Source organism: Bacillus sp. CHD6a, from assembly GCF_001293645.1.
GTDB lineage: Bacteria > Bacillota > Bacilli > Bacillales > Bacillaceae_I > Sutcliffiella_A.
Map to the genome: position 1 here is coordinate 1 of NZ_LBMD01000030.1, position 46,331 is coordinate 46,331.

At 39.6% G+C, this 46,331-nt stretch carries 39 protein-coding genes; 28 read left to right on the forward strand and 11 right to left on the reverse strand.

The genetic code is table 11. From position 1 onward, the window contains the following. From AAV98_RS17345 to AAV98_RS20080, 4 genes are all read right to left on the reverse strand, one after another. Positions 1-780, reverse strand: a 780-nt coding sequence (locus AAV98_RS17345) for an alpha/beta fold hydrolase (protein ID WP_060666794.1), incomplete at its 3' end; no start/stop codon positions are given. Between the two features lie 4 nt (positions 781-784). Then, positions 785-1,258 carry a hypothetical protein gene (locus AAV98_RS17350; RefSeq protein ID WP_060666795.1) on the reverse strand — a complete coding sequence of 158 codons (474 nt, stop codon included), beginning with the start codon at positions 1,256-1,258 and terminating at the stop codon, positions 785-787. Next, a complete protein-coding gene (locus AAV98_RS20615; protein ID WP_197284324.1) occupies positions 1,242-1,382 on the reverse strand; it encodes a hypothetical protein in 141 nt (46 codons plus the stop codon). The genes AAV98_RS17350 and AAV98_RS20615 overlap by 17 nt, the downstream gene beginning before the upstream one ends. Positions 1,383-1,436: 54 nt before the next feature. Beyond that, positions 1,437-1,529: a YjcZ family sporulation protein gene (locus tag AAV98_RS20080; protein ID WP_082380944.1), complete on the reverse strand. Its 93-nt coding sequence runs from the start codon at positions 1,527-1,529 to the stop codon at positions 1,437-1,439. Between the two features lie 172 nt (positions 1,530-1,701). Between AAV98_RS20080 and AAV98_RS17355 the strand changes: the two genes are divergently transcribed. From AAV98_RS17355 to hutG, 12 genes are all read left to right on the forward strand, one after another. Next, on the forward strand, positions 1,702-2,598 hold the full coding sequence (locus AAV98_RS17355) for a manganese catalase family protein (protein ID WP_060666796.1): 897 nt from the start codon (positions 1,702-1,704) through the stop codon (positions 2,596-2,598). Positions 2,599-3,157: 559 nt separating this feature from the next. After that, positions 3,158-4,186, forward strand: a complete 1,029-nt coding sequence (locus AAV98_RS17360) for a C40 family peptidase (protein ID WP_060666797.1) — start codon at positions 3,158-3,160, stop codon at positions 4,184-4,186. A gap of 1,456 nt (positions 4,187-5,642) precedes the next feature. Further along, positions 5,643-7,787: a sigma factor gene (locus AAV98_RS17365; RefSeq protein WP_060666798.1), complete on the forward strand. Its 2,145-nt coding sequence runs from the start codon at positions 5,643-5,645 to the stop codon at positions 7,785-7,787. Then, positions 7,787-9,841: a hypothetical protein gene (locus AAV98_RS17370; protein WP_060666799.1), complete on the forward strand. Its 2,055-nt coding sequence runs from the start codon at positions 7,787-7,789 to the stop codon at positions 9,839-9,841. The genes AAV98_RS17365 and AAV98_RS17370 overlap by 1 nt, the downstream gene beginning before the upstream one ends. A gap of 97 nt (positions 9,842-9,938) precedes the next feature. Further along, positions 9,939-10,241, forward strand: coding sequence for an ArsR/SmtB family transcription factor (locus tag AAV98_RS17375; protein ID WP_060666800.1), 303 nt, complete (start codon positions 9,939-9,941; stop codon positions 10,239-10,241). A gap of 112 nt (positions 10,242-10,353) precedes the next feature. Beyond that, positions 10,354-11,139: an SDR family oxidoreductase gene (locus AAV98_RS17380; RefSeq protein WP_060666801.1), complete on the forward strand. Its 786-nt coding sequence runs from the start codon at positions 10,354-10,356 to the stop codon at positions 11,137-11,139. Positions 11,140-11,179: 40 nt separating this feature from the next. Next, positions 11,180-11,794: a hypothetical protein gene (locus tag AAV98_RS17385; protein WP_060666802.1), complete on the forward strand. Its 615-nt coding sequence runs from the start codon at positions 11,180-11,182 to the stop codon at positions 11,792-11,794. 92 nt (positions 11,795-11,886) lie between these two features. Beyond that, positions 11,887-12,327, forward strand: coding sequence for a hut operon transcriptional regulator HutP (gene hutP / locus AAV98_RS17390; protein WP_060666803.1), 441 nt, complete (start codon positions 11,887-11,889; stop codon positions 12,325-12,327). A gap of 136 nt (positions 12,328-12,463) precedes the next feature. Further along, positions 12,464-13,963: a histidine ammonia-lyase gene (gene hutH, locus AAV98_RS17395; RefSeq protein WP_060666825.1), complete on the forward strand. Its 1,500-nt coding sequence runs from the start codon at positions 12,464-12,466 to the stop codon at positions 13,961-13,963. A gap of 121 nt (positions 13,964-14,084) precedes the next feature. Next, entirely contained in the window at positions 14,085-15,743 is a 1,659-nt protein-coding gene (gene hutU / locus AAV98_RS17400; RefSeq protein ID WP_442853691.1) for a urocanate hydratase, read from the forward strand. Positions 15,744-15,749: 6 nt separating this feature from the next. Then, complete coding sequence (gene hutI, locus AAV98_RS17405; protein ID WP_082380946.1) at positions 15,750-17,006, forward strand: imidazolonepropionase; 1,257 nt, start codon at positions 15,750-15,752, stop codon at positions 17,004-17,006. A gap of 4 nt (positions 17,007-17,010) precedes the next feature. Further along, a complete protein-coding gene (gene hutG, locus AAV98_RS17410; RefSeq protein WP_060666826.1) occupies positions 17,011-17,967 on the forward strand; it encodes a formimidoylglutamase in 957 nt (318 codons plus the stop codon). Positions 17,968-18,009: 42 nt separating this feature from the next. On the opposite strand, the gene AAV98_RS17415 is transcribed toward hutG, so the two are convergent. Continuing rightward, entirely contained in the window at positions 18,010-18,891 is an 882-nt protein-coding gene (locus AAV98_RS17415; RefSeq protein ID WP_060666828.1) for an NAD(P)-dependent oxidoreductase, read from the reverse strand. Between the two features lie 266 nt (positions 18,892-19,157). Here AAV98_RS17415 and AAV98_RS17420 point away from each other — a divergent pair, with 266 nt between their 5' ends. The 11 genes from AAV98_RS17420 (at position 19,158) to AAV98_RS17470 (ending at position 36,022) form a co-directional block, all read left to right on the forward strand. Then, positions 19,158-21,032 carry a PAS domain S-box protein gene (locus tag AAV98_RS17420; protein WP_060666805.1) on the forward strand — a complete coding sequence of 625 codons (1,875 nt, stop codon included), beginning with the start codon at positions 19,158-19,160 and terminating at the stop codon, positions 21,030-21,032. Between the two features lie 205 nt (positions 21,033-21,237). Continuing rightward, positions 21,238-23,079, forward strand: a complete 1,842-nt coding sequence (locus tag AAV98_RS17425; protein ID WP_231687762.1) for a GAF domain-containing sensor histidine kinase — start codon at positions 21,238-21,240, stop codon at positions 23,077-23,079. After that, the gene (locus AAV98_RS17430; RefSeq protein WP_060666806.1) at positions 23,072-23,713 is read left to right on the forward strand and encodes a response regulator; all 642 of its coding nucleotides are present in this window, start codon (positions 23,072-23,074) and stop codon (positions 23,711-23,713) included. The genes AAV98_RS17425 and AAV98_RS17430 overlap by 8 nt, the downstream gene beginning before the upstream one ends. A gap of 115 nt (positions 23,714-23,828) precedes the next feature. Further along, complete coding sequence (locus tag AAV98_RS17435) at positions 23,829-25,175, forward strand: sodium-dependent transporter (RefSeq protein WP_060666807.1); 1,347 nt, start codon at positions 23,829-23,831, stop codon at positions 25,173-25,175. Positions 25,176-25,367: 192 nt separating this feature from the next. Continuing rightward, positions 25,368-26,795, forward strand: coding sequence for a S8 family serine peptidase (locus tag AAV98_RS17440; protein ID WP_060666808.1), 1,428 nt, complete (start codon positions 25,368-25,370; stop codon positions 26,793-26,795). 24 nt (positions 26,796-26,819) lie between these two features. After that, positions 26,820-29,276: a S8 family peptidase gene (locus AAV98_RS17445; protein ID WP_231687763.1), complete on the forward strand. Its 2,457-nt coding sequence runs from the start codon at positions 26,820-26,822 to the stop codon at positions 29,274-29,276. A gap of 540 nt (positions 29,277-29,816) precedes the next feature. Beyond that, entirely contained in the window at positions 29,817-30,950 is a 1,134-nt protein-coding gene (locus AAV98_RS17450) for a S8 family peptidase (protein ID WP_060666830.1), read from the forward strand. A 301-nt stretch (positions 30,951-31,251) separates the two neighbouring features. Next, positions 31,252-32,391, forward strand: a complete 1,140-nt coding sequence (locus AAV98_RS17455) for a S8 family peptidase (RefSeq protein ID WP_060666810.1) — start codon at positions 31,252-31,254, stop codon at positions 32,389-32,391. 572 nt (positions 32,392-32,963) lie between these two features. After that, the gene (locus AAV98_RS17460) at positions 32,964-33,524 is read left to right on the forward strand and encodes an RNA polymerase sigma factor (RefSeq protein WP_331456877.1); all 561 of its coding nucleotides are present in this window, start codon (positions 32,964-32,966) and stop codon (positions 33,522-33,524) included. Further along, complete coding sequence (locus AAV98_RS17465; protein WP_156317847.1) at positions 33,496-33,834, forward strand: hypothetical protein; 339 nt, start codon at positions 33,496-33,498, stop codon at positions 33,832-33,834. Before AAV98_RS17460 ends, AAV98_RS17465 begins: the two co-directional genes overlap by 29 nt. Next, positions 33,812-36,022, forward strand: a complete 2,211-nt coding sequence (locus AAV98_RS17470) for a hypothetical protein (protein WP_060666813.1) — start codon at positions 33,812-33,814, stop codon at positions 36,020-36,022. The genes AAV98_RS17465 and AAV98_RS17470 overlap by 23 nt, the downstream gene beginning before the upstream one ends. Before the next feature lie 54 nt (positions 36,023-36,076). On the opposite strand, the gene AAV98_RS17475 is transcribed toward AAV98_RS17470, so the two are convergent. Beyond that, a complete protein-coding gene (locus AAV98_RS17475; RefSeq protein ID WP_060666814.1) occupies positions 36,077-37,231 on the reverse strand; it encodes an aminotransferase A in 1,155 nt (384 codons plus the stop codon). A gap of 348 nt (positions 37,232-37,579) precedes the next feature. Between AAV98_RS17475 and AAV98_RS17480 the strand changes: the two genes are divergently transcribed. Then, complete coding sequence (locus tag AAV98_RS17480; protein ID WP_060666815.1) at positions 37,580-37,801, forward strand: hypothetical protein; 222 nt, start codon at positions 37,580-37,582, stop codon at positions 37,799-37,801. Positions 37,802-37,828: 27 nt separating this feature from the next. On the opposite strand, the gene AAV98_RS17485 is transcribed toward AAV98_RS17480, so the two are convergent. Next, entirely contained in the window at positions 37,829-38,065 is a 237-nt protein-coding gene (locus AAV98_RS17485; protein ID WP_060666816.1) for an IDEAL domain-containing protein, read from the reverse strand. A gap of 427 nt (positions 38,066-38,492) precedes the next feature. Between AAV98_RS17485 and AAV98_RS17490 the strand changes: the two genes are divergently transcribed. Beyond that, the gene (locus AAV98_RS17490) at positions 38,493-39,788 is read left to right on the forward strand and encodes an NCS2 family permease (protein ID WP_060666817.1); all 1,296 of its coding nucleotides are present in this window, start codon (positions 38,493-38,495) and stop codon (positions 39,786-39,788) included. Between the two features lie 49 nt (positions 39,789-39,837). On the opposite strand, the gene AAV98_RS17495 is transcribed toward AAV98_RS17490, so the two are convergent. Beyond that, on the reverse strand, positions 39,838-40,383 hold the full coding sequence (locus tag AAV98_RS17495; protein WP_060666818.1) for a PadR family transcriptional regulator: 546 nt from the start codon (positions 40,381-40,383) through the stop codon (positions 39,838-39,840). Positions 40,384-40,635: 252 nt separating this feature from the next. Here AAV98_RS17495 and AAV98_RS17500 point away from each other — a divergent pair, with 252 nt between their 5' ends. Beyond that, positions 40,636-41,895, forward strand: coding sequence for an ATP-binding protein (locus AAV98_RS17500; RefSeq protein ID WP_060666819.1), 1,260 nt, complete (start codon positions 40,636-40,638; stop codon positions 41,893-41,895). A gap of 51 nt (positions 41,896-41,946) precedes the next feature. Here the strand turns inward: AAV98_RS17500 and AAV98_RS17505 are convergent, their stop codons facing one another. Next, positions 41,947-42,369, reverse strand: coding sequence for a hypothetical protein (locus AAV98_RS17505; protein WP_060666820.1), 423 nt, complete (start codon positions 42,367-42,369; stop codon positions 41,947-41,949). 218 nt (positions 42,370-42,587) lie between these two features. On the opposite strand from AAV98_RS17505, the gene AAV98_RS17510 reads away from it, so the two are divergent. Beyond that, positions 42,588-43,916, forward strand: coding sequence for an MFS transporter (locus tag AAV98_RS17510; RefSeq protein ID WP_060666821.1), 1,329 nt, complete (start codon positions 42,588-42,590; stop codon positions 43,914-43,916). A 503-nt stretch (positions 43,917-44,419) separates the two neighbouring features. Here AAV98_RS17510 and AAV98_RS17515 read toward each other — a convergent pair. Beyond that, positions 44,420-45,193: an SDR family NAD(P)-dependent oxidoreductase gene (locus AAV98_RS17515; RefSeq protein WP_060666822.1), complete on the reverse strand. Its 774-nt coding sequence runs from the start codon at positions 45,191-45,193 to the stop codon at positions 44,420-44,422. Positions 45,194-45,225: 32 nt separating this feature from the next. After that, entirely contained in the window at positions 45,226-45,537 is a 312-nt protein-coding gene (locus AAV98_RS17520; RefSeq protein ID WP_060666823.1) for an ArsR/SmtB family transcription factor, read from the reverse strand. A gap of 182 nt (positions 45,538-45,719) precedes the next feature. On the opposite strand from AAV98_RS17520, the gene AAV98_RS17525 reads away from it, so the two are divergent. Then, positions 45,720-45,911: a DUF6366 family protein gene (locus AAV98_RS17525; RefSeq protein WP_060666824.1), complete on the forward strand. Its 192-nt coding sequence runs from the start codon at positions 45,720-45,722 to the stop codon at positions 45,909-45,911. Positions 45,912-46,331 lie beyond the last annotated feature (420 nt).

A 46,331-nucleotide genomic window follows, 5' to 3' on the forward strand; every position in this document is an offset into this window, starting at 1 on the left:
GCTATTCAACTTGTGTGTTTGAATAAACTTCTTAGTTATGGCATTAAGAATAGTGGAGTGTTTAGTTGGAATTTGGTGTCTAGCACCACTAACATAGATAACCTTGGTATTGTGATGCCGTTTCATAAACTCATACTGATAATGATGAACATAATAGTCCCTTTGCCCATATACGAGAAGAATAGGGCATAAAATAGACGGCAGTTTTTTAGTGCAGTTATAAAATAGTCCTTCTAAATACATTTGATAAAGTATGTCTGCATCTGTTCGCAAAAAATAGTCAGCCATTTCCTTACCGAAGGTTTTGGAGTAGGTGTGTGCATTTGAAATAACATTTGCTAAGAGTTTCATCATCTTCCTCTTTGATGCTGTAATACCTAAAAGAAATTCCCCTCCTAATAATAACGAGTTGACTTCTGAAAATGCTCCTATTAACAATAGTCCCTCTACTAAATTCGGGTATTTTATTGCCGTTTCCATAGCAATAGAAGCACCGTTTGAATATCCACATATGAACACTTTATTAATATCTAGCTGCTGACAAACATCATAAAGATCCCTTGCAAGAAGGGAGAAATTGATGGATGCACCTCCACTATCGCTGTTCCCGTTGCCACGTAAATCTACATATAAAAGACGAAAATCTTTTGATAAAGGAAGCTGCTGTTTGAACGTAATATGACCCATTCCAGGTGGATGAACAAATAAAACGGTTGTAAGTCCAGTACCAATTAATCGGTAATAAATCCTTACATTATCTCTTGTATAAGCAAACCCCATCTCATTACCCTCCATGAACCTGCCTTGAAGTGAAAAACATTATTATTGCACGCACAAAGAATCCAACAACTACTCCTGGAATGACAAAAATCATTGGCAGCCAGACAGGGCCTACGATTACGCTAAACAACTTTATTTTGCCCGATAGCATAAGGCCGACTGTTACAAAATAAGCACAGCTGACAAAAGGTAGGAAGATATAAGGTGATTTTCCTCCTCCTGCATCCTTAAAAGCGTCCCACATCGCAAAAAAATATAAACATGGATAGAACATTAGCCACAAGTAATTCGCTTCTGTTATTGCTCTGTCAATCTCTCCAATAAAGCTATACATGATAATGGAATTGAAGTTAGCTTGGACATTAATTAAGAATTCTAAAAATATAAAAGTTAATCCTTTAATATATTTTTTATTGAGTAATTGGCCAAATCCAGGAAGCGCAATGCTCCATAGTAATCGTTCAAGTGGCTTGTTCATATGGTTTCCCTGTATACGTATGTATGTTCAAATGTTGAAAGCTTTTTCCTTGCATATAAATTCCTCCAGCCATTACTCTCTGTTTAGCTTGGCCTATCACTTCTGAATTATGTTTATTTAACATATATTCCTCATGTAAAAAACGCAGGGAGATTGCAACCTGCGTTTTGGTGTAGGTTTAATATAAGTAAGCCGCTCCGATAATGATAAGAAGAATAAATAAGATGATGAAAAGTGTGAAGCCTGCTCCACCGCCTGCGTCCTTGCCCATTTATACATCTCTCCTTTTGACGTTGATACCATACCTTATGTTACAAACACCCAATGTGTATAGGCGAATGTCCCATATCTATAATAAAAGCCTCTTGATGGTTATAGGACAATTCCCAATGTACATAAAAATAAATAGAGCCTTTTTGATGGTTTAGAGGAGGGTGAAAGGAATGTTCTCTCGTACAAATCGCTTATTGATCCCGTTGCCGAAACCAAAAAATCCGGATCCAAATGGAGCTGCGGCTGTTCAGGAACTGCTCGGCGGAAAGTTTGGTGAAATGTCCACACTCAATAACTACATGTTTCAGTCCATTAATTTTCGCAATAAGAAAAAGTTGAAACCATTTTTTGATCTGGTAGCAAGTATCACAGCAGAGGAATTAGGTCATGTAGAACTGGTAACCACTACTATTAACCTGATGTTAGAAGGTGTTACATATCCTGCACCACCGGATGCAACGCCGTTAAGAGACACAAAAGATTTTCGCAATACTTATCAATATATAGCAACTGCTCAGACTGCTCTCCCAGGAGATTCGATGGGAAGGGCGTGGACCGGAGATAATGTATTCAACAGCGGTAATTTAGTGTTGGATTTACTGCATAACTTTTTTCTGGAATGTGGGGCGAGAACCCATAAAATGAGGGTATATCAGATGACAGATAACCCAGTAGCGCGAGAAATGATCGGATACCTCCTTGTTAGGGGCGGAGTGCATGTTGTGGCATATGCAAAAGCCCTGGAGATTGCGACAGGAGTAGACATTACAAAGCTTGTTCCTATTCCAAGCTTGGAAAATAAAGCGTTTGAAACGACGAGGAAATTCGAAGCCGAAGGAGCCCACCGAAAGTTATATACATTCAGTCCAAGTGATTATAAAGATGTAGCCATGATCTGGAAAGGAAGTCACCCAGTAGATGGAGGGAAGCTTGAAGTTATCCATGGATCACCACCTGGAGGACCAATGCCTGACCTGCAAAGCGTTCCTGAAGAATTCGCACCAGGAATCTCCCAAGAAGACTTCATGGAAATCGCCAAAAGACTCCAAAGATCCGCGGGTATTTAACTATATCTGTATTTATGGGATGGATAAAACATGAGGATTTCTAGCTGTTAATTGGAGCAAATGGCGTAGACTCCAGCGGGAAGTAACGGTAGGTTGAGACTCCGCAGCGCAGGAGGTCACTGAAAAACTGATAAAGTAAAGTTTTTATGATTCCTAGCTGTTGATTGGAGCAAAACGCGAAGACTCCTGAGGGAGATAGCGCTAGGTGGAGACCCCGCAGGCTTTGCCGAGGAGGCTCCAGCAGCGCCCCTAGGAAAGCGAAGCCATTTGCGGAAATCAACAGCGGTGTTTATAAAAATACTAAAATCAAGACTTTTTCAGTGGCCTCGGTGTAGCCGAGGAGGCTCACGTCAGCCCCCAGGAAAGCGAAGCCATTTGCAGAAATTTACAGCGGTCTTTATAAGAACCCTTAAAACAGGCTTGTAGAATCTTTAGTTCTACAAGCTTTTTGTCGTTTCTAACATAAATTTGAAGAAAATTCTATATTCTTGTTGAATAATTCATGCTACTATACAACTATACATAGAAAAAAGTGACCAAAGAGGAGAATGGAACAATCATGAAAAAGAAAGTAATGGCAGGTGCTCTCGTAACTTCCATCATGTTTTCTGGACAAGCTTATGCTTCAGACTACGTAGTAAAATCTGGTGATTCCTTATGGAAGATAGCTAATAATAATCAAGTTTCCGTAAGTAATATTAAGTCATGGAACAACCTTACTAATGATCTAATATATCCAGGGCAAAAACTATTTCTAAAAGCAGGCGGGTCCGCATCACAAACAGCCCCAGCCCCTACTCCAAGCCAGCCTACTTCTAAGACGTACACGATTAAAGCAGGAGATTCTTTATCCATAATAGCTAAGGACCACCAAACAACCTTAGCAAACCTTTTAAAGCTAAATCCATCAATTAAAGACGTTAATAAAATTTATGTAGGGCAAATAATAAATGTAGCAGCACCAAACAGCCAAACACCGGCCCAGCCTGTCACACCTACACCTAGTCCAAGCCAACCAGAGCAGCCTAAAACCAATACATATATCATAAAAAGCGGGGACAACCTTTCCTCTGTTGCCAGTAGACACGGTGTGACCCTAAATGCCTTGTTGTCTGCCAACCCATCAATTAAAGATGCAAACCGTATTTCTATTGGCCAAGTAATTAATATCCCAGGGAATGCTACTACCAATTCTGGTACTGATTCCGCATGGGAAGCGAAAGCAGATGCAATCATTGAAACAGGCAAAAAATATTTGGGTGCTAAGTATTTATATGGTGCGTCAACCAACAGAACTGATGCATTCGATTGTTCTTCCTTTACGGTAAGAGTGTACGCTGAAAACGGAATCAACCTTCCAAGAACATCGGCGCAACAAGCGAATGTAGGAAAAGAAATACCATTAAGTGAGATCCGCAAAGGGGATTTGGTATTTTTTGATACAGAAGGTGATGGGGTCATCAATCATGTTTCTATCGTAACCGATTCCAACACGCTTCTTCATTCAGCCACAAGTACAGGGGTCTCTTTCTCTTCGTATAATACGTACTGGAAACCAAGAGCGGTAAAAGCGGTACGTGTTCTATAAGGGGCAGATGTTTTACAAAATGTTAATATTGCTATCAAACCAATTTAATAATTGGGAAATAAAATGATCTTTGAAAGGTTGTTTCACACTTCTAGCCGTAACACAGCCGTTGTCTTGTCTAACATGTTATGAATTACTCCCCTTTTTCATAATGATTAGATACAATGGAACAACCTTTATCATGATAATTAGACTACGTTCCTGAACTTAATGCCTGGCAAAAAAGAGATGAATCGGATGCATCTCTTTTTTTCATGGCTTTTTTTCTAGAGATAAGAGAGTTTATAATGCGGTTGATTTCCGTTCCAGGCGCTTCGCTTGCCTGCGGGCGGTCCGTGAGCCTCCTCGGCTTACACCTGTGGTGTCTCACCTGTCCCTTCCTCCCGTGGGAGCCTGCGCGCCTTCCCCTACAATCAAAAAGGTTACTTCATTCACCTTAGTCAAAAAAAGCTATCAAACTGGGTTGCTGAAGTATAAATAACTATTTTTCACTCTGATTTCCAGCTGTTGATTGGAGCAAAAGGCGAAGACTCCTAGAAATCACTACGCATTTTCTTCGTGCGATGAATCGCTGCCGAAGCCTTCCTTGTCCTGAGGGAGATAGAGCTAAGTAGAGACCCCACAGGAGTTGCGAGGCCACTGAAAAAATGATAACGTAAAGTTTTTATATATTCCTAGCTGTTGATTGGAGCAAAAGGCGAAGACTCCTGAGGGAGATAGCGCTAGGTGGAGACCCCGCAGGCGTAGCCGAGGAGGCTCCAGCAGCGCCCCTAGGAAAGCGAAGCCATTTGCGGAAATCAACAGCGGTGTTTATAAAAATACTAAAATCAAGACTTTTTCAGTGGCCTCGGCGTTGCTGAGGAGGCTCACGTCAGCCCCTAGAAAAGCGAAGCCATTTGCGGAAATCAACAGCGGTGTTTATAAGAATACTAAAATCAAGACTTTTTCAGTGGCCGGCGTTGCTGAGGAGGCCCACGTCAGCCCCTAGGAAAGCGAAGCCATTTGCAGAAATTAACAGCGAAGCATAACGAAGCAACTCATCTCCTCCTCAAGACTTAGTATCTTTCCGTATAAAGCTGGAAAAGACTGTAGGTAAAAGAATGAAAGAAAACCATTCTACAGTATGTTATCGAAAACAGCGCAAAATTCTATACTAAGAGTGAGAAGAAAACAAAGGAATGATGGAGGATGAAAACAATGTTGACACTATTATTTGGTAGAAAAAATGAGGATATGGCCAAAAAACAGGAAGCCTCAATGGATGAAAAAAGAATAGAAATATACCTGAAAAGTGATATTGTACGGAGATTTTAATGGGAGCTGCTGAAAATTGGTGGCTTCTTTTTTTTCGGGAAGATTTAATTAGAGAATACATTCATTTTTCTGAAAATAAACCTTATAAATGGTATAATAGTGGGAAAAAGACAAAAGATTCATAAAAAGGGTGAATTAGGATTTGGATGAGAGTCTTGAAATCAGAGAGATAGTAGCGGGTAACAAAGATTTATATCATCAGATAATAGATCGCTATAAGGACAAACTGTTTGCAATTGCCTATCATATGTCTGAAAGTGAAGCAGAAGCAGAAAAATTGATAGAAGAAGGCTTTATCAAAGTGTATCAAGACCTGGAAGTATACGATGATTCCATATTTTTTTCTGATTGGCTTTACGAACGGTTTATTCCAATAATAGGTCTGAAGAAAAACACTATGCAACAGGCTAAACTTCCATTTCATAATCCTCATTATATTGAGATGGAAGAAGCGCTTCATTCCTTAACTCCAGAAACAAAGTTTCCGTTTCTTCTAGTTAAGCTATTGGGTTTTACATCAGATAAACTCATCGGGTTCATTGATGCAAGCAAGGAGGAAGTAGAAAAAAATTATGTAAACGCCATAAATCAAATTCGACGTTCCACTTTATCAGTTGATATGGAACAAGCAGGTGAAGATTGCTATAAGGTGGATGAGCTTTCTCAACATTTTGATGGAAAGTTAAACCAGGAAAAGGAACAGGTGATGAAGGATCACTTAGAATTCTGTCCGGATTGTAGAGAAGTATTACATTTGCTAAAACAAGAAGAATCTACGTTAGAGAGAGTTCTGGAATACCCAAAACTTAATGATTCATTTAACGATAAAGTGATGAGTTGCCTTATCCCCTACGTTCCTCCAAAACCAAAGCACCGCACATGGAAATATCAATTTAGTGTAGTAGGAATCGTGGGTGCCGTCTTCCTATTCAGTGTAATAATATTACCAACCCTGAAGCCGTTTGCCTCGATGGTATCGACATATATGGAACACGGAACCATCTATAATGTCTGGACGGAAGGTACATACGCAGTAACCGACAAAGAAATTACTCTTGAAGTCACGAAAGTGGAAATCGACTCTCTTTACATGGCGATTTATTATGAAATCAGTAGAGAAGGAGAAGAAGAAGCGCCTAAAACTTATCCTTTTGAAGATGTAGATTTCTATAGTTACAATCCCTTGAAGATTGTTGATGAATTTGGTAAGCAATATCCCTTTGAAGCGACCATCCCTGATCATCTTCGGTATCCTAAGAGTCCTGATGAAGAGGAAGGGGAGGAAAAAGAAAGACCATACTTTCTTGTGAAAATGCCAGAGGATCTGCCTGATGAGTTTAATTTGGAAATAAACTTTGCTCAACTGCAGGGACAGTATGGAAAATGGAATCTGGAAATTCCAATAAGGTATGACAAGGTAGAAGACACGGCTGTAACGGTCAAGCTGGACAAGAAAATGACCATAGCAGATAAAATAGTCGTCGAACTGATGGATGCTACCTATAGTAAAAACGGAACTAGAATAATGTATTCCATTAACCACACAGAAGAAGAGGAAGCCAGAATAATAGAGCTTTTGAAAGAACATGATCAAGAATATAGAATGCAAGAAATAATTCAGGGACGTCATGTCGGTCTAAACGTAACAACGGAAGATGAACACTTTGTATTGCCTAACTACTATCATTTTGGGGAACCTCCCAATCCTAATGAACCGATAGAGGTACATTACTCGCATTATTATATGGGGAATGAAGAACAGCAACGTATGGGGGAACACCATCTACAGGGAAAACTAGAAAATCCAATGGAAGAACTTTTCATACAAATGATGGGGGCTTCCGTCCAGGAGCCGGCATTTTTCTCTATGGAAATCCCTCTTAAAGAAACAGAAGCTACGCCTATAGAAGGTACTATCAATAGTTATAAGGTCTTGGATTACAGTCTTACCGCAGTTAAGAATCATTCTGGGGATATCAGCAAGTATACCTTAATAATTAATGGAGAAAGTCAACAAAGCGGAGTGAATGGAGATATTGGTTGGGATATAACCGATAAATCTGGGAATTACATCCCTACAGAGGGCTGGTATCATCATGAAGACATGCATAAAGAAGGTCCAAAAAGATTACTCCATGTTGATATTGTTCCAGATTACAATCAAGGTGAGTTCCCTGAAAATCTCGTGATAAAAGCAGACTACATTTTTACTTATTACAATGAAATAGAAGGTGAAAAATTCCGTTTGTTTAACAAAGGGGAAATAATAGATAGTGAGACAGACTGATGGATGAATTAGCCAATGTTAAGAAAGTACTAGAAGGTGAATTGCAAGCTTTTGAATCAATCATGGAGAAATATAAAAACAGCGTTTATAGGCTGGCATGCTGGTGGACAGGTAGTCCAGAACTTGCAGCAAGAGTAACAACCGACTGTTTTGTAAAAGTATATAATCAACTATCAACCTTTCAGGAAAAGGAATTGTTCTCGTTTTGGCTGTATCAAGAGGTGATATCACTCCTGAAAGAATTCCCTGTATTAGAGAATGGAGAGGGCTTTGGCAATTGGCTATCTTATAACCCGCATCATATACAAGTGCAGGATGAGGTATTATCTCTACGTAAGGAGTGTAGAGTTCCCTTACTATTATCCTATTTACTTATAGAATTAAATGATGAACAGAAAGCGACCCTTTCTGAAAATAGTCTTATAGATTACAATGGGTTTTTGTTAGAAGCGAAAAAAGAAATTCGTCACAACTTTGTTACTCTAAGTGAGAAGTCTACAGAAGCATGCTTGGAGATGGAAGAACTTATACATTATCAGGTGGAAATTCTAGCGAATTCGGAAAAGAACCGAATGGACGACCATCTGGAATTCTGCCCAGAATGCAGGGATTTGCTTCTGTTTCTAAAGCGAGAAGAGAGTATGTTGCAGCATGTCCTACAAGCGCCGTCACTGGATAGGGAGATTAATGTAAGGGTCTTAGAACAGTTGACACCATACACAGTCAAGACACCCAAACAAAGGACATGGGCATATCAGTTCGGTGTTATTGGTGTGATGGTTGCTCTATTTGTAGGTGGGTTTGTAGTTCTGCCGACTGTTATCCCTTGGGCTAAGATGGTAAGCAATTATTTAAACTTTGGCAGTTTTTATAATGTGTGGGCAGAAGGAACTTACACGGCCACAGACAATGATATTACGGTTGAAATTTCCGGTATAGAAGTAGACCCTTTACATATGGTGGTTAACTATGAGGTGTCAAGTGAAGACAAGAAAGGTGGTGCTGGTGGAGTTGACAGGTTTTCCGTTTATGCAGTAGATGAAGAGGGGAAAATCTATCCCATGGAGGCGGCCTCACCCAGTGATATTCTTTTGGAGATGAGTGGATCATTCCAGGAACGTTTAGCTGACTCTAAGTTTTATGTAAGAGCCCTAAATGAAAATGCATTGCCTGATAAATTCACACTTAGTATTGAATATCACATGTTGAACGGATGGGGTGGAGATTGGCAGATTGAAGTTCCAATAGAATATGACAAGGCCATGGGAGAAGTAGAAGTGCTGGAATTGAATGAAACACTAATTATTGATGAGAAAATAGAGGTAGAGGTGCTTTCTTTAGAAAAAGGGAAGCATGGCAGCAGGTTAAAATATGATGTAAGGCTGAAAGAGGAAGAAATAAAGAGGATTGAAACCAATCTTAAAAAGACGAACCAGAAATATGATCAGCACTTTTTCATGAGTTACCACGATGTGTTTGCCTCTGTATTACTTGTCAATAATGAAGATGACTATCTTGTTCCAATCGGCTATCCTTCTTTTAACAATGAGAGCGCTCCTTTTCAGCTTGAATTTTCAAATCTATACGCCGATCGGAACTTTTTGAATCTTAAAGGGAAAGCAGATAAAGGGGAGAAGCTGAATGCAGAGATTAGAGCCATTTACTATCATGAACCTGGCTTTTATTCTCTTACCGTTCCTTTAGAAGAAACAACAAAGCAACCATTGAATATAGATTTAGATGGATATACAATGAACGAGCTTTCTGTGAAAAGGCAGGGAGGGGAACCAACCAATGTTCTTATTTCAGGTGAACGAACACAAAATGATAAAATTCGTTCTTTCCATTGGGAATTCTTTGATGAGAATGGGCAAAGTTTGAGTGTATACAATACGTCTGACTATGGCTGGCAGGACCGTGAAAACAGGATAAGCAGATTAGAATTGATAAACGTGGATGTTGATGCTGAAGAATCGCAATTAATGATACAAGCTACTCAAATATCAAACGATTATCTTTTCAAAGAAAAGGAACATAGAATCCCACTAAATTAGTTTATATAATTGTATGGTTGGTGTTTGTTTGTCCCAATCGTTCAGTTTCTTGGTATAATGAGATAAAGATGAAGTGGACGATGAAGGAGTATTCAATATGAATGAAAAAGCAATTCAAACATTTCGAGATTGTATCCCGCTATTCCAAGTACTTGCGGACGAAGCAAGACAGGACATTATTTTATTATTGGCAGAAGAAGAAGCATTGACTGTTACAGAAATTGCAGAAGCATCCAGACTTTCCAGGCCAGCAATCTCTCATCACCTGAAAATATTACGTGATAATAAGCTAGTTGAAATTGAGCAAAAAGGAACGCAACGGATTTACTCCTTGAGTTTGGAAACATCTGTTGCAATGCTTAAAGACTTGATTGAAATTGTCGAGAGTGAGTGTCTATAGTAAGTAAAAAAACAGCCATATGATGTGGCTGTTTTTCTTTAAGTAACTATTCGTTACAACGCAAATTGAAAACGTTATAATAGTAGTATTATAAGGAAGGACGTGTTGTTGGATGGAAATGAAACTTAATGGAAAAACGGCTCTTGTTATGGCTTCTAGCCAAGGGCTTGGAAAGGCAATTGCCGCATCTCTCATTGAAGAAGGAGTCAATGTGGTCCTTGCGAGTAGAAATGAAGAAAAGTTAGCTGATGTGCAAAGTGAACTATCGAAAAAAAATGGTGGTCGAGCCTCCTATATTCCAACTGATATTACAGATTCTTCTCAAATTCAACGTGCCGTTCAACATGCGGTAGATACATATGGTCAACTTGATATTTTGGTAAATAACGCGGGTGGCCCCCCTGCCGGTTCATTTGAACAGATCACAGATGAACAGTGGCAGCAGGCTTTTGAATTGAATCTATTAAGCTATATTCGAACCATACGGGAAGCACTTCCCCACTTAAAGAAAAACGGAGGGAAAATCATCAATATCGCTTCTTCTTCTATCAAGGAACCCATTCCAGGTCTATTACTATCCAATACGTTTCGCACAGGTATCGTTGGATTAACAAAGACGCTTGCAAGTGAGCTAGCGGGAGATAACATTTTGATCAATACAGTCGCACCAGGAAGAATTGCTACAGACAGAGTGGCGTTTTTAGATGAAGTGAATGCGGAAAAACAGGGTATGACGAAAGCGGAGATGGAAGAGAAAGTCAAAGAGGGAATTCCGCTTGGTCGTTACGGTGATCCGGAGGAATTTGCCAAGGTGGTAACATTTTTAGTTTCTGATGCAAACAGCTATATGACTGGCAGCTCGTTCTTGGTCGATGGCGGGATGGTAAAATCTATATAAAAGAATGGTTATGGTTAGAGAGAAAGGAAGCTAGGGAGTTATGAAGAATTTGTTATTGTTGATACTTGGAGGATTTGCAATAGGTATTATCTTGGGCGTTTTGAATGTTCAATTCAACTTCTGGATATTTGTTGTCCTTCTTGTTTTAGCATTTATTGCATTATCCTACAGGGATGTTAAATATATGTTTTTGTCCCGGGATGTGGAGAAGATAGAGACATATTTAGAAAAAAAACGTCATGAGCCGTACTATGGGTTTGTATTAGAATTGGCAGACGGGAATATGACTGGTGCCAAGAAAGAGTTGGAGGAGCTTGAACGAAAGTGGAAAGGGAAAAAGACTGCAGTCTTTTGGGCTCAGTATAACTTAAGGGCCGGCAACTATTCAATGGCGAAAGAGCAGGTTGCGAAAGTCGAACAGGCGGAGATTAAGACGTATATCACCGCAGGAATTGCCGTGGCTGAAAAAAATTACAAGAAGGCAGAAGAGCTAAAAGGGGAATTAAGAAAAGATTGGATGAAGTTTGCCATCGACACGGAACTTGCTCTAAGCCGCAAGAACTATACACTAGCTAAAGAAAAGAAGGAACAGGCATTAGCGTCCACAAAAGGGTTGCAATATTATATGATGTTCAAGGAGTTTCAAGAAATATAATCAGAGAAACTCCTTGACAGGAAGGCACGGACAAATTTACACTTGGGGTAGACATTAGTTGTTAGAAAATTTTCAGTATTGAGGTAATGCATATGGTACTAGCGATAGATCGACGAATTGGCAAGTATGCAATACTTCTTGCGATGAACGGAGACCAGGATAGTTTGCCGATAGCAACTCCGCCACAATGGAAAAGATGTATGGGGAAAGTCGGTTCTATGGATTCTCAAAAAGTGGTAGCAGCCATTGAAACTGCTGCCAAGCGTGAAGGCATTATCAAATCTGATGGATACCGGGAAACACATGCACTTTATCATGCCATCATGGATGCTCTGAGTGGAGTGACACGCGGTCAAGTCCAGCTTGGCTCTGTCATGAGGACCGTTGGCTTGCGTTTTGCCGTCGTAAGAGGGAATCCTTATGAGGATCTAGAGGAAGGCGACTGGATTGCAGTTGCGCTTTATGGGACGATTGGCGCTCCTGTCAGGGGTTCAGAACATGAAACGATTGGTCTTGGAATAAATCACATTTAAATATTTTTGCCCATAGTTGAGGATAAATAGGGGGCTGTACTTTGAACATATTATATGGTCGAAGTATGGCCTCTTTTTGTGTGGGAAAAGGGGGAAGTTGTCTATGGAGAAACAGCGGGAAAAGGGGAGAGTTGCAATGATTACATTAAATGGCGAATCGTTGACGCTTGAAAAGTTGAATAGAATTTTATTCGAAAACCATCAGGTGGAACCAAGTCAAGACGCAATGGTGAAGGTTGTCGCTAGTAGGGCAGCAGTGGAAAACATTGTGCATAAAGGGGAAGTGGTTTACGGAATCACAACTGGCTTTGGTAAATTCAGTGATGTTTTGATTCCATTTGAAGAAACGGCAGATTTACAACGGAATCTCATTCACTCTCACGCTTGCGGAGTAGGTGAAGCATTTGATGAGGTGATAGGGCGTGCGATGTTGGTATTACGAGCAAATGCCCTTTTAAAAGGGTATTCCGGAGTTCGTCCGATTGTCATTGAACGTCTATTAAAATATGTGAATGAAGGAATACATCCTGTCGTTCCCCAGCAAGGGTCGCTTGGGGCAAGTGGAGATCTTGCACCTTTGTCCCATTTGGTATTGACCTTGCTTGGTGAGGGGGAAGTATTTTATGAAGGAAAAAGAAGAGATACTGCAAGTGTTTTGGCTGAAACAGGGATTAACCCCATTGAATTGAAGGCAAAAGAAGGCCTTGCTTTAATTAACGGGACTCAGGCGATGACTGCTGTAGGGGTTGTTGCATACTTAGAAGCGGAGAAGTTAGCTTTTCAAGCGGAGTCGATTGCAGCAATGACTTTTGAGGGGCTTGAGGGAATTGTGGATGCCTTGGATCATGATGTTCATAGGGTCCGAGGTTATCAAGAACAAGTGGATGTAGCGGAGCGGTTTCGGAAGTTGTTGGATGGAAGCAAACTTGTGACAAGGCAGGGAGAAAAGCGTGTGCAGGATGCCTATTCACTTAGGTGTATTCCACAAGTGCATGGTGCATCCTGGCAGGTTCTGGGTTATGTGAAGGAGAAGCTGGAGATAGAAATCAATGCAGCAACAGATAATCCTTTAATTTTCGATGATGGAGGCAAGGTGATTTCAGGCGGAAACTTCCATGGGCAGCCTATTGCCTTTGCGATGGACTTTCTGAAGCTTGGGATGGCGGAGCTTGCTAATATTTCTGAACGAAGAATTGAACGGTTGGTTAATCCGCAGTTAAATGACTTGCCACCATTCTTAAGTCCGAAGCCAGGTCTTCAATCAGGAGCAATGATCATGCAGTATTGTGCTGCATCGCTAGTTTCAGAGAATAAGACATTAGCTCACCCGGCAAGTGTGGACTCTATTCCGTCCTCTGCCAATCAAGAAGATCATGTGAGCATGGGAACGATTGGAGCAAGGCATGCCTATCAAATCGTCGCCAATGTGAGGAGAGTACTTGCCATCGAATGGATGTGTGCCATGCAAGCCCTTGAATTCCGGGGAGTCTTCCTATCTGCACCACTCATGCAAAAATGGTACCAAGAAGGGCGCAACATCGTCCCAAGCATCACCGAAGACCGTATCTTCTCAAAAGACATCGAAGCTCTGGCTGCGTGGATGAAGGATGAGGGCAGCGTTCTATGTAGAGCGTGAAATTCCTAGGGGGGTCTGACCCCCCTCAGAAATTTAATACTCCCGCAACAATTCTGTAACATTACCAAAAACCAATATATTTAATTCTATTAAAAGGGGATGAATTGAAATGGAAAAGGAAATGGTGAAGGTTATTCGTGCGCCTAGGGGCAGTGAGTTAAATACGAAGGGGTGGGTGCAGGAGGCTGCATTGCGTATGCTCATGAACAACTTAGACCCGGAAGTGGCAGAAATACCGGAGGAGTTAGTGGTGTATGGTGGAATCGGGAAAGCGGCAAGAAACTGGGAAAGTTTTGACGCCATTGTGGAATCGCTTAAAAACTTGGAAGAAGACGAAACCTTATTAGTACAATCAGGAAAACCGGTTGCTGTGTTCCGCAGTCATGCAGATGCGCCACGCGTATTGCTCGCAAACTCCAACCTTGTGCCAAAGTGGGCTAATTGGGACCATTTTCATGAGCTAGATCAAAAAGGGCTGATGATGTACGGCCAAATGACAGCAGGCTCTTGGATATATATCGGTACGCAAGGTATCCTTCAGGGCACTTATGAAACATTTGCAGAAGCAGCTAAACAATTCTTTAACAATACACTGAAGGGCACGATTACTGTAACGGCCGGTCTTGGAGGCATGGGCGGTGCACAGCCGCTTGCCGTCACCATGAATAACGGTGTTTGTATTGCCATTGAAGTAGATGAACATCGTATGGATCGTCGCATTGAGACGAGATATTGCGACATAAAGGTCAAAACTGTGGATGAAGCCATTCAAAAAGCAGAAGAATATAAGAAACTAGGAAAGCCTTTATCTATTGGACTACTAGGAAATGCAGCAGAAATACTACCACAATTAGTGGAAAAAGGTTTCACACCAGACCTTTTAACAGACCAAACTTCTGCACATGACCCGTTAAATGGGTATATTCCAATTGGAATGACTTTAGAAGATGCAGCAAAACTAAGAAAAGAAGAACCTGCACAGTATGTGAAACTGGCAAAAGAAAGCATGGCCGTGCATGTGAAAGCAATGCTTGAACTGCAACAAAAAGGCGCGATCACTTTTGATTATGGAAACAATATCCGTCAAGTCGCTTTAGACGAAGGTGTGGAAAATGCCTTTGATTTTCCAGGATTTGTTCCAGCATTCATTCGTCCTCAATTTTGCGAAGGGAAAGGTCCTTTCCGCTGGGTGGCGATATCTGGGGACCCAGAAGATATTTATAAAACAGATGAGGTTATTTTAAGAGAGTTTTCCGATAACAAACATCTTTGCAATTGGATTAAGATGGCAAGAGAAAAAGTGGCATTCCAAGGGCTGCCTTCAAGAATCTGTTGGCTCGGTTATGGCGAGCGTGCACGTTTTGGAAAAATCATTAATGAAATGGTAGCAAGAGGCGAGCTTTCAGCACCGATTGTCATCGGTCGCGACCATTTGGACTGCGGATCTGTGGCATCTCCCAATCGTGAAACAGAGGCAATGCTTGATGGCAGTGACGCGGTAGCAGACTGGCCGATATTGAATGCTCTTATCAATGGTGTAAATGGTGCAAGTTGGGTTTCCGTTCATCACGGTGGTGGAGTGGGAATGGGGTATTCTCTTCATGCAGGAATGGTCATTGTAGCAGATGGAACGGAAGCTGCAGGAAGACGCTTAGAACGAGTGTTGACTTCAGATCCGGGAATGGGTGTTGTGAGACATGCGGATGCAGGGTATGATCTTGCGAAAAAAGTGGCCAAAGAAAAAGGCGTGCACATTCCTTTGCTAAAGGAGAGTGAGTAAGAAATGATAGTGGATACACTTCTAATCAACTGCGGACAACTGCTAACAATGGATCATGAATCGGATATGGTCAAAGGAGAACAGATGAAAGTTCTCCCGCATATCAAAGATGGAGCAATCGCCTGGAAGGATGGGGTAATATCTTTCATCGGAACCACTGATGAAGCGAAGGAGTTGCAATGTGATAACGTGATAGATTGCAAAGGAAAGCTTGTGACACCTGGTCTCGTAGACCCTCATACCCACCTTGTATTCGGTGGGTCCAGAGAGCATGAAATTGCCTTAAAGCAACAAGGTGTTCCCTACCTAGAAATTTTAAAGCAAGGTGGAGGCATTCATTCTACTGTTAAGGCAACACAAGAGGCAAGATTTGATGAGTTGTTGGAGAAAGCGGAATTTCATCTAAAACGAATGCTTAGTTATGGTGTAACTGCAGTGGAGGCAAAAAGTGGCTATGGACTAAATGCAGAAACAGAGCTTAAACAATTAAAGGTGGCCAAGAAACTTCAACAAAAGTATTCCATGATCATGGCAACGACTTTCTTAGGGGCCCATGCAATCCCAAAGGAACATAAAGAGAATCCAGAACGTTTTTTAGAAGAAATGGGCCAATTATTTTCCACGCTAAAAGAAGAAGAACTTGCAGAGTTTGTGGACATTTTTTGTGAAGAAGGTGTCTTTACCATTGAACAATCAAAGCAATATTTAACTAAAGCAAAAGAAGCAGGATTTGCTGTGAAAATCCATGCAGATGAAATTGTATCTCTAGGCGGAACGGAGCTTGCCATTGTGCTCGGAGCAGCCTCAGCGGACCATCTGATTGCAGCGTCAGATGAAGGAGTCAGCATGTTCGGTTCTTCCGACACCATCGCGGTGCTTTTGCCGGGTACGACCTTTTATTTAAATAAAGACACTTATGCAAATGCCCGTGGGATGATTGATGGAGGCGGAGCGGTTGCATTGGCTACCGATTTTAATCCGGGGAGTTCACCGACCGAAAACATCCAGTTCATTATGAATCTAGCCATGTTGAAATTGAGGATGACATGCGAAGAGATATGGAACGCAGTCACGGTCAACGCTGCAAAAGCTATCCATAAGGATGCTGTTGCAGGAAGACTTCAAAAGGGTCGTCAAGCAGATGTGGTCATCTGGAATGCTCCGAATTATCAGTACGTCCCGTATCATTATGGTGTTAACCATGTACACAGCGTATTTTTAAAAGGGGAGAAAGTGGCAAAAGGAGGAGCTTTTCTTGAGTAGGCCAATCCATTTACAAACCACAGGTGCTCCTCCATTTGTAGATAGACATTTTCCTAAGGCAAGTGAGCTGATGCAACCATGGGACGGCGAGCGTATGCTCCATGGAACGACCATTATCGGCGTCCCCCTGTCGAAACCCTCTATTAGTCATTCAGGAGCGAGTTTTACTCCTGGTGTTGTCAGAAAACTGATGCAGTCCTATTCCACCTATGCTGTGGAAGGAGAAGTGGATCTTAGGGATTTGTCAGTGCTAATGGACGCTGGGGATATTCATATGCACGCAACAGATATTCAGGAATCTTATCGCAGGATTGAAGAGACGGTAACAACTATCTTAAAGGAAAATAAAGATTGTATTCCGCTTTTTATCGGTGGCGACCATTCTATCTCTTTTTCCACCCTTAAAGGGATGTCTACGGTCAAGACGGGTAATATCGGAGTCATTCAATTTGATGCACATCACGACTTAAGGAACACTGAGGATGGTGGTCCAACAAACGGGACTCCATTCAGAAGGCTTTTGGAGGCAGGTATCTTAAAAGGTGAGCAACTTGTTCAAGTGGGCATAAGAAACTACTCTAACAGTTCCTATTATCACCAGTATGCAATAGAGAGCGGGATAAAAGTTTATACGATGGCAGATGTAAGGAAGAATGGAATCGTGACGGTTATCAGTGAAGCTGTTAACTACCTAAAAGATAAGGTTGAACACATTTACCTTTCCATCGATATGGACGTTCTTGATCAGGCATATGCACCAGGCTGTCCTGCTATTGGTCCAGGAGGGATGACAAGTGAGCAGCTTCTTGATGCTGTTTACTTTTTAGGAAAAGAGAAAATGGTAAGTGGTTTGGATATCGTGGAAATAGACCCAACGATTGATTTCCGAGATATGACTAGTAGAGTGGCAGTTCACTGTCTGTTGGAATTTTTAAGGGGCAGGACTTTGTTACACAGATAAAAGTAATGGCGACTGCGGGTTGACTGCAGTCGCCATTACACTTTAATTATTCTTTTGAAACAGCTTATAAAGTGCTTGTGTTCCGCTATTTTCTTCGCCCATTGCAGAAAGTTTCACATACATTTCACGGGCTAAAGAAAGACCTGGAACGTCAAGTCCCATTTTGTCGGCTTCATCAAGGGCGATTTCCATGTCTTTGATGAAATGTTTGACGAAAAAGCCAGGTTCATAGTTTCCAGCAATGATGCGAGGAGCAAGATTTGATAGGGACCAGCTACCGGCTGCCCCGCTAGAAATACTCTTTAGGACATTTTCAGGATCAAGTCCCGCTGTCTCTGCGTAAGCCAAAGCTTCGCAAACACCGATCATGTTTGTGGCAATGGCAATCTGGTTGCACATTTTAGTGTGCTGCCCTGCTCCAGCCTCACCCTGGTGGATAACGTTTGCTCCTAAAGCTTGGAAAATTGGTTGGCAAGATTCAAAAGCAGTCTTATCTCCACCGACCATTATAGTAAGACGAGCTTCTCTGGCCCCCACATCACCACCAGAGACAGGAGCATCAAGGCTATGTAAACCTTGTTCTTTCGCTTGCTCGTAAATCTGTTTAGCAAGTGTAGGAGTGGAGGTGGTCATATCAATAAGGAACGCACCCTGTTCAGCATTAGTTAAAATGCCATTATCTCCAAAATAGATTTCTTCCACATCTTTTGGGTAGCCAACCATTGTAATTACAACATCAGCACCGCGAGAGGCCTCCCCAGCACTACCCTTCCACACCGCACCGCGCGACACCAAATCCTCCGCCTTCTCCCGCGTCCGCGTAAACACACTAACCTCAAAACCGCGATCCAACAAATGCCGAGCAATACTACTACCCATCACACCCGTACCAACAAAAGCAACCTTATGTAATTCTCTGTTCATGTTAAAATACCTCCTGGGGTCTGACCCCTTTTTTTCTTTTTTTTCTTTTTCCCCCATTATACAGCTTCCCTGGGGGTTCTGGTAGATTGATAGGGGAGGGGATTTTCTATTTTAGGAGAAAAGAACTAGGATAATTAGTTATAATATTTAGAAAAATAAAGAAATTTGTAGTATAATAGGGGATATTGGAAATTAGGGACGATTTAGTTTTACAACGTTTTATAGTGCAAGAGATTTAATAATGATTACGAAGGGAGGAACGTGTCATGAGTACCCCTGATTCTTTATTAAGGAAGGAGAACACACCATCTGTTGAATCTATCTCTAAGATTCAACTTATTATTGTGATCTCAGAGGAAGGAGATATTCAGTATGTTTCTTCCGCATGCGAAGCATTATTAGGATATGCCAAGAAGGATTTGATAGATACCAAGCTAGAGAATTGGATCAACTCAGAAGACCTATATTTAATAGAAAGCTTGATTTATCAGCCCTCCCACCAAACTCACTGTTATTTTCGCATGAAAAAAAAGAATGGGGACCTTGTTTGGATGGAAGCCGTACTTTCTGAAGTCAAATCAAGTATGGGGGAAGAGAAAGAAATTGTTATGATGCTCTCTCGTACATCGGATTATCAGAATTCCACGGATCCAGATAATAGAACGATCATCACGATGCCTACCAGTCAAAGGAAAATAAATGGAAACGGTATGAGTGAAGACCCACAAAAAGACGAGGATTATTCTGCCTATGACCTTATCGAATACCTTCCAAACGGTGTGTTCATTTTTGTTGATGGAGTCATTAAGTATGTAAATGAAGCCGGTACATCCATGCTTGGTGCTTCCCATAAAGAACAGATCATCGAGACCTCAGTTTATGAATACATAGAAGAAAATTATCATGAAATTGTGGAAAAAAGAATTAAGTCTGTGCAACAAGGGTACCGAGTGGGGCAGATGGAACAACGCTGGAAGAGGTTTGATGGAAGAGCAATCGATGTGGAAATCACGTCAAATCATACTACATTCAAGGGTAAACCGGCTTCTTTTGTAATGCTGGTAGATATATCACATCGGAAGAGTTTTCATAAAATTTTACAAAATAGTCGCGAACGGTTTCGAAAGCTCGTTCAGAATTCAATTGATACAATCGGAGTGATTTGTGAAGAAAAATGGACGTTTATCAATGAGTCTGGACTAAAGATGTTTGAAGTGGATAACTATGGAGAAATATTTGGGAAAACTGTTTATGCAAATCTTCCGAAAGGAGATTTTGAAAAGATATGGATAAAAGTACTCGAGCATCATAAAGGAACGAAATTGCCGACATTTGAACAAGAGTGGAAGACAATGAAAGGAAACGCCATTCATACTGAGCTTGTGGGAATACCGACCACCTATTTAGGCAAAGATGCCGTGCAAGTCATTATACGGGACATCACAGAACGGAAACAAGCAGAAGCGTTAATGCTGCAATCGGAAAAACTTACGGTTGCTGGTCAATTGGCAGCCGGCATAGCGCACGAAATTCGTAATCCCCTTACAGCTATCAAAGGCTTTTTCAAACTTTTAGAAAGAGAGATGGAAGAAAAGAAGGAGTATTTTGATATTATTGAATCGGAATTAAGTAGGATCGAACTTATTCTTAGTGAATTACTATTACTTGCGAAACCTCATCAAGTATACGTTCATCCGGTTTCCGTCCATTCCCTGCTTAAGGATGTAACGACGCTTTTGGAAACGCAGGCGATCATGAGCAATGTGTGGTTTGATTTAAAATTAAAGGCGGAATTCCCTATTTTAAAATGTGATGAGAACCAGATGAAACAGGTGTTTATTAATCTACTTAAAAATGGAATTGAAGCGATGCCAAATGGCGGTACCATGTATATTGATACAAAAAATGAGGAAGAGGATATTGTCATTACCTTGCGTGATGAAGGAACTGGAATTCCGGAAGACATAATCTCAAGACTGGGAGAGCCTTTTTTTACTACTAAAACGACTGGGACAGGGTTGGGGTTAATGATTACGTTTAATATCATAAAAAATCACCACGGTACCGTCCAGTTTTTCAGTGAAAAGAATGAAGGAGCTACGATAGAAGTTCGTTTTAAAAAGGTAAATAGTAAAAAGTAATACTTTCGTACTAGTTGTATATTTCTTTTACCTAATAGCAACCACGCTGTAAATCGCTTATGATAAAAGAGTACTTTATTTGTTGATAAAGTACAGTAGAACTTCAGTTGGGAAGTGTTTATCATTATGCCAGCTGGAGTTCTATTTTGGTTTCTAAAAACTTTACAACTTTTATAACTACAAAATGATCAGGATGGTTGATAAGATGCAGATGCACTGGAAGGGATATCACGTCTCTCAACTATATATGGGGCTTATTTCACTTATAGGATTGTTATTGTTTGGTTATCATTTGGTGGTACACCAAAGTGTCACTATTTCTTTGACACTCGTATTGTTGGTGGTATTCCTTTTTATCTGTGAATATTACCCAATGCCTATGCCAAGGGGTCAAAGTACTTTAACATTTCCCATCATTTATATGATGTATGTGGTTTTTGGAATAGATTTAGTCATTCTTATATATGCGCTGACGGTCCTTGTTATTAATTTCATTCACCGGAGGCCATTGCGGATCCTTTTTTTTAATCCTGCCCAATTAATCATAAGTTTTTATCTTGCGCATATCATTCACCGTTTTATTTTAGAAAAGATTGTGGTCTCGCAATACTCCTCTCTTACAATTGAAATAGTAGGTTTTTTTCTCATCATTTCTTTCTTTTATCTCATTAATAATTTTATTGTCGACATTGTGTTATGGTTACGTCCTGAAAAATACCCTCTACGTTTTTGGATAGGGAAAAATCAAGGGGAAATAATCAGTTATGCCATTGCCTTTGTTTACGGTTGTTTGATTCATTATCTTGGAAGTCAAAACCGTGGGGAAGTGGACAGTTTTTCTTTTTTCTTCTTTTTCTCCCCACTTGTTGGATTATCATTGCTCAGCTCCATCATTGCGAGGTTAAAGGTGGAGAAGAACCGTATTAAGGCATTGTTCGACTTTTCTTCTGAGTTAAATAAATCACTTACCTCTCAAAGTTGGGAGGGCCTAATTAAGAAATTGATTGGTGATATAATGATACATGAGGACTGCGTACTGTTTCTTAGAACGCAAGAAGGAAAATGGGAACTCACCACGTTAAATGGCAGGCTGATGTCCCCATTAATCGAAAAAGAAGTATTTTTTCAAATGGAGAGCCTGGAGAGTCTGATGGTCTTTGATAGAAAAGATTCAGATATGGGCCCATTGTCTCCTTATATTCGTACACAATCCAGATCAGTGTTATACGCTCCCTTATTAGTTGAAAATGAGGTGATTGGTTGTTTTGTCGTAACTAAAACTCGTACAAAAAGCTTCACGATAGAGGACACGAGGGCTGTTGCAACAATCGCCAATCAATTGGCAAGTTTTTTTAAAACGAAGCAACTTCTCAAAGAACAGGAGCAAAGGGTAATTCTTGAAGAACGGAACAGGATTGCTCATGATATCCATGATGGTATAGCACAATCACTTGCCGGAGCGGTCATGAAACTTGACACATCCATCAGGAAATTAGACACGGATCCCCATTCTGCAAAACAATTGATATCGGACAGTAATAAACAGTTAAGGGATAGTTTGAAAGATGTCAGAGATTCCATTTATGCGTTAAAACCTTACCCAACAGAGAAGCTGGGATTTCATACTGCAATTGAAAGAAAAATTAAAGAATTAAAGAAAGATCAAACACTCACTCTGAACATTGAATTGGAGATTAGAGGAGAAAGAGGCCCTATAAGTCCCATGACAGAAAAGGTAATGTTTGATGTATTCCAAGAAAGTGTACAAAATTGTATTAAACATGCGAAAGCAACGAAATTACACATTTTAGTAAGCTACAAAAGGGATCATATATTATTAAAAATGACGGATAATGGGATTGGATTTTCGCTCTACCATGCCATGATTAAAGCAATGAATCAGCCGCATTATGGAATACTTCAAATGAACGAATCAGCCGAAAAAATTGGTGCTGCCCTTCAGATTGAGAGTAAAACAAATGAGGGGACAGAGATAATACTGACAGTACCTAAACTTGGATTGGAGGGGACGACTCAAAATGATTAACGTCATGCTTGTAGACGATCATGCTATATTACGGGACGGTTTGAAAACCATCATTTCCTTGGAAAGTGACATGAAAGTTATTGGTGAGGCAACAGGAGAGAAAGAAATGGACGAGCTCCTACAAAGACAACGTCCTCATGTAATTGTCATGGATATTAATATGCCAGATAAGGACGGCATTGAACTCACAAAAAAAGTGAAAAAAGAATATCCGGAGATAAAAGTGTTAATCCTGACAATGTATAAACATGACGAGTATTTTTTATCTGCCATCAGGGAAGGCGCAGATGGATATCTTTTGAAAGATTCTCATTCTGATCAGGTTATAGATGCAATAAGAACGGTAAATAGAGGGGAATCCATTATTCACCCTGCCATGACCAAAAAATTGATTGATTATCATCAACAAGGAATTCAACAATCAGAGGACACAACGACTCTTACGGAAAGAGAGCAGGAAGTGCTTGTGTGTTTAGTAGAGGGATTATCTAATAAAGAAATTGCGCAACGTCTATATATTAGCGATAAAACGGTTAAAATACATGTAAGTAAAATATTTAAAAAGCTAAATGTGAAGAGCCGTTCACAAGTTGTTATCTATGCGGTGCAACATAAACTGGTGTCTCTTCCATAAATGTCTTCTGTTAGTGTAATATAGCCATCTCCAGACTTTACAGAAAATTCCCTATACATTTTCAGTAAAGGATAGTATCATAATAGACTAATCTTTTAAATAGGAGTTATAAACTATGAAACAACATGAGCAATGGACATCAAAAGTTGGCTTTATCTTAGCAGCAGCTGGATCAGCAATAGGTTTAGGGGCCATATGGAAGTTTCCATATATGGCCGGTACAAATGGAGGGGGAATATTTTTTCTTTTATTTATTCTTTTCACCATTCTCATAGGTGCACCGATGCTTTTGGCAGAATTTATCGTGGGAAGATCTACCCAAAAGGACGCCATTACAGCGTATAAAACTTTAGCACCGAAAAAGAAGTGGTATTTGATCGGTGTGCTTGGAGTAAGTGCATCCTTTATTCTTTTATCTTTTTACAGTGTGGTAGGCGGATGGATTGTCACTTATTTGTGGAAAAGTGTGACAGGCGGTTTAGCTCAATTTTCTTTAGAGCAATATGGGTCATTATTTGAGCAGACGATAGCAAATCCAATCCAAGTGTTAATTGCACAATTCATTTTTTTAGGGATTACGATTTGGGTCATCCAGGCTGGGGTACAAAGTGGAATTGAAAAAGCCAGCAAGATTTTAATGCCATTATTATTTATTATTTTTATTGTATTGTTGGTAAGATCACTCACTTTGGAGGGTGCAGCAGAAGGGATCTTGTATTTTTTACAGCCTGATCCATCCTTAATTACCCCAAATACATTCCTAATGGCACTCGGACAAGCTCTGTTTTCTCTTAGTGTTGGTATTTCCATTATGGTAACGTACAGCTCTTACTTGGAGAAAGGAGAGAACCTAGTACGATCGGCTGGGTCTGTAGTTGGACTTAACATTATCATTTCCCTTCTTTCCGGTTTAGTAATTTTCCCTGCTGTTTTTGCGCTAGGACTGCAGCCGGATGAAGGTCCTGGTCTTGTCTTCGTCGTTTTACCAGCGGTGTTTGATCAACTGCCGTTTGGTGGGTTGTTCTTAACAATGTTTCTAGTCTTACTATTATTCGCTACCTTGACTTCAGCTTTTTCTATTTTAGAGATTATTGTTGCAGTCATCGTAAAAGGTAATCAAGAAAAAAGAAGAAGGATAGCAGTCATAACGGGTTTAATTATTTTTGTTATGGGTATTCCTTCTGCACTATCCTTTGGAGTACTATCTGACATAACTATATCAGGTCTTCTGTTCTTTGATGCGGCTGATTTTTTAGTGAGTAATATAGGCCTCCCATTGGGTGCCTTGTTGATCTCATACTTTGTGGGACATCGTATTCCTAGGAGCATATTAGAGGATGAATTCTTCCAAGGTTCTACCGTTAAAAAAGGATTGTTTCAAATATGGTATTTCCTCATCAGATATGTGATTCCTATATCTATCTTACTTGTTTTCCTTCAATCCTTAGGAGTTTTTGAATGAAAGAAGAGCGCTGGGCATAAAGTCCGGCGTTTTTTTGTGTCTTAAAACAGTCACTTACAACTAAAGTAGTAATCAAAATAGTACAGAAACTCTGTTTTTTTACAACGTATGCCTAATAGAAAGTCATATAAGGATGTGAAAGAATGGGGTATATAGTCTAATAATTAATAAAATTCAGAAAGGGGTTAAGTGATGAAAGGAAAAGTTTCTGTTTTTACCATTGGAATTCTTGTACTAGGCTTGATAATGAATGCGATTTGGTTGCAAGGTTCGCAGCTTGTCTATGCCGATCCTGGTGTGGTTGAGAAAATGGATGAGAAGTTGACGCATATTTTTGCAACACAGGAAGGTCCAGTGGAGGTAATCATTACGTTTGACAGCCAAGACGGAATAACCTCCCCCATTGTTGGGCTCCTTGAAGACATTGGAATTAACCAAGCTGTTACATTTAATAGCTTACCTTTTGTAGGTGCTATCGCAACGAAGGAGCAGGTTGATCAAATAGTGACATGGGATAATGTGATCTCTGTTTATTACAATCAAACGCTGCAATATGAAAACGATGCTGCCACTACATACACAGGCGTGGATAAAGTTCGTACGGACTCTAATATCCAAAAAATGAATAATGGGATGCCTGTGAGTGGAAAGGGTATTGGCATAGTTATTAACGATAGTGGTGTCGATGGAACACACAATGATTTAAAGTTTGGTAGAAACCTAGTACAAAATGTTCTAGGTAGCACAAATCTTAATGGGGTTACAGGAATTCTCCCAATATCGTATGTGGAAAATGTACCAAATACTGATTCAAGTTCTGGGCATGGCACACATGTAGCTGGTACCGTTGGTGGAACAGGAGCTATGTCGGGAGGGAAATACGAGGGAGTGGCACCTGGAGCTAATTTGATTGGATATGGTTCTGGAGCAGTTGTTGCGATGCTAGATACACTAGGTGGATTTGACTATGCGCTCACTCATCAGCAGGAATACAACATACGAATCATTACAAATTCTTGGGGTGCAACAAGTGATGCGGGTACAAACTTTGATCCCGGCAATCCAATCAATATTGCCACTAAAAAGTTATATGATCGAGGAATCATTACTGTATTCTCTGCAGGGAACTCAGGGCCAAATGAAGCAACGATTTCTGGAAATTACAAAAAAGCTCCTTGGGTTATCACAGTAGCAGCGGGTGATATGGATGGGAAGCTTGCTAATTTTTCATCACGAGGGAAGAAAGGAATGGGAGGCTCTGTTGTAATAGATGGGACGGAGTATAAATGGGAAGACCGCCCTACTGTAACTGCACCGGGTGTAGACATTGTCTCTACAAGAGTATTTACACCTCTATCTGCACTAAGCGCACAAAAAGATCTGGAATATATTTCACCAGCGCACTTACCATACTACACAACGTTCAGTGGAACATCGATGGCTGCTCCTCATGTTGCAGGAATCATTGCATTATTGTTAGAAGTGGATCCAACCTTAGATGCAATGGAGATCAAAGAAATGTTGGAAGACACAGCGACAACAATGCAAGGATATGAAAAATGGGAAACGGGTGCCGGTTATGTGGATGCCTACAAAGCTGTCTTAAAGGCAATGCAATAAACTAATCATAGGAAAAGAGGGGAAATGATGAAAAAATGGTTTGCTGTTGTATGTGCGGTATTGTTAATGCTGAGTTCACTTGCTAGTGTAAATGCCCAAGGAGAAGCTCCTTCCTCCATAGTGGATGAAAAAGTATGGTCTGTTTTAAATGATGCGACAAGTACTGCTCAAATTATTATTACCTTTAATGGAGACCAGAAACCAACAGCCACTCAGGTTGATTTGTTGAATGAGCTTGGAGTTGCTAAAGCAGTTACCATGAATGAATTACCTATCGCAGGGGCTGTGGCAACAAAGGCGCAGGTCGAAGCATTGGCAAAATCTTCGGAAGTAAGATCTATCTATCTAAATGAAAAGGTAATGTTCTATAACGCAGAATCAACAGATATTACAGGTGTGAACAAAGTAAGAACTGACAAGGAAATGACAAAGGGGAACGGCGGTATGCCTATTTCGGGTAAAGGGATAGGGGTAGTCGTGAATGATAGTGGAGTGGATGGCACGCATAAAGATCATGAGTTTGGCCGCAATCTTGTCCAGAATGTGCTTGGTTCCACTAATCTACAGGGGATAACTGGAATTCTGCCAATCTCTTATACGGAAAATGTACCAAACACAGATACAAACTCTGGTCACGGCACACATGTCGCGGGAACGGTTGGCGGTACAGGAGCGATGTCTGGAGGGAAATACGAGGGAGCCGCTCCAGGTGCTGATTTGATCGGATACGGTTCTGGAGGTGCGTTGTTCGTACTTGACGGAATAGGGGGCTTTGACTACGCCATTACGCATCAACAGGAATATGGAATTAGAGTCATTACGAATTCATGGGGATCCAGTGGTGATTTTGATCCAAACCATCCAATAAATGTAGCGAGTAAAAAAGCCTATGATAGAGGGATTGTTGTGTTGTTTGCTGCTGGCAATGAAGGACCTGCCGAAAATACACACAATCCTTATGCAAAAGCACCTTGGGTCATTTCTGTTGCAGCCGGAGTGAAGGACGGAACGCTAGCTGATTTCTCTTCCCGTGGAACGAAAGGCGTTGGAGGAACTTTCAGTATGGACGGTGAGGAATGGACATGGGAAGATAGGCCAACCATTACTGCTCCAGGTGTAGATATCGTTTCTACGAGAGTAGTGGCCCCGCTTTCAGCATTGGCGGCAGAAAAAGATGCGGAACTAATTGAACCTCAACATCTTCCATACTATACGAGTATGAGTGGTACATCGATGGCTACACCACATGTGGCAGGAATTGTGGCTTTGATGCTGGAAGCTGATACAAGCTTATCTCCAGGTGAGGTAAAAGAAATTATTCAACAAACAGCTACTAATATGCCAGGATATGAAGCTTGGGAAGTCGGAGCAGGTTATGTGAACGCTTTTGCTGCGGTTGATGCCTCTCTTTCTAAGAATAAAGCATATGGATCTACATTAAAATGGAATCAAACCTTCCACTCCAATGTGGAAACGTCAACAACGAGGGAAGACCTACAAATAGAATACTCCACGCTTACGGGAGGCGTTTATGAATTTTCCGTCGAAGAAGGATTGACCAGCCTTCTTGCACGAGTAGATGGAAAAGGTGTGATGGAGGCTACAGGAAATCCTGTTAACCTTGTCTTAACTGCTCCAGATGGAACAGAGTACAGTTCTGGTGTCAGTTTGTTATTTCCATTGTATTCTGATCGTGTAGTACTGGTTGATTCCCCGCAATCAGGTACATGGAAAGCGGAGATCAGAGGACTTCGAGGTGCCGAGCTTAACCCTATCGGAATAGCTTTACCTGAAACTGTAGAAGGGTCTTTAACTTTTACGAAAATTGAAGGATTTTCAGGCTTAAATGATATAAGCGGTCACCCTGCAGAAGAAGCTATTAAGCAGGGAGTGAATGAAAAACTATTCGATGGGAACAAAAATGGCGATTTTAAACCTGATGCAAAATTGACTAGATTAGATCTTGCGAAATACTTAGTAATGGGAGCGGAAATTAGGCAGTCATTACCGAACGTACCGAGCTTTGCAGATGTCTCAAATGCAGATTTGGCTTTTGCAGAAGCAGTAATGGCAAAAGGAGCAGCTTTTAGAGATCAAGCACAGAAGAATAACGGAGTAATGTTACCAAAGCAAGATGGAAAATTCGTGCCTAAAGGTACATTAACCAAAGCGGAATTGGCATACTCCCTAGTCCAAAGCTTAGGACTTGAAAAAGAGGCGTTAGCCCATTCTGGTGATATTAAAGTGACATATAAGAATGAACAAGTAGTGTTAAAGGATCAAGGTGATATACCAGAGAATTTAAAAGGGTATGTGCAAGTGGCTCTAAACCTTAATATTTTGAACGCCAATTTCTCTGTAACACAGGGGAGATATGACCTGGAACCAAAAATTGAGGCTACTTTTAATGGGAAGCAAGAAGTGACTAGAGGAGACTTCGCTGTAGCATTTACTAGATATTACAATGTGTTCTTTAATTAATGATTTTATCTCAGGTATGTCAACATTTTGAAAAATAGGGTAGCAGAGAGAAGCTGATAAGATTCGGCTTCTCTTTTTATTTGGCTCTGTTAATTACCGCTGTTGATTTCCGCTAATGGCTTCGCTTTCCTAGGGGCTGACGTGAGCCTCGTCGGCTACGCCTGCGGGGTCTCCACCTAGCGCTATCTCCCTCAGGACAAGGAAGGCTTCTACAGCGAAACATCGAACGAAGAAAATGCGTAGCATTTTCGAGGAGTCTTCGCCTATCGCTCCAATCAACAGCTAGGTTGCTGCAATAATCAACAATATGCTTTAACAGAGCCTTTTATTTAATTAAATTTTATTTTATCGGATAAACAAAGAGGCTATGACAAATTTCTTATTGGGAAAATGGAAGGTCCTTTAAGTAAATTATTGCGTATTAATCACTCCGCTTTCCCAATATGAATTTGACGTGTCAAGTGATACACTTTCGTTAATAGTTCTTAATAGTAAGAATTATTAAAAATTTATTAAGGAGTGAATCTATTGAAGAAATGGATGAAAGGTTTTTCGGTAATACTTATTGCTATATTGGCTTTCTCGTTAGCGTTCGGGACTGCTCAAGCCCAATCTGAAAACCCGAGTGCTAGTGCTAAGAAAGAGTACTTAGTTGGATTTACAAAAGGGAATAAAGCAAATGCACAGTCTTCCAAAAAACTAATTAGTGCTGCTGGTGGAGATATTCAGCACACCTTCCAGTTCATGGATGTCGTAGAGGTCACTTTACCTGAAAAAGCTGCGGAGGCTCTAAAGAAAAACCCTAACATTGCATTCGTGGAAGAAAACATCGAAATGATGGCTACTGCCCAAACAGTTCCTTGGGGCATTCCACATATAAAAGCTGATAAAGCGCATGGGACTGGTGTGACAGGAAGTGGTGTCAAAGTCGCAATTCTTGATACAGGGATTGATGCAAATCATGCAGACCTTAACGTAAAAGGCGGAGCAAGTTTTGTTTCTGGAGAACCGAATGCCCTTCAAGATGGAAATGGACATGGAACTCATGTAGCAGGAACGGTTGCAGCATTAAATAATACGACCGGAGTGCTTGGTGTAGCTTACAATGCTGATCTTTATGCAGTTAAAGTTTTGAGCGCTTCTGGTAGTGGGACTTTAAGTGGGATTGCACAAGGAATTGAGTGGTCCATTGCTAATGACATGGATGTTATTAATATGAGTCTTGGTGGAAGTTCAGGGTCAACAACCCTTCAGCAAGCATGTGACAATGCATACGCAAGTGGAATTGTAGTAATTGCAGCTGCTGGAAATTCCGGTTCAAAAGGTAAGAGAAATACAATTGGTTACCCTGCTAAGTACAACTCTGTTATTGCTGTTGGTGCAGTCGATAGCAGTAATAATCGTGCATCTTTCTCAAGTGTTGGAAGTGAGCTTGAAGTTATGGCTCCCGGTGTAAATATTCTTAGTACGACTCCTGGCAACAAATACTCTTCCTTTAATGGGACGTCAATGGCTTCTCCACATGTTGCAGGAGCGGCTGCCTTAATCATAGCAAAATATCCAAATATGACAAATGTTCAAATTCGTGAGCGTTTAAAAAATACTGCCACTAACCTTGGCGATCCTTTCTTCTTTGGAAAGGGAGTCATCAATGTAGAAAGTGCATTACAATAATTAGGTTATCCCCCTAAATTTTAAGCACCGAGCCTCGCTCTATCTAGGAGCAAGGCCGGTGTTTTTTTTATAGAAATTCGGAACTCAATCTTTATAATAGAATAAGAATTTATTTACAATAACAACATATTTCTGTAATGATTTCCATGATAAACCATTGGGAAAGTTCCTTATGGAATCTATGAATTATACAGGGGAAAGTAGGATTGTTTTCCCAATAACAATCACTAGATTATTATGCTAGTATCATAGTTAACTAAATAAATTATTTATTTAGATTAATTTAAGGAGTGTGAAAAAAATGAACAAATCTTTTAAAAAAATGCTTACCATGTTATTAGCAGTAGTGATGGTGCTATCCTTCTCCTTTATGCCATCAGATGCAAGTGCAAAGGGAAAACCAGTAATGAAGGAATACTTAATCGGCTTAAAATCAAGCCCATTAATCACGAAGGCTGACAAATTGGTTTCCACTCTTGGTGGAACGGTGGAGCATCAATTTAAGCACATGAATGTTTTACATATTACCCTGCCGGAAGCAGCTGCAGCCGCTCTTGAGAAGAATCCTAATGTACAGTATGTGGAAGAAAATGTAGAGATGCAAACAACCGCACAATCGGTACCTTATGGAGTTCCCCATATTAAAGCGGATGTGGCGCATGCTCAAAATGTAACAGGATCTGGTGTGAAAGTAGCTGTACTTGATACAGGAATCGATGCAAGTCACGAAGACCTTCGTGTCACGGGTGGTGCAAGCTTCGTTTCTGGAGAGCCAGACGCTCTAACAGACGGGAATGGTCATGGAACACATGTAGCCGGTACCATTGCAGCTTTAAATAACAATGTCGGAGTACTTGGTGTTTCTTATGATGTTAATCTATACGCAGTAAAAGTCCTAGGTGCTGATGGTAGTGGAACGCTGGCAGGAATTGCACAAGGTATTGAATGGGCAATTGACAACGACATGGATGTCATTAATATGAGTCTTGGAGGAAGCACAGGGTCCACAACATTAAAGCAGGCGAGTGACAATGCTTATAATAGTGGCATTGTAGTGGTAGCTGCAGCAGGAAACAGTGGTTCATTCCTAGGATTGGTTAATACAATAGGGTACCCTGCTAAATACGATTCCGTTATCGCAGTAGGTGCGGTGGATTCTAATAATAACCGTGCATCCTTCTCAAGTGTCGGTAACCAGCTGGAAGTAATGGCACCTGGAGTTTCCATCAACAGTACGTTACCAGGAAATAAATATGGAGAATTAAATGGTACTTCCATGGCGTCTCCTCACGTGGCAGGCGCAGCGGCACTATTATTAGCCCAAAATCCGAATCTGACAAATGTAGAAGTTCGGGAACGATTACGTGATACAGCAACCAACCTGGGCTCGTCCTTCAATTATGGCTACGGTGTCATAAATGTTGAAGCGGCATTGCAATAATCTAACAAACAATTAAATTGAGACCCTCCCTTTCTAGGGAAGGGTCTTTTCTTTTTTAATAATATCGAATTAACTACAAAACTAGGAAAGCGAATCAATTTGCTTGAATCAACAATGGTGTTCAATAGAAATTTATCTTTACAAATATCCCCACAAATTCCCCATCTTTATGGAGGCCACTGAAAAAGACTTTGATTTTAGCATTTTACTAAACACCGCTGTTGATTTCCGCAAAAGGCTTCGCTTTCCTAGGGGCTGACGTGAGCCTCCTTAGGCTACGCCTGCGGGGTCTCCACCTAGTGCTATCTCCCTCAGGACAAGGAAGACTTCGGCAGCGATTCATCGCACGAAGAAAATGCGTAGCATTTTCGAGGAGTCTTCGCCTTTTGCTCCAATCACCAGCTAGGGATCAAAAAACTTTACGTTATCAGTTTTTCAGTGGCCACTTTATGCTACGGTAATATATATCAACCTAAAAGACAATTATTTAAAAAAGTTGAAACTTTTTCTAATAATCTTGCATCTTACATATAGACCTAAAAAGAAAGGGGGGTGAGCATGATTTGCACCTTGTGAAACGTTTGAAAAGTAAAGAAGAATCAGCACTTAAAGAATTGATGACTCTTTATGGAGACTATCTTCTTAGAACGGCCTACTTACTGGTGAAAGATAATCACCTTGCTGAAGAAGTTGTGCAGGACACCTTTATCACAGCCTATGAAAAGATTCATCAATTAGATGAGGAAGAAAAATTGAAAAGCTGGCTCACCTCCATTACTGTCAATCGATGCAAAATGCACATGCGGAAGTGGAGCTTCAAGCGCATCCTGCTAAATTTTGAATTTGTGGAACGGATTACGGAAGATGAACAAACAGAAGGTCCGGAGGCACTGTTTTTACTAGATTTTCAAAATCAATGCTTAAGTCAGTTGATTCAAAAGTTGGATTATAAGTACAGAGAAATCATCATTCTTTATTATTTCAATGAGATGAAAATAAGTGAAATTGCAAGGATGTTAGCTATGGCAGAAAGTACAGTGAAAACAAGACTGAAACGAGGACGTTTCCGTTTGAAAGAAATGCTGGAGAAAGGGGAGGATGGAAGTGCAACACAAAGAAAAACAAGCGGTTAGAAAAAGACTAGACGATGAATTAAAGGACTTCCATTTTACTGGGTGTGAAAAAGTGTTACAGAAAACTCACCCAAATAGTTTCAAAGAAAAACTTTCATCCTTCTGGAATAAGGAAGTAGAATTACCTATTCTTCCAATCATTATGGCCACAGTATTAATGATTTCGACCATTTCGTTAAGGGAAGATAGAAAAAATGAGCTCACCACTACACAGGCAAATCGCGAAATAATCCAAATTGCAGGATACACCTATTGGAAGGATGACTATGAAAGAATGGTGAAGGAGCATGAAAGTAAAAGTAAAAATTAAACACATAGTATTGGCAATAGCTACATTTTTGTTATTTTTGCCAATTTTTCTCTATTTGGTACAACCTCAGTACAGCATATTCATGGCTAGGCACCAAATGGCAAACGGGGAGCAATTGGGAAAAGAGAGAGTAATAGACCTGCTTGAAAATGGGAACATTTTCAAAGAGCAGAGGTTCGCTCTTATTAGGGAGTTTTTAATAGCAGACGCCTACACCCTTCAATATGATGTATATGTTGGTTTTACCTCGACATATTGGTCAGACCATAATAAAGCAAATGTGAAGTTTTCATTGGAAGAACGTCTACCTTATTTAATAGAATACGTCGAAGAAGGACCACCGGACGGTTCTATGGAGTCAGCGGCGAAGGAACTAGCAGAATATTACAACCAGCTGGGGAAATGGCAAAAAGGCAATGAAGTTCTTCAAACTGCCTTAGACAGGGGGATAAAAACGTATTTTAGGTCGGAATTAGCAACAAAACAAATCGACTTGGCAGTTCAGAACGAGCAATATGAGCTGGCCTTAACGTATATTAAAGAATTCAACGCTATTGTTTCAAAAGATGACATTTACACAAAAACAAAGGCAGTTAAGTCCCATGTAGATATTCTCCTTAGGCAAGGTGAGCATGAGAAAGTAATTGCGCTTGTGGAAAAGGCTTTGAAAGATATTAGGAGGGTGAAAAAGGAAAGGGATGATCGGGATGACGAAGGTTTTTCAGAAGAGAAGCAACTATTAGAGATAATGGACCGGGTAAAGAACGGTCAAGATTCTTTTCATACGGTACGAGGAAACATATACAAATCGATTGGTAAGACACCCATTCAGGGAGTAGGGGTATTCCTTCGTGCTAAAAACAACTTAAATTATAGCATTGGTTCAGAAGAAAAATACCATGCAGTAACGAATATAAAAGGTGAATATATTTTCCGAAATGTCCCATCTGGTAGTTATCAGCTAGTATTCGGGTTTACCTTTGAACACATAGATGGCTATGCTGTTTCCATGCCAGCAAACCCTTGGATTGAAGTGGAGAATGAGAATGTTGTGGCAAACGACTCCATGATTCACCCATTAATAGAAATATACAATCCTGTAAATTCTAAAGAAATAAAAGAAGATAAGATCCAGTTTTCATGGGAACCAATTAATGGAGCCGCATACTACAGTATCAGTGTCGGCAGGGAGGTAGAAGGTGGTTCCGTTTCACATGGATTACAGAGTGGAATCAAAACTACAAAGCTTACGGTTCCAGTTGAAGACCTTTATTTCTCGCAAGGAGTAATTGAGTATATGGATGATAGTGAAGGGATTGATTACTCATCTGTACTTGGTTTTGCAAATCCTAGAGGCCGTTTCTTTTGGAATGTTCAGGCCCATAATGAAAAAGGAGATTTGATTACCCAGAGCCAAGGTTATCGATTGGGGGAAGACACCTTTGGAAATTTACCGACATTTTATTTGAAAAATAGGGATTTGACTAATGCGGATAGAGTGTTGTTGAAAAATAAACCCGAAGAAGCACTGGATATGTATAAGCAAAATTATGAGAATAATCCAGATGATTTGCATAGTTTGCTGATGATTAGCAAGATCATCGGGGTTGAAGCGTTAATGATGAATCAATCATCAAAGGAGCTTGCAATGCCTTACCTAGAGGAATTAGCACGAAGATCGCCTAATGAAATATTATTCCTTGAAATTCTCCAATACTATTTCGAAAAAGAGGATTGGTATTCTTATGAGAAATGGTATGAAAGCTTTGGGGATAGTAAGGGAGATATTCTAAATGAGTATATAGAGGGGAATCACGCTGCAGCCCTTTTAAAACAAGGAAAGTATGAAGAGGCAAGAAAACAATTTCAATTGGTGATGAAGGAAGGCTATCGCCATGAATACATCAGTGAGTGGATAGCATTAGAACTGTTTTTAGGTGAGTCTTTAGAAAAAGTTATAGAATTGGCGAGAGAACATCCAGAGCAAGGTATTTTTGATGAGAGGGTTGATTGGGAACGTCTATTGAAAAATCTCCAATCGGAAGAGGAAAAGGTTGGCGGATTTATGAGCGAGATCCAAGAAGTGATGGGGTGGGTCATACAGGAAGAAAATAAAAGATTGGAAGAATGGTTGAACAGCACAAATAAGGATGAAATGAAAAGATTTGTGAAAGAGTTGAGGAAATAGAAAGAAAAAAGGAGCGACTATGGTGAAGAACATCGCTCCTTTTCCGTTTGTTTGTTATAGGTCATTTAAAAAACGTTCTATACGGTCCATGGCTGTTTCAAGTGTTGGCATATCATACGCGTAGGAAAGCCTTACATATCCTTCTCCTAGTTCGGAAAATGCACTTCCTGGTACAAGCGCAACTCCAGCTTCTTCTACAAGTTTCAACGCAAAGTCAAACGACTTCATATTACATTTATGTATAGAGGGGAAAAGGTAAAACGCTCCAGCAGGCTTTACAACTTCCAGTCCCATATTCAATAGGCGGTTATAAACATAGTTCATTCTCTGTTGATAGTGTATTTTCATCATCTCTGCATCATTTATACCGGTTGTTAATGCTTGTAATGCGGCGTATTGGGAGATGGAGCTAGCGCATGAAACATTGTACTGATGAACTTTTAACATCTGTTTCATTATATATTCAGGACCAAAAACGAGCCCTATTCTCCAACCTGTCATGGAATGGGATTTGGATACACCATTAATAACGATGGTTTTTTCTCTCATGCCAGGCAAAGTGGCAATGGAGTGGTGCTTGCCTTCAAAAACAAGTTCACTATAAATTTCATCAGACAGAATAAAGATATTTTTATCTTGCAACAACGCTGCAATTTTTTGCAATTCCTCTTTGGATATTGCTGCTCCTGTCGGATTTGAAGGATAAGGGAGAATAATACAACGTGTTTTTTTTGTTAAATTCTTTTCTATTAAATCTGCTGTTAACTGAAAACCCGTTTCTCTGGTGTCAATATGTACAGGGGTTGCACCGCATAATTTGATGAGTGGCTCATAGCCTGGATAGACTGGACCAGGAAGGATAACCTCTGTATCGGGTTCTAAAATCGTCCGAAATGCAATATCTATTCCTTGGCTAGCACCAATGGAAACAATTACTTCTGAGTCAGGATTATATTCCATGTCATATTTTTTCATTACAAAATCAGCTGCCGCCTCCCTGAGTTCAGGAATACCAGCGTTCGGTGTGTATACGGTTTTATTCAGTTCAATAGCAGCTTTCCCAGCATCTTTTACATGTGTAGGAGTAGGAAAGTCGGGTTGTCCAATCGTTAGAGAAAGTACATCATCATATTTAGCTACAAGGTTGAAAAATTTGCGGATACCTGAAATCTCAATATCCCGGACATGTGAGTTGATAAGATGTTCCATTTATATAGCTCCTTTATATATTCAAGCTGTTTAAGTTAGTGTAACCGACTTTTTTTCCCTTGTCCAAGAGATTCTTGTTGGGGGAATCAATAGGTATGAAGAGGGGTTTCTTGATACCTAGAGAGAGAAGGGAAACGTTTGTTTGGTCACTGGCGTACGAGGGAAGTCCTATAAAAATAAGAAGCTAGTAGGATAGGAAAAAACTTACATAAGGTTTATAATAATTATAAACACAGAATATTCACAAAATTTTGACTGACGTCTCCATTGCCTTCGGCTGCACTCCTTTCATCTTTGATTTACTGGGATTTTGTGTCTGTTGGATTCCGTCTGAAAGGGGATCGTGTAATGGATATTGTGCTACAGATTTGGTTAACGTTGTTGGAGAAGTATGCAGAGGAGTTGTTTTTTCAAGATTCAACATCAGGGGTCTTTTCGTTTATGATTATCGGGGTGCTCGCTTACTTGTATAAGCAGGAAAAGGAGACAAAGAAAAAATGTTCCTGCTGTCATACAGAAGCGAAAACAGAAGAGAAAAAGCTTCCCGAAAAGCAGGAAGAAGCGGAATGACTTTCCGCTTCTTTTTCTTTTGATCTTTTACTGTAAGTGTGAGAATTGATTTAATAAGGCATTATATTCGTTGGATAAGTTTTGGAATTTTTGACGGTTACCTTCACCTAATGCTTGGTCTATTTCGTTCATCAGCCTGTTTTTATGAAATTGAAAGACAGAAGAGTCAACGATGATTTGAGCGACTTTCTCCTCTCTTGTCATATCAAAGCTTTTGAAATTGGAAACAGATTGTTCAGGTTGAAAAGAAAAATGCTTATTCATAATTTCTACCCCCTGTGCGGAATTTTGGAATGCGTAGTTACGGGTGAATCATGAAAAGGATGTGAAAGTATGGTTCTTCATCCTTTTTCCTATTATCTGATATTTTGTCCTGTTTGTGAAGTGATTTTTTAGAAAATTTAGATATATCAGAAAAAATAGTGGAAACTTTGTAAATGAGTGACAATTGATTTACTGTAATTTCGTTACTTATTTTTAAATATACCCAAATTTGTAACGGTGAAAACAAGTAGAGACCATTTGCCTAGAAAACTGAAATATTGGGATTTTAGTTTGTAAAGATATTTGTGATTCGGAAAATAAATTATTTATCGGACATCTATTTTCAATTTTCTCTTGAAATATCAATAGAAAACGAATATTATTAGTGAGGTTTCAATAATACATTCGTTTTTGGGGGATTTTCAAGTTGGAAAACTATTTTAATTTTAAGAAGTTTAATACATCTATTAAACAAGAGGTTTTAGCGGGGATTACTACTTTCCTTACAATGGTTTATATAATTTTTGTCAACCCTGCGATTCTATCAGCCGCAGGTATTCCATTTGATCAAGTGTTTATGGCAACGATTATAGCTACAGTAATTGGGACGTTAACAATGGGACTATATGCAAAGTACCCAATTGCGATTGCTCCAGGAATGGGCCTAAATGCATATTTCACAAGTGTTGTAGCAACACAGGGTCTTACTTATCAAGCAGTGTTAGGAACGGTGTTCTTAGCTGGACTTGTAATCATTGTTTTGAGTTTGACAAATTTAAGAAAAGCGCTAATTGAAGCAATTCCTGCGCCGTTAAAATACGGAATTACAGCGGGCATAGGCTTATTCATTGCGTTTCTTGGTTTGAAAATGGCAGGAATTGTCGTTCCGAGTGAAGCAACGATGATTACACTGGGAGATCTCACAAGTCCGGTTACGGCGCTTGCTATCGGTGGACTGTTCACGACTCTCATCCTTATGGCTAAGAGGGTATCTGGAGCTCTATTTTATGGAATGGTTTTGACAGCTATTGCAGGTTATTTCTTTAATATGCTTTCCTTTACTGGTATTGTGGATATGCCTCCTGCACTTCAATTCATCCATATTGGAGATGCACTCAGTGGTGTAATTACAAACGGTTTATATACGGTTGTATTTGCATTCATCTTGGTTACAATATTTGATTCTACGGGTACGCTTGTTGGAGTTTCAGAACAAGCTGGTTTTATGAAGGAAGGGAAATTGGAAAGAACGAAGCCTGCAACTCTTTCTGATGCAATAGCAACGACAGCTGGTGCGGCTCTTGGAACAAGTCCGTCATGTGCTTATATCGAATCTTCTGCAGGGGTTGCCGCAGGTGGGAGAACAGGTTTGACTTCTGTTGTGGTAGCTGGTTTGTTTCTTTTATCCATGTTCTTTTCCCCGGCAATTTCAGCTATTTCAAGTTTACCGGCAATCACAGCGCCGATATTAATTATTGTCGGATGCTTCATGATGGAAGGGCTGGCAAAAATACAATGGGGAAATTTTGATGAAGCGTTCCCTGCTTTTGCCATCATCTTAACGATGCCATTGACTTCAAGTATCGCTACAGGAATTGCGGTTGGTTTTATTACCTATCCGATCATGAAAGCTGTAAATGGAAAGTGGAAAGATGTTCATCCGCTCATTTACGTATTTGCAGTTATCTTCCTATTTCAGATGATCTTTTTTCCAGCACACTAAAAGGTATAAAAGTGACGCACCCTAAATATTTTGGGTGCGTTGTTTCTAATTATTCTTCTTGCGTAAATAATCCATCTTCCGCATCTTTCAGCAATCCTTGTAGCCATTTAAATTCAACCTGACAAAGTTGATGAGCATTTTCCATAATAGCTTGTGAACCTTTAGGAGCGTGGACACCAAATTGTTTATACACTCTTTCTAGCATTTCAAGCTGCATTTTAGTATGAGAAATCCTCTCTGAAAGAGCTGTGCGAATCAGCTTCTCATCTCCAAGGTGAATAAATGCAAGTGCGGTGTACATCGGATGATAGTGTGTGCTTTCTGCTTGTAGTTGTTTTTTCAGTAACTGTTGAAAAGCTTCTTTTCCAGCAGGGGTAATGCTATATATGGTCTTATCAGGACGTGTCTGATCTGTTACCACTTGCTTTACTTTAATTAGCTTTTTGTTGAGTAATTGCTCCACAGCATAATATAGGGAGCCTTTAGCCATTTTAATATATTGTTCCATATTACGTTCATGCATCACTTGTTGGATTTCATAGGGATGTTTGTCTCCTTCCATAAGAAGACCCAGTATTACAAGTTTTATTGCCAAAATTTGTTCACACCTTTGTCAAGAAAGAGTGGTTTGTATTTATTATAAAACAAAGAAGGGGTGGCGGATACTAATAATGGGTTTTACAAATAATTCCACGTTTTTAAAATCTTCGTGTGCTTCTAGACGAACTCTTACATTAAGCCTATAATGGATGGGGTGCAGAAATATAAAATTTAACACTTTATCCAATAAATTGAGTCTTTTGGGTAATGTACGTAATGTTGTTATTAATTGGAGGATTTGTTGTGAATGATTTATCTAATTAAACCGTTGATTGTTAATATAACCATCATCTTTTCTCTAATGTTCAATGCAAACCTATTTTTTCCCTTCAGTAAAAGTAAACCCCTTAATTTTAAAAAGAAAACCATATTAGGTCTGTTCAGTGCATTTTCTGCAATGCTTTGTATGTTATATCCCATTGAGACACTTGAAGACACCAATTTTGACTTCCGGATGATACCTATTCTTATCGTTACATTGTATGGGGGATGGTATCCAGGTCTAATTTGTATGGCTATCGTGATTATGCTTAGGTACTTGATAGGTGGAGAATATGTTTACGTTGGTATCGCGGTGTCCATTTTGGCATTTGGAGTAGGAATTTTGTTCCGTTCTGGCTTTCTCAGAAGTAAAAATAAGGTGTTGTATGGAGTAATTGTTATCTTGTTTTATTATTTGATATACATTTTTATCCTGTTCAGTACGATATCTTTTTTAGATATTTATTTTTACATGGTTTATTTTCTTGCATTCGGCCTTTCTTTTACAGCATTAATTTATACGATAGAGAAATTAATTATTGCTAACCAGCAGTTTGATGAGACACTGTATCTTGACAAACTTTCAACGGTCAGTCAAATGGCAGCAGCATTTGCCCATGAAATCAGAAACCCCGTCACAACGGTTAGAGGATTTATTCAGTTTATAAACTCCGACACGAAAGATGAAAATCTGAAGCAATTTGCTCCACTGATACTTGATGAGTTGGACAGGACCAATAAGATCATTACAAATTATTTAACAGTAGCACGTCCAACAAACTTCTCATTGGCTTATATCGATGTTAATAAAGCTCTTCAAGACTCCGTTGATTTGCTTAGGCCGTTCGGATCTTACCGGAATGTATCCATCGACCTTAAATTAGAAGGAGAACACTATATCTTTAGTGATGAACAACATTTAAAACAGGCGTTAATGAACATCATTAAAAACGGAATTGAGGCAGTGGAAGAGGAGCAAGGCGGCTTTGTTAGAATACTAAAAAAGCCGGCTGATGAAAAAGGTAAGGTTCAAATTACATTCGTTGATAATGGGATAGGGATGAACGAAGACCAATTAGGAAAAATCGGTTTACCCTATTATACGACCAAAACAAAGGGGACAGGATTAGGCAGCATGATAACAAACAGGTTGATTCATGAAATGAAAGGTAAAATTCAATACGAAAGCAAGGTTCATAATGGAACAACCGTTACTGTGTTACTGCCGACTGTAAGAAAAAAATAAGAAAATATAGAGAAGCTGAGGTTGAACGAAAGATCAACTCCAGCCTCTTTTTTATTTTTTCCAAAGAGAAACTTCACCAGTTGATCGATTGACCTTGTACCATCCCCGTGATAATTTCTCAGGTTGGTTATTAAAATATACAAGATCAGATGCATGGAATAAATAAAAATCTCCATTGGTACCTTCAAATTTTATAGTTGTACTGTCATGCCTAGTGAGCTCCAAATACTCCATTACACTTGATTTTGCTTCTTGCTTAGAGATGTATCCTTGTTTAGTATTGTTTCTGGCGTTATCTACGTTTATTAGGACTTCATTTCGTGAATCTCTGATTAACTGATCATTGGACATCAAGCCAGGTTGTTTTCTTTCTTCTGTTATCGTTGGACCTTTTGCGTTTTCTTGTTCATATTGATTTGTACAAGCACATAAGAGTAACATTGCGAATGAAATAAACATCGTTTTTCGTTTCATGATTGTCACCTTCCTTATTATTCTCCAAGTTGATTACTGATAGTATGAAGTAGTAAGAAAGATTTCATGCAAGTTAGCTCTTTTGTTGAGGGTGAGTAGCATATAATCGTAATAAGTGGCGTGGTGTAAATATTGCGTAAAAAATGAAGAAGGAAGCAGGAGTAAAGGGTTTGTTAGAGAATAGTCTTCCTATAACATTAAAGAAGGAGGAAAGCTCTATGGCAAATATGGAACAAAAAGTAGAACAAAGAAGCATACAAGAAAAACCAAGATCTCCATGGGCCTTATATTTTTCATTACCAATTATTTCATGGGCTTTTTATGACTTTGCTAATACTATTTTTTCATCCAATATCATCACCATATTTTTCCCTTTTTATCTGCAGGAAGTGATAGGGACAAATGAAAGAATGGATCAAATTGCAAGTACATTTCTATCGTACGCGAATGCAACTGCCAGCTTTTTCCTAGTTTTGTTTTCCCCTTTATTTGGTGTAATGATCGACCGAACCGGTAAAAGGAAGAAGTTTATCATTCCATTTACCTTAATCGCAGTTTTTTCCACCATCTTCATGGGCGTCTTTGCAGCCCTTCAAACTTCCCAGACAATTTTCGGATTGCCAATTAGTTTTGTTTTGGTGCTTTTGTTATTTGTAGTAGCTAAATTTTTCTTCCATTCCTCACTCATTTTTTATGACACGATGCTTCCAGACCTGGGAACAAAAAAAGAACTGCCGTTAATATCAGGGTTTGGGATAGCCGTTGGTTATATGGGGACATTACTGGGGCTTACTGTATACCTATACGTTGGGGATAGTGATTTTCATCGTGCCTTCATCCCGACAGGAGTATTATTTCTTTTATTCTCTTTGCCTTTGTTCTTTATTTTTAAAGAAAAGCCGAAAGAAGTACAAGAAAAAAAATCATTTTTCAGTGGCTATAAAGAAATATATCAGACCTTTAAAGAAATGCGCCTTTATCGACCTGTATTTCTCTTTATGATTGCCTATTTCTTTATCAATGACGCCATAGCAACAGCAATTGCGATGATGGCTATTTATGCTAGAGCTATCGGAGGCTTCTCGGCAACTGAATTCATACTGCTTTATCTGGTCTCGACTGTTTCAAGTATAATAGGTTCTTTTATCTACGGATATATCTCCAGGAATATTGGCTCCAAGCTTGCTGTTGCATCTGTAGCGGGACTATTAATCGTGGCATTATGTTTTGCTGTCTTCTCCGTTGCTCCTTGGATGCTATGGCTTTCAGGAAGTTTGTTTGGAGTAGCACTCGGTGCCACATGGGTGACTTCCAGAACGTTTATTATTGAATTAACACCAGAAGGAAAAAGAGGGCAGTTCTTTGGCCTTTTCGCCTTTTCAGGAAAAGTATCTTCCATTGTTGGCCCTCTATTATACGGTACCATCACACTGATACTTGCTGGCTACGGAAACTTGGCGAGCAGAACAGCCCTTGGATCCTTAATCATCCTGGCCTTCATCGGACTAATAATCACCCTTAAAGTACCTTACAAAAAAGAAGCGTAAGACTATAACGGGGTCCGTTACCTATCGCAAACAAAAAAATGTAACGTAAACTGCCTATCAAATTGTATGCTAATTTGATAGGCAGTTTTTGTTTATATAAAAGGTTTTTCAGTCAAATAGGAGTAATTTTTAGGTGAATTTGTACCCCTATTTGGAACATAACAATGACCATTGTAAGACGGCAAAAACACCTACAAGTTTCAATACAAACTCAAATACAAGAAATTGCAATATGGGAACGAGATTTTTAAATTCCGAGTCAGTATTTAAAAATTTTTTAAGCTAAAAGGGGCGTTTGCTGAACGAGCAGCCGCCCCTTTGTTCAGGTAAAGGGCAGCGATAGTTGAATAGTTAATTATTAGTCATAATAAATCATTAGCTTTCCATTTTTAAATGAGGGCTTTTAAATGGTTATAGGAACATTAAAACCTGAAAGGAGGCCATTAGATCAAGCAACTAATTAAATTGTATTGTCCTCAGAGCAAGTGGCCCATTTCTACTAATTATCCGTTCATACTTTTCTTCATAAGTGAAGCACTCACTCTCACAATAGTTCTTTTTGGTAAAATCCGTGGTAATAAAGCCGTAAAAGAATTTAATTTACCATCAATTACGAAGCTTTTCTTCTTAGATATTCCTCTTAACGCTGTGTCGACAACTTGTTTAGAAGTTCTCATTTTCCCTACTTTTATTGAATCAGGTGCTTCATTGAAAAATTCTGTTTGTGTATTTCCGGGACATACCGCCATGATGCGTATACCTTTGCCTTTATATTCTTCATGTAGTCCTTCAGTAAAAGAAAGAACAAATGCTTTTGTTGCCGCATAAATAGACATATATGGAATCGGTTGAAATGAAGCCATTGAAGCAACATTGATGATTTCTCCACTAGCTCTAGATACCATATCTTTTAAAAAAAGTTGCGTCATGTTTACTACAGAGTTTACATTTAACATTACTTGCTGATGGTTTTTCTCAAGAGTGTTATCTAACAACTCACCAGTAGTTCCGGCACCTGCGTTATTTACCAGCATATTAATGGATAGTTCTTTTGAACGAACCTCATCATATACTTCTTGTGCTGCATATTCTTTACTTAAATCCTTAGGTATGACATAAGTATTAACACCAAATTTCATTTGAATATCTTTAGCTAATTGTTCTAATTTATTTTTAGATCTAGATACTAGAACTACGTTGTATCCCTTTTCCGCTAACGAATAGGCAAATTGTTTTCCTATCCCTGTAGAAGCTCCTGTTATCAATGCAGTTTTCATGTTACTTCCTCTCTTTCTATTCTTATACAAAGTTATAAATCACAAATTAACAATACCTCTTCCGCCAAGGCTTTAAGTTTTCTCATACTTTCATTAATTGTTAAGTAGTATATTCTTTGCGTGCCCACCTTTTCAAAATCCACCAGATCAAGTTCTCTTAAAATTTTCAAGTGGTGAGAAATGGTTGACGATGAAAGATGAAAGCTGTTTTGAATTTCCGAGGCTGACATCCTTTCATTTCTAGCCAACAATAATACTATTTTCTGTCTTTCTTTATCACCCAATGCGTTAAAAAGTGGTGTGCACTCGTCAAACAACACCAGAGCACTTTCATTGTTACTCATAAAAACACCTCTTATTTCTATATGTTTAATATTTTAAACATATAGAAATATAGCATCCACCCATTTCAAAGTCAATTAATCCACATCTGTCGTTCGCTTAAGAATTTGAATTTATGAAAATATTAATTCCATACAAGGGCAGGTTTTTTTGAATAGTGGTTTCTTAAATAAGGGGGATTAAAGTGGAGAATAACAAGGAAAATCCCGAACATAAAAGAGAGAAACTAAGGCAGGAAGAATTCAAGAAGAACCTTGATTTGAAAAATCACTGTAATCTGGCTGATTTAGTGGGCATTTATGGTTGTAAAGACACAGGTGTTTTAATACTACTTATAATGATCGGAAGTATTATATTTTTACTTGTTTCTCAATAAAGCGGTATTCCATTATAGGGGACAATTGTTGAATAAGCGGTTTAACAAATTATACGATTTATAACTCAGTTCATTTTCGAACTGGGTATTTTTTATATACAAAAAGCATCGCAAGAGCAGTGCAATTTTAACTACATATGAACTTGCATTTAATAACGTAAAAAGAGTTATTGCGATAGGTAACGGAACCCGTTAGTAAGACAACTTCTTTTTTCTGAAGGACAAGAAGGTGTGGATTACTGTTGATTTACGTTCCAGGTGCTTCGCTTGCCTGAGGACGGTCCGTGAGCCTCCCACACTCCGTTGGAGGCAACTGAAAAACTGATAAAGTAAAGTTTGTATGATTCCTAGCTGTTGATTGGAGCAAAAGGCGAAGACTCCTGTGGGAGATAGCGCTAGGTGGAGACCCCGCAGGCATAG

Bases quoted from the DNA above. Each gene is read 5' to 3' on its own strand.
- AAV98_RS20615 (WP_197284324.1), bottom strand. From the start codon at position 1,382: ATGTTAAATAAACATAATTCAGAAGTGATAGGCCAAGCTAAACAGAGA.
- hutP (WP_060666803.1), top strand. From the start codon at position 11,887: ATGGTACTAGCGATAGATCGACGAATTGGCAAGTATGCAATACTTCTT.
- AAV98_RS17445 (WP_231687763.1), top strand. From the start codon at position 26,820: ATGATGAAAAAATGGTTTGCTGTTGTATGTGCGGTATTGTTAATGCTG.
- AAV98_RS17425 (WP_231687762.1), top strand. From the start codon at position 21,238: ATGCAGATGCACTGGAAGGGATATCACGTCTCTCAACTATATATGGGG.
- AAV98_RS17435 (WP_060666807.1), top strand. From the start codon at position 23,829: ATGAAACAACATGAGCAATGGACATCAAAAGTTGGCTTTATCTTAGCA.
- AAV98_RS17430 (WP_060666806.1), top strand. From the start codon at position 23,072: ATGATTAACGTCATGCTTGTAGACGATCATGCTATATTACGGGACGGT.
- AAV98_RS17420 (WP_060666805.1), top strand. From the start codon at position 19,158: ATGAGTACCCCTGATTCTTTATTAAGGAAGGAGAACACACCATCTGTT.
- AAV98_RS17480 (WP_060666815.1), top strand. From the start codon at position 37,580: ATGGATATTGTGCTACAGATTTGGTTAACGTTGTTGGAGAAGTATGCA.
- AAV98_RS17360 (WP_060666797.1), top strand. From the start codon at position 3,158: ATGAAAAAGAAAGTAATGGCAGGTGCTCTCGTAACTTCCATCATGTTT.
- hutU (WP_442853691.1), top strand. From the start codon at position 14,085: ATGGTGAAGGTTATTCGTGCGCCTAGGGGCAGTGAGTTAAATACGAAG.
- AAV98_RS17470 (WP_060666813.1), top strand. From the start codon at position 33,812: ATGAAAGTAAAAGTAAAAATTAAACACATAGTATTGGCAATAGCTACA.
- AAV98_RS17370 (WP_060666799.1), top strand. From the start codon at position 7,787: ATGGATGAATTAGCCAATGTTAAGAAAGTACTAGAAGGTGAATTGCAA.
- AAV98_RS17515 (WP_060666822.1), bottom strand. From the start codon at position 45,193: ATGAAAACTGCATTGATAACAGGAGCTTCTACAGGGATAGGAAAACAA.
- AAV98_RS17350 (WP_060666795.1), bottom strand. From the start codon at position 1,258: ATGAACAAGCCACTTGAACGATTACTATGGAGCATTGCGCTTCCTGGA.
- AAV98_RS17485 (WP_060666816.1), bottom strand. From the start codon at position 38,065: ATGAATAAGCATTTTTCTTTTCAACCTGAACAATCTGTTTCCAATTTC.
- AAV98_RS20080 (WP_082380944.1), bottom strand. From the start codon at position 1,529: ATGGGCAAGGACGCAGGCGGTGGAGCAGGCTTCACACTTTTCATCATC.
- AAV98_RS17450 (WP_060666830.1), top strand. From the start codon at position 29,817: ATGAAAGGTTTTTCGGTAATACTTATTGCTATATTGGCTTTCTCGTTA.
- AAV98_RS17385 (WP_060666802.1), top strand. From the start codon at position 11,180: ATGAAGAATTTGTTATTGTTGATACTTGGAGGATTTGCAATAGGTATT.
- AAV98_RS17475 (WP_060666814.1), bottom strand. From the start codon at position 37,231: ATGGAACATCTTATCAACTCACATGTCCGGGATATTGAGATTTCAGGT.
- AAV98_RS17355 (WP_060666796.1), top strand. From the start codon at position 1,702: ATGTTCTCTCGTACAAATCGCTTATTGATCCCGTTGCCGAAACCAAAA.
- AAV98_RS17380 (WP_060666801.1), top strand. From the start codon at position 10,354: ATGGAAATGAAACTTAATGGAAAAACGGCTCTTGTTATGGCTTCTAGC.
- AAV98_RS17520 (WP_060666823.1), bottom strand. From the start codon at position 45,537: ATGAGTAACAATGAAAGTGCTCTGGTGTTGTTTGACGAGTGCACACCA.
- AAV98_RS17455 (WP_060666810.1), top strand. From the start codon at position 31,252: ATGAACAAATCTTTTAAAAAAATGCTTACCATGTTATTAGCAGTAGTG.
- AAV98_RS17505 (WP_060666820.1), bottom strand. From the start codon at position 42,369: ATGAAACGAAAAACGATGTTTATTTCATTCGCAATGTTACTCTTATGT.
- AAV98_RS17440 (WP_060666808.1), top strand. From the start codon at position 25,368: ATGAAAGGAAAAGTTTCTGTTTTTACCATTGGAATTCTTGTACTAGGC.
- AAV98_RS17375 (WP_060666800.1), top strand. From the start codon at position 9,939: ATGAATGAAAAAGCAATTCAAACATTTCGAGATTGTATCCCGCTATTC.
- hutH (WP_060666825.1), top strand. From the start codon at position 12,464: ATGATTACATTAAATGGCGAATCGTTGACGCTTGAAAAGTTGAATAGA.
- AAV98_RS17500 (WP_060666819.1), top strand. From the start codon at position 40,636: ATGATTTATCTAATTAAACCGTTGATTGTTAATATAACCATCATCTTT.
- AAV98_RS17415 (WP_060666828.1), bottom strand. From the start codon at position 18,891: ATGAACAGAGAATTACATAAGGTTGCTTTTGTTGGTACGGGTGTGATG.
- AAV98_RS17510 (WP_060666821.1), top strand. From the start codon at position 42,588: ATGGCAAATATGGAACAAAAAGTAGAACAAAGAAGCATACAAGAAAAA.